This window comes from Agreia sp. Leaf283 (genome assembly GCF_001422485.1).
Taxonomy (GTDB): Bacteria; Actinomycetota; Actinomycetes; order Actinomycetales; family Microbacteriaceae; genus Agreia.
In genome coordinates this window covers 1,826,868-1,880,955 of the sequence record NZ_LMNF01000001.1, presented here as the reverse complement: position 1 = coordinate 1,880,955, position 54,088 = coordinate 1,826,868, and the positions used below count along the sequence as shown (strand labels likewise).

Genomic DNA, 54,088 nt, shown 5'->3' with positions numbered 1-54,088 from the left:
CTCATGCTGAACCCCAACCGCGTGCTGTCGAAGGCCCAGATCCTCGATCACGTGTGGGAGTACGACTTCAACGGCGACGCTGGCATCGTCGAGAGCTACATCTCGTACCTCCGACGCAAGCTCGACGCCCACTCCGAGGAGTCGCTCATCCAGACGAAGCGCGGTTTCGGGTACATGCTGAAGGTCTCCAAGGCATAAGGCGCATCTCCAGCAGGTTCGCGTAACCTGATGGTCGACATGCAGCACTCATTACTCACGCGCTGGAACGCGATCTCCTTGCGCAACAAGATCACCGGCGTGACCGTGCTGATGCTCACCTTCGGCCTCATCGTGTCGGGTATCGGCACCATGACCGTTCTGCGCGACTACCTGATCAAGCAGGTCGACACGCGACTGATCAACGCGTACACCGAGCCCACCTCGGTTCTCGGGCCCGATGCCAATAAGCGCGGCTTCGACTACGACGACGTGCTCTCCGCACCCACCACCTACTACGTGGCCCTGCTCGACGCCGATGCGCAGCCGATCGTCACGAACTGGAGCGGCACGGGCCTGCCCGGACCGAAGCTGACCAGCCTCGACATGTCGACGGCTACAACTCTCGCCGGGCAGCGTTTCGACGTGACCAGCACCAAGGGCTCGTCCCACTGGCTCGCCGTGGCCCTCGTACTGCCCGTCGACAACTACGGCACGAACAACACGCTCGTGATCGCCCAGTCGCTCGAGGGCACCGAAGACACCACCACGACCTACCTGTCGATCTTCCTCGCGTTCGGAATCGGTGTCGTCGTGCTGGGCGCCATGCTCACCCGCCTTCTGGTCACGAGCACGTTCGCGCCTCTGCGCCAGGTGGAGCGCACCGCCGCCGCGATCGCCGACGGCGGAGACTTCAGCCAACGGATGGCGGTGGAGACTCCCAATACCGAAGTCGGCAGGCTCAACCGATCCCTCAACACCATGCTGAGTCGCATCGACCGCGCCTTCGACGACAGGGCCCGCACCATCGAGCAGATGAGACGGTTCGTCGGCGACGCCAGTCATGAGCTGCGCACTCCCCTGGTGTCTGTGCGCGGCTACGCGGAGCTCTACCGCATGGGCGCCCTCCAGACGCCCGACGACGTGAGCCAGGCCATGGATCGCATCGAGAAGGAGGCCATCCGCATGGGCTCCCTCGTAGAGGACCTGCTCGAACTCGCCCGGCTCGACGAGACCAAGCCCTTGAAGCTCAGCCCGGTGAACCTGACCCCCATCGCCATGGACGCGGCGCTCGACGCCCGCGCGTCCAGCCCGGGCCGGGTCATCCGGGTCTCGACCTCGCGCCCGTCAGACCCGGTCATCACCTTCAACCCGGCCGTCGCCGTGACAACCGACGGCGAACCGGATGCCGGTGACCCGGCCGCCGCCCCCGATCAGTCGGCCACCGGATCGATCCCGTTCTCGTCGGCATTCGCCCGGCTCCGTCGCCGCAGTGCACGCCCGACGCAGCCGAACTCCGCCTCCTCCGACCCGGTGGTACTGCCCGCCACGGTGACTCCGTCGTTCGAGCTCGAGAACACCGACGACGAGAACGCCATCCAGCCCCTGGTGATGGCGGAGGAGAACAAGATCCGGCAGGTGCTCGCCAACCTCATCGGCAACGCGCTCCGGTTCACGTCGAGCGACAGCCCGATCGAACTCGCGGTCAGCGTCGACGAGGCCGCCAGGCTGGCCACGGTCGACGTCATCGACCACGGCGAGGGAATCCCTCCCCAGATCCGCGAGAAGATCTTCCAGCGCTTCTGGCGAGCCGACAGCTCCCGCACACGCGAGACGGGTGGCAGCGGCCTCGGCCTCGCCATCGTGTCCTCGATTGTCGCGGCGCACGGCGGAACGGTGCGGGCCCTCGAGACCGAGGGCGGCGGAGCCACGTTCCGCGTCTCTCTTCCCCTCCTCATCGAGCAGGCCCCCGCCGAGTCATCCACAGGCCCCGCCTCGGCCTCCTGACACGCTCGCTCGCGCGTCTACCGTTGCAGCTGCCGACCGACCGGTCGGCACCACCGCAGCCAGACGAAAGAGCAGGCATCCATCATGAGCCAGTACCAGGTCGACAGCGAGGCCGTCAGCGCCAGTGCATCGTCCATCCGCAGCACCGTCGAACGCATCCAGGCCGATGTCGCCGCCATGCACGGTCAGCTGACCTCGCTCGAGGGCAGCTGGACGGGCCAGGCGGCGGTCGCCTTCCAGGCGGTCGTGACCGACTGGCGAGGCACCCAGACCCGGGTCGAAGAGAGCCTGGCCTCGATCACCCAGGCGCTGTCGGCGGCCGCGCAGACCTACGCCGACGTCGAGATGCAGAACGTGCGCATGTTCGCCGTCTAGAAACGACGAAGCGGGCGACTCCCGAAGGAGCCGCCCGCTTGTGTCTTGTCTAGTCAGACCTGAGTCTGCTCAGACGAGGGACTTAGAAGTCCATGCCACCCGTGGGGTCGCCGGCCGGGGCCGCAACCTTCTCGGGCTTGTCTGCGACGACCACCGAGGTGGTGAGGAACAGACCGGCGATCGACGCGGCGTTGACCAGCGCGGAGCGCGTGACCTTCACCGGGTCGTTGATGCCGGCGGCCAGCATGTCGACGTACTCGCCGGTCGCGGCGTTGAGGCCGTGTCCGACGGGCAGGTTGCGAACCTTCTCGGCCACAACACCGGGCTCGAGGCCGGCGTTCTGAGCGATCTGCTTCAGCGGGGCGTCGATGGCCACCTTGACGATGTTCGCACCGGTCGCCTCGTCGCCCGTGAGCGAGAGCTTCTCGAAAGCGGTCTTGCCGGCCTGGATGAGGGCGACGCCACCACCGGCGACGATGCCCTCTTCGACGGCTGCCTTGGCGTTGCGCACGGCGTCTTCGATGCGGTGCTTGCGCTCCTTGAGTTCGACCTCCGTTGCCGCGCCGGCCTTGATGACGGCGACGCCACCGGCGAGCTTGGCGAGACGCTCCTGGAGCTTCTCACGGTCGTAGTCGCTGTCGGTGTTCTCGATCTCGTTGCGGATCTGCTGCACGCGACCAGCGATGGCGTCGGCGTCGCCGGCACCCTCGACGATCGTGGTCTCGTCCTTCGTGATGACGACCTTGCGGGCCTTGCCCAGCAGGTCGAGCGTCACGTTCTCGAGCTTGAGGCCGACCTCTTCCGAGATGACCTGTCCACCCGTGAGGATCGCGATGTCCTGCAGCTGCGCCTTGCGACGGTCTCCGAAGCCGGGAGCCTTGACGGCCACAGACTTGAAGATGCCGCGGATCTTGTTGACGACCAGCGTGGCCAAGGCCTCACCGTCGACGTCTTCGGCGATGATCAGCAGCTGCTTGCCGCTCTGGATGACCTTGTCGACGATCGGCAGCAGGTCCTTGATGTTCGAGACCTTGCTGTTGACGATCAGGATGTAGGGGTCTTCGAAGACGGCTTCCTGGCGGTCGGGGTCGGTGACGAAGTACTGCGACAGGTAACCCTTGTCGAAGCGCATGCCCTCGGTGAGCTCGAGCTCGGTGCCGAAGGTGTTCGACTCCTCGACGGTGACGACGCCCTCTTTGCCGACCTTGTCGATGGCCTCGGCGATCAGCGCGCCGATCTCGGGGTCACCGGCGGAGATGGACGCGGTCGCGGCGATCTCTTCCTTGGTCTCGATCTCCTTCGCGTTGGCGATGAGCTCGGCGGTCACTGCGGCGACGGCCTTCTCAATGCCGCGCTTGAGGGTGATCGGGTCGGCGCCGGCCGCGACGTTGCGCAGGCCTTCGCGAACGAGCGCCTGGGCGAGCACGGTTGCGGTGGTCGTACCGTCTCCGGCGACGTCATCGGTCTTCTTGGCGACCTCTTTGACGAGCTCTGCACCGATCTTCTCGTACGGGTCGTCGAGCTCGATCTCCTTCGCGATCGACACACCGTCGTTCGTGATGGTGGGAGCGCCCCACTTCTTCTCGAGGACGACGTTGCGACCGCGCGGGCCGAGCGTGACCTTGACTGCGTCGGCGAGAATGTTCAGGCCGCGCTCGAGGCCGCGACGGGCCTCTTCATCGAAAGCAATGATCTTTGCCATAAGTGTTTCTGTCCCTCCCGGAGACAATCAAAGAATTAGCACTCCATTGGAGAGAGTGCTAAGACAATATTGGCACTCAGGGCAGGCGAGTGCAAGCTGCAACAGCGAACGCCGCCCGCGTTCGCGGACGGCGTTCAGTGTGTCGAGCATCGCGGGCGCGATGCGGTCGAGTGTGTAAGGGGTCAGGCGAGCCGAACGGCTTCGGCCTGCGGCCCCTTCGCTCCGGTGCCCACTTCGAAGACGACCTGCTGGCCCTCTTCGAGCACCTTGTAGCCGCCCATCTCGATCGCCGAGTAGTGGACGAACACGTCCTGTCCTCCCTCGTCGACGGTGATGAAGCCGTAGCCCTTTTCAGCGTTGAACCACTTCACGGTTCCGTTCGCCATTGTTACTCCCATTGCCGAATGTGTGTCGTCAGGACACCCGAAGAACCACGGATGACCAAGGCCGATACTAATCAGCGCATTCGCCGGATTGCGGGCGATCCCGGCAAAACGGGGCATCCGTTTCCGCATCTCAACACGACGGAAACATCACCGAAATATGGGGCCGCAATGCGGCCTCCGCCCGCCCTACTGAACGGGCTCGTCGGTCGTGCCGTCTGCAGACGGTTCGACGAAGTCGGCACCGAGCACGACGGTGAGCTGCGCTCCCTGGAACTGGTCGGACTGCTCGACCCGCACAGAGGTGATCGACAGCGCGACACCGTTCGCCGTCGCGTCGGCGGTGGCCTTGGCGAACAGGGAGTCGGCGAGGCCGAGTGCGGCGGCTTCGTTCGCAGGATCGACGTAGTAGACCGTGGTCGTCTTGAAGTCGGTGGCACTCGCGTTGGCGGTGGAGCCGACGCCCGCCCATCCGGCCTCGCGCATGGCGTCGCCGACGCTGGCGGCCAGGCCCACGGTCTCTGTGCCGTTCAGGATGGTGACGCTGGCGGCCCCATCGACGATGGGAGTGATGGTCGGTGTCGGGGTGGGCGTCGGGGTGGGCGTCGAGGCCGTCGTGCCACCCAGAATGCCGCCGAACTGGATGTTGTCGTTGATGATGGCGAGGCCCACCACGCCTCCGGCGACGATGACTCCGGTCGCGAGAGCAGCCCAGGCGAACGCGATCCATCCGCGGCCCTTGCGGCGCGGGCCCCGGTGGGCACCCGTGCGGTGAAGGTCTGCCGGGATGGTGTCGAAGCGGTCGGATTCAGGCTTGGCCATGGTGTGGTCTGGGTCCTAGTCGTCGAGGGACGTGAGGCGCACTGATCGCGCGTCCGTCCTGGCATCCCGCACTCGGTGCAGTCTCTTGATGAGCATGGGGTCGTGGGCGAGGGCGGAGGGCGAATCGATGAGCGCGCCCAGCAGTTGATAGTAGCGGGCGGCCGAGAGACCGAATTCGTCACGAATGGCCTGCTCCTTGACACCGGCGTGCCTCCACCAGGTGCGCTCGAAAGCCAGGATCGCGATGTCGCGAGCACCGAGGGCCGGCGCTACGCCGTCGCCCGTGCGCTGCTCGTCGAGATCTTTCGCGGCTCCCACATGGCCTCCACTTCGTGCCCGGGAGCCGTCCGGCCCCCCGATCGTCAACATCCTATGGGCCGCATGCTCTGGATCAGCCGAATGAGGCGGGCATGCCGCGATGCCTAGCGACCGGCGCGGTACATGGTTCGGTGGGCGATGCCCGCCTCCATGAACTCGTCGCCCACGGCGACGAATCCGAACGGGGCGTAGAGGCTGGTGATGTAGCTCTGCGAATGAAGGAGCAGAGATTCCGAGCCGTAGAGCTCGACGACCCTGGCCAAGAGGAGCTGCGCGAGCCCCCTTCCCCGGTATGCGGGGCCGACGACGACGCGGCCCGGCAGCCGGTGCGCGTCTTCGTATTCGGCGACCTCGTCGCGAAGCACACGGAGATAGGCCGCCACGTCGCCGTCCTCCCCCGCGATCCACAGGTGGTCGGTCGTGCGCTCTCTGTCGCGGCGGTCGAGCTCGCTCTCGTCGACCTTCTGCTCCACGTAGAACACGTCGGTGCGCAGCTTGAGGATCTCGTAGAGCTCCTCCGTGGTCAGCTCGCTCCAGCTCTTCTGCACGATCGTGGGTACGGTTTCGAGGGGCACGGTGGCCAAGTTTACTGTGATGATGGAGGAAGCCCTGGTCGATCGCGGAGCCGCGATCGCGGGGCGGAGAAGGAGTGTCCTGTCGATGAGTTACGACGTTCAGAAGAGCGATGAGGACTGGCGGGCGGAGCTGTCGGCCGACGAGTACGCCGTGCTGCGCCAGGCGGCGACGGAGCGCCCGTGGACCGGCGAGCTGCTCGACGAGGGCCGTGAAGGCATCTACCGGTGCAAGGCCTGCAGCGCGGAACTCTTCCGCAGCACCACGAAGTTCGACTCGCACTGCGGCTGGCCGAGCTTCTACGATCCGTCGTCGACCGATGCCGTCGAGCTGATCACCGACTCCACGCTCGGCATGGTGCGCACAGAGGTGCGATGCGCCGCGTGTGGCTCCCACCTGGGCCACGTCTTCGACGACGCTCCCCAGACGCCCACCGGCGACCGGTACTGCATGAACTCGATCTCGCTCGAGTTCGACCCGGCAGAGTAAGGGCGTGGCATCCGTCTTCGAGGCGATGCAGGAGCGCCGCTCGAGTTCGAAGGTCACCGACGAGGCGCCGAGCCACGACGAGCTCCTCGAGCTCATCGACGCCGCCGGGCAGGTCGCCGACCACTCGGGCATGACACCCTGGCGCATCCTCGAGATCCGCGGGGATTCCCGGCGCATCGTCGGCGAGAGCCTCGCCGCTGCCGCGGGGCTGGAGGGTCGTGACGCAGACAAGAGCATCCGCAAGGCCTATCGCGCACCCCTGCTGCTCGCGGTGATCGTGTCGCCCCGGCCCAGCTTCAAGGTGCCGTACTGGGAGCAGGAGGCCGTCGCATCCGGTGTGGCCCATTCGCTCAACCTGCTGCTGCACGAGCGCGGCTACGGCGCGATGTGGCGCACCGGCATCCACACCCGCAGCGATGCCGTGCGGCTCGCGCACCGCTTGGAGCCCGGCGAGCAGATGCTCGGGTGGATCTACGTCGGTCGATACCCCGAGCGACCACGCACGTCGCGCCGCTCCCGGGTCGACCCGCGACGGCATCTCTCGTCGCTCTGACGGCACGCCGCTCGAATCGATTCGACGCCCGGTCTTCTGCGGGCTAGTATCGAATTCTTGTGACAGATCTCGGAGTGACCTCGCCCGCAACAGGGCCACAGGTGTCGGCGCAGAATCCGCCGACCCGAGCAGACGACGCACAGCCCGTCGGCCACCTGCGCTACTCCCCCTCCCGCCGGTGGATGGCATTGCTCGCCCTGGCCCTGGGCGGCTTCGGAATCGGGGTCACCGAGTTCGTCTCGATGGGTCTGCTGCCGAACATCGCTCAAGACCTGCTGCCCGGGCTGTACGCCGCGAATTCGGCCGATGCGAACGCCACGGCGGGCCACCTGATCTCGGCGTACGCGCTCGGTGTCGTCGTCGGGGCTCCGACCATCGCCGCGGCCGCCGCCCGTTGGCCGCGCAAGCGCCTGCTCACGGTTCTCGTCGCCTGCTTCGTGATCGGCAACCTCGCCACGGCGATCCTGCCCTCGTTCGGCTGGGTGCTCGCGGCCCGCTTCGTCTCCGGCCTTCCGCACGGCGCCTATTTCGGCATCGCCTCTCTGGTCGCCGCCACCCTGATGGGCCCCGGAAAACGCGCCCGCGGCGTCGCGTTCGTGCTGTCGGGCCTCACCATCGCGAACGTGGTCGGCGTTCCCGTGGGCACCTATCTCGGCCAGCACTTCGGATGGCGCAGCGCGTTCTGGCTCGTGACGGTGATCTTCGCCGCCACCCTGGTCTCGATCATCGCGACCGTGCCGTTCCAGGCCGGCAACCCCGAGAGCACGATCCGCAACGAGCTCAAGGCCTTCTCCCGCCCGCAGATCTGGCTCACCCTGGCCATGGCGTCGATCGGCTTCGGCGGAATGTTCGCCGTCTACAGCTACATCGCGCCGGTGGTCACCGATGTGACGGGCCTCGGCGCAGCGGTCGTGCCGCTCGTGCTCGTGACCTTCGGTGTGGGCATGACCATCGGAAACTTCATCGGTGGCTGGGCGGCAGACAAGTCTGTGGCGCGTTCGCTGCTCATCTTCATGCCGGGCATCGGCCTGGCCTGCCTCGCATTCGGCCTCACCGCCGCCAGCGCTCCTGGCCTGTTCATCTCGATCTTCTTCATCGGCGCGTTCGTGTCGGCGGCGTCACCCACGATCCAGGCCAGGCTGATGGATGTCGCGCACGACTCCCAGTCGATCGCCGCGGCCCTCAATCACTCGGCCCTCAACCTCGGCAACTCCCTCGGCGCGTTCCTGGGCGGCGTCGTCATCGCGGCGGGCTTCGGATACATCGCGCCGGCCTGGGTGGGAATCGGCCTGTCGATCGTGGGCGTGGCCATCCTGCTCGTCTCACTCGGCGTCGACCGCCGCAGCGCCTCTCGGGCCTGAGCTACGGCACCGACGGGGCGCCGACGGCCTCGAGCTCGGTGAGCGCAGGAACGACATCCGCACTCGCATCCAGCGCGCCTCTCACCGCAGCGCACGGGTCGGTGGCCTCGGCCGCCCACGGGGCGCCACCGGCCCCGGCCGCGAGCTGGGCCTCGCAGGTCTCGGCCGCGCTCGTGCCGAACGCGGCGAGGGATGCCTGCACCGCGAATCCCGCCGCATCCAGATCGGACTGCGAGCCGACCCTCGATGCGGTGTCGAGGCCGGCCACGTCGCGCTGCAGCGCGGCGATGGATTCGGCAGACGCCAGGCCCGCGGCGTTGTTGGCGATGGGGAGCACTCGCCCGACCGTGGTCGCGGCCTCGGCCCGTGCCGCGGCCAGCTGCGGGTCGACAGGCGGGTCGACGGCCTCGACGGCCTCGACGCCGGGCGTGGGCCTGAGAGTCGTCGGGTCGTGCTGAGCGTCGACAGACATCGACGTGACCGCGACGGCGACGCCCGCCCCCACGAGAATGGCGAGGATCGCGGCCACGACAACGACGCGCACCGTCACCGACCGGCTCTCGCGGCGTGATCTATGGAACGACACGGCTAACACCTCTTCCTATGAGAAGAGAGTCGATGCCGTGCGATCGCTTACGCGAGAAGCCCGCCGGATCTCGATGGATCCGACGGGCTTCTCAGGAGTGGGGCCGGCGACGGGACTTGAACCCGTAACCCCCGCTTTACAAGAGCGGTGCGCTACCAATTGCGCCACGCCGGCAGGTGGAACATCTCATTCTAGCCACGAGCCGCGGCCCGAATGAGGCGTTCCAGACGACGCGCTACTGCGCGACGGTCGGCTCGGGCGTCGGGGTGGGCGTCGCGGTGGAGTACGCCTCGCTGGCGACCTGGAGGACGAACGCGGAGAACGCGTCGGCGTCGGTGAGCGACCCGGAGTACTGCTGGCCGTTGACCAGGACGGTGGGCGTGCCCTCGACCTTCTCGACATCGGTGTTCGGCAGCGGACCCTTGAGGGCACGGGCCGTCGAGGCGCTCACCCAGTCTTTGAACTGGGTGTCGTCGATGCACTTCTCGATCTGCGACACCTTGTCTGCCTTGGCGTCGGTGACATAGCCCTTGAGCGCGGCGTTGTCGAGACCCTCGGTGTTCTCTGCCGGCTGGTTCTTGAAGAGAAGGGCGCTGAAGTCGTAGAAGCTGTCGGGCGAGTAGTTGGCGACGCAGGCCGCGGCGTTCGCCGACCGGGTCGAGTACTTCGTTCCGAGGGATCCGCGGTCGAGGATGGCGAGCGGGTGCGTGGTGAGGGTGGCGGCGCCGGATTCGATCCACTGGCCGATCTGCTCGGAGTTCGTCGCCTCGAACTGGCCGCAGTAGGGGCACAGGTAGTCGACGTAGACCTGGATGTCGACGACACCGGTCGAGTAGTCGGGGGTCGGCGCCGTCGGCTCGGCGTCAGCCGCCTGCGAGGGCGTGGTCGTGGCGACGAAGCCCTGGCTCACGGTGAGGCCGTCGCTGGCCATGTTCTGGGGGCCGGGACCGGCGGGCTTGATCGCGCTGACGATGATCAGCGTGACCGCGACTCCGATCGCGATGACCACGACGCCGAGGCCTCCGAAGAGGAAGATGCGGTTTCGAAGGTCTTTCTTTCGCTGCTGCTCACGAAGGGCCTTGGCCTTTTCGCGGGCTGCTTCGCGTCGGTCGTTCTTAGAGAGGCGACCATCTCCGGCTGAGCCATAAGACATACGTGTAGAACTCCGGGTGAGAGAGAAGAAAATGCGACCGGGCCGAATCTGGCCGGAAACCCCAGCGTAGAGGGCTTGACTGGGAAATCTCCAAACAGGAAGTCAAGGTGCCTCATTCGGGGGCCCTGAACCATGACATACTGGACGATGGACCGCCACCGTCGACGGTCCGGTTCAATCCATCACAACGGATCGTCCGGCACGTACCTGCCGGTGAAGGAGATCAACACCCATGGCATCTGTCACTTTTGACAAAGCTACCCGCATCTACCCGGGTGCCACTCGCGCCTCGGTCGACAAGATCGACCTCGAGGTCGCCGACGGCGAGTTCCTCGTGCTCGTCGGTCCCTCCGGTTGCGGAAAGTCCACCACGCTGCGCATGCTCGCCGGCCTCGAAGAGGTCAACGAAGGTCGCATCCTCATCGGCGACCGCGACGTCACCGACGTGCCCCCGAAAGACCGCGACATCGCCATGGTCTTCCAGAACTACGCGCTCTACCCGCACATGACCGTCGCCGAGAACATGGGCTTCGCTCTCAAGATCGCGGGCGTCGGCAAAGAAGACCGCGCCACCCGCGTTCTCGAGGCCGCCAAGCTGCTCGACCTCGAGCCCTACCTCAGCCGCAAGCCCAAGGCACTCTCCGGTGGCCAGCGCCAGCGCGTCGCCATGGGTCGCGCCATCGTGCGCCAGCCCCAGGTGTTCCTCATGGACGAGCCGCTGTCGAACCTCGACGCCAAGCTCCGCGTTCAGACGCGCACCCAGATCGCGTCGCTCCAGCGTCGCCTCGGTGTCACCACGGTCTACGTCACGCACGACCAGACCGAGGCCCTCACCATGGGTGACCGCATCGCCGTGCTGAAGGACGGCCTGCTGCAGCAGGTCGGAACCCCGCGCGACCTCTACGAGAAGCCGAACAACGTCTTCGTCGCCGGCTTCATCGGCAGCCCCGCGATGAACCTGTTCCACGCCGACATCGTCGACGGCGGCATCGCCTTCGGTTCGTCGGTCGTTCCGGTCGACCGCGAGACGCTGTCGCAGGCCACCGCCAAGAGCGTCACCGTCGGTGTGCGCCCCGAGGACATCGTCGTGTCGACCACGCAGGGCCAGGGCCTCGCGGTCGAGGTCGACCTGGTCGAAGAGCTCGGCGCCGACGGCTACCTCTACGGACACTCGGAGATCGAGGGCAAGCGCACCGACATCGTCACCCGCGTCGACGGCCGTTCGCACCCGTCGCTCGGCGACACGGTGTACCTGACCGCGGCTCCCGGCCACGTTCACGTGTTCGACACCGAGTCGGGCGAGCGTCTCGGCAACAAGGCAGTCGTCTCCAGCTAGTACCTGACAAACACACCAGTCGAGCTCGTCGCTTGATGCATCGGCCCCACGGCTCGGTGCTCGGGCGGCGGGCTCGACTTGTCTGTGCCCATGACTTGTCTGTGCCTAGGCTTGTCCCACCAGGTTCGTTCACGCCCGGCCCGTCGACGACGGAAGCCGACCCGGCTCACCAGCAAGGAGCAGCAATGAGGGGTTCCCTCAACATCACTTCGGCCATCACCGATCCCGCCCTGCTCGATCTGCCCTGGGACGTGCCCCTCGGCGAGTGGGAAGACCAGTACATCGCCGCACTGCCGAAGGGCCTCTCTCGCCACCTCGTGCGCTTCGCCCACCTCAGCGGGCACGTCATCGCCATCAAGGAGACCACGGAGGACATGGCCGGCGGCGAGTACAAGATGCTCCGCACCCTGCAGAGCCTCGAGATCCCGTGCGTCGATCCGCTCGCCGTCATCACCGACCGCACGAACGCCGACGGCGATCCCCTGCCCAGCGTGCTCGTCACCCGGCACCTCAAGTTCTCCCTCCCCTACCGCGCCCTGTTCTCGCAGCAGCTGCGGCCCGACACCGCCACCCGTCTCGTCGACGCGCTCGCCCTGCTGCTCGTGCGCCTGCACGTGATCGGCTTCTTCTGGGGAGACGTGTCTCTCTCGAACACGCTCTTCCGACGCGACGCCGGCGCCTTCGCGGCCTACCTCGTCGACGCCGAGACGGGCAAGCTCTTCTCAGGCGGCCTGTCGAACGGCCAGCGCGAGAACGACCTCGAGATCGCCCGCGTCAACATCGCCGGCGAACTCATGGACCTCGAGGCCGGCGGCCGTGTCGACGACCAGCTCGACCCCATCAAGGTGAGCAACGGCATCCTCGCCGCCTACCGCACCCTGTGGTCTGAGCTGACGGGCAAGGAGTCGTTCTCGTCATCGGAGCGCTGGCGCATCAACCAGCGTGTCGACCGGCTCAACGAGCTCGGTTTCGACATCGAGGAACTCGACATCAAGACCGACGACGAGGGCACGACCGTGCGCATCCAGCCGAAGGTCGTGGATGCGGGCCACCACCAGCGCAGGCTGCTGCGTCTCACCGGCGTCGACGCGCAGGAGAATCAGGCACGTCGCCTGCTCAACGACCTCGACGACTTCAGTGCGCGCTACAGCAAAGACGACTACGACGAAGAGATGATGGCCCACGACTGGGTCGCCAAGGTCTTCGAGCCCGTCGTGCGCAGCGTTCCCCGCGACCTCAAGCGCAAGCTCGAGCCGGCCGAGCTCTTCCACCAGCTTCTGGAGCACCGGTGGTTCATGAGCGAACAGCAGGGGCGCGACATTCCCCTCGCCGAGGCCCTCAACGCCTACATCAACGACGTGCTCCGTCACCGCCGCGACGAGGCGACGGTCATCGACCCGCCGACCGGAACGATCACGCTGCCGATAGACGTGCAGACGGGGTCGGTGCCCGTCGAGGCCGATGACGACGAGGACTGGCGCCTGAAGGTCTGAGAAGGCCCTTCGACGGGCCCAGGGAACGAAACCATTCCCTGAGCCGACCCTGTTACTTCTTCGCTGCGCGCAGCCGCGAGATCTCGTAGAGGGTGACGCTCGCGGCGATACCCGCGTTGAGCGACTCCGTGGCGGCGGTGATGGGGATCGAGACGACGGCGTCGCAGGTCTCGGTGACGAGGCGCGACAGGCCCTTGCCTTCACTGCCCACGACGATGACCACCGGGCCGTCGGCGAACGACAGGCCGGGCAGCGACACGTCGCCGCCCCCGTCGAGGCCGATCACGAAGACGCCCTTCTGCTTGAACGCCTTGAGCGTGGCCGTGAGGTTCGAGGCCATGGCGACGGGGGTGCGAGCGGCGGCGCCCGCCGATGTCTTCCAGGCGGAGGCCGTGACCCCGACGGATCGGCGTTGCGGCACGATGACGCCCTGGCCGCCGAACGCGGAGGTCGATCGGATGATCGCGCCGAGGTTGCGCGGGTCGGTGATGCCGTCGAGCGCGACGAACAGCGGGGTGTCGCCGCGAGAGATGACCTCGTCGAGAAGGTCGACGGGATGCGCGTACTCGTACGCGGGCACCTTCAGCGCGAGGCCCTGGTGCACAGAGTCGAAGCTCGTGAGGCGGTCGAGCTCGGGGCGCATGACCTCGAGAATCGGGATGCCCCGGTTGGTCGCGAGGGCGAGGGCCTCTTTCACCCGCTCATCCATCTCGATGCGCGTTGCGAGGTAGAGGGCGGTCGCCGGGATCTTCGCCCGCAGGGCCTCGACCACGGAGTTGCGGCCGGTGACGACCTCGAACTCCTCGTTCTTGGCGCTGCGGCGCGGGGCGGGCTTGCGGTTGGGGTCCTGCGACGCACCGCGACTGCTGCTGCTCCGACCACCCTTGCCGCCGGCCGCGATGAAGCGCTCCTTGGCGGCCTTGGCCTTTCCGGCGGGGTGGTACGGGCGGTCCTCCGCCTTGGGCGTGGGCTTCTTGCCCTCGAGGGCCTGGCGGCCCTGGCCACCCGACCCCACGGCCTTGCCGCGGCTCGCCTTGCGTACGGCGCCGGCCCTGGTGGGCTTGTTCGCTCCTGATTTAGCCATCGAGACTCCAATGCGATCCCGAGGGACCGTCTTCAATAGTGATGCCCGCTGCGTTCAGTTCATCACGAACTCGGTCGGCCGTGACGAAGTCGCGACCTTCCCGGGCAGCCTGGCGGTCTTCGAGCAGTCGTTCGACGAGCGCGGCGAGCGCGACATCGGTCGCTCCGCCCTGCGCAGTCGACCACTCGCTGGATAGGGGGTTGATTCCGAGCACGCTCGTCATCGCGATGACAGCGCCCAGTGCGTGTGCCGCCTCGACGAGGTCTTCGTTGTCGAGGGCCGCGTTGCCCGCTCGCACCGTGTCGTGCACGACACCGAGTGCCTGGGGCACTCCGAGGTCGTCGTCCATGGCCTCGACGAACTCGTCGGGCAGTGCCTGCACCGCGTCAGAGAGGAAGCGCGTGCCGTCGAGTCGACGCTGTGCCCGCTCGAGGAAGCCCTCGATGCGACCGAGTGCAGCCTCTGCCTCGGCGAGGGCGCCGTCATGGAACTCGAGGGTGGAGCGGTAGTGCGCGGCTCCCAGGTAGTAGCGGAGCACGAGCGGGCGCGCCGACGCGATGAGTTCAGAGGCGAAGATCGAGTTGCCGAGCGACTTTGACATCTTCTGGCCCGATACGGAGACGAGCCCGTTGTGCAGCCAGTAGTTGGCGAACGGATCTCCCGCCGCGGTCGACTGCGCGAGTTCGTTCTCGTGGTGCGGGAACCTCAGGTCGATGCCGCCGCCGTGGATGTCGAACTGGGGACCCAGGTACTTGGTCGACATGGCGGAGCACTCGATGTGCCAGCCCGGGCGTCCGGCGCCCCAGGGGCTGCTCCACGACGCGGACTCGGGCTCCTCGGGCTTGTGCCCCTTCCAGAGGGCGAAGTCGCGAACGTCTTTTTTGCCGCGCGGGTCGGAGTCGGTCGCCGGGGCCATGTCGTCGAGGCTCTGGTGCGTGAGCTCGCCGTAGTGCGGCCAGGCGCGCGCGTCGAAGTACACATCACCCGACTCGTCGTCGGCCGCGTACGCATAGCCCTCATCGATGAGGCGGCCGATGATCGTGTGCATCTCGGGGATGCTCGCCGTGGCGCGCGGCTCATAGGTGGGCGGCAGCACGCCGATGGCGTTGTAGGCGGCCGTGAACTCGAGTTCGACGCGATAGGCGAGGGCCCACCACTGCTCGTCGCTGCTGGCCGCGTTCACCAGCACCTTGTCGTCGATGTCGGTGACATTGCGCACGAACGTGACATGGTGGCCGGAGTAGGCCAGCCACCGCCGCAGCTGGTCGTAGACGAGCGCCGAGCGCAGGTGGCCGATGTGCGGCGACGACTGCACCGTGGGTCCGCAGACGTAGATGCCCACCTGGTCTGGAACGAGGGGGACGAAGTCGGACAGGGTCCGGCTTCTCGAGTCATACAGTCTAAGCGCCACCCAGCTAGTTTAGGCGGGGCGCAGCGGGTGTTACGTGCCCGCGCCAGCCTGCGGGCGCGGCAGCGGCGCGATGAGGGCGGTCGCGATGGCCGCGATGCCCTCGCCCCGACCGGTGAACCCCAGCGAATCGGTCGTGGTCGCCGACACGGAGACGGGGCAGCCGAGCAACGCCGTCAGGCGCTCCTGGGCCTCGGCCTTGCGCGGCGCGAACCTCGGTCGGTTGCCGACGAGCTGCACGGAGGCATTGACCGGTGCGAACCCCGAGTCGTGCAGGAGCCGCAGGGTCTCGACGAGGAAGACGTCTGCGTGCGCACCCTCGAGTCGCGGATCGTCGACTCCGAAGATGCCTCCGATGTCGGCGAGGCCGGCGGCCGACAGCAGGGCGTCGCAGAGCGCGTGGGCCACGGCGTCGCCGTCGCTGTGGCCGGCAAGCCCGGCCTCGCCGGGCCAGAAGAGACCCGCCAGCCAGAGCGGCTGGCCTTCGTCGAGCGCGTGCGCGTCGATTCCGACGCCGGTGCGAAACGCCGGTGCGGATGCCTGTGGCCGGCCCGACGAGGAACCCTCGGCCAGCAACTGCGCGGCTCGGCGAAGATCCCACGGGGTGGTGATCTTGAATGCCAGCGGATCTCCCGCGACGATGGCGACCGAACCACCCACGTGCTGGATCAACGCCGCGTCGTCGGTGAACTCCCTGTCGGCCGCTGCGTACGCGGCCACGAGCTCGGCGCGGGGAAAGGCCTGCGGCGTCTGCACCGCGGAGAGCTGTGACCGGTCGACGGTCTCGAGCACGGTCGACGAGGCGTCGACCCGCTTGATCGTGTCGCTCACGGCGAGTCCGGGGATCGCGCCCCGGCCGGAGGAATCGACCGCACCGATGATGCTCTCGAACAGCGAACGCGGGGCCAGCGCCCGGGCGGCGTCGTGCACCAGCACGACCTCGACCGAAGGCTCGAGCACCGCCAGTCCGGCGGCGACCGACGCCTGGCGCGAGTCGCCCCCGACGACGACGGTGCAGGCATCCGACACCGGGCCCGCGGCCCGCCCGACGATGTCGCGCGCCTCTGAGACGTGCGTCGACGGGGCGACCACGATGACCTGAGCCGGCTCGGCGAGGCCGAAGAGAGGATCGAGCGACCTCGACAGGATGCTGCGCCCGTCGAGGTCGACGAAGGCTTTGGGGAGCGGCTCGCCCAGGCGGGTTCCGCTGCCGGCGGCCACGACGATGATCGCGACGCGGGGCGTCGACGCAGAAAGGCTCACGCTCTAGGAGGCCAGAACCTCGTCGAGAACAAGCGATGCCTTCTCTTCGTCGGTCTTCTCGGCGAGGGCCAACTCGGAGATCAGGATCTGGCGGGCTTTGGCGAGCATGCGCTTCTCACCCGCGGAGAGCCCTCTGTCTTGGTCTCGACGCCACAGATCGCGAACGACCTCGCTGACCTTGATGACATCGCCCGACGCGAGCTTCTCGAGGTTCGCCTTGTAGCGGCGCGACCAGTTGGTCGGCTCTTCGGTGAACGGAGCACGAAGCACGTCGAACACGCGGTCGACGCCCTCTTTGCCGATGACGTCGCGAACACCGACGAGTTCGACGTTCTCGGCGGGCACCTCGATGGTGAGATCGCCCTGAGCGACGCGGAGCTTGAGGTAGGTCTTCTCTTCACCCTTGATGATGCGGGTCTTGACCTCGGAAATCGTCGCCGCCCCGTGGTGCGGGTAGACAACGGTTTCGCCGACTTCAAAAATCATCGATGGAATCCCTTCAGCGCTCTCCAGAGTACCACGGCGCATTTTTTCGAACCCTCGCGCACGACCGCGCACCATGCTCCTCCGGCACACCTCCTCCGACGCACGCAGCGACCGATCGCAGGGCCCGTCATTCGGTAGGCTAGGAAAGTCCGCGTCCAGCTCCCCGAGGGGGCTGCGCCGAACCACCTCTGGAGGAACTTGTGAGAGCACGACTCGGGGCCGCACTGGCCATGGCCGCCCTTCTTGTGGTCGGCACGGCCGGCTGCGCATTCATCACCCCGCAGGCGACGACGAAAGAGGTCGAGACGGCCAACGGCGTCAACGGTCGGGTCGGCACGGTCGACATCCGCAACGCCACGCTCATCAGTGACGACGGCGAAGACGCCAGCCTCCTGGTCACCTTCAACAACAGTGCCACCGAGAGCCGGGCACTCACCCTTCAGTACGAGGGCGACGCCGGCAAGACCGAGTTCACCATCCCCGTGGCCGGCGACGGCAACACGAGCTTCGGTGCCGACGGCGAGACCCAGATCGTGCTGCGGGGCATCAAGGCCACCGCCGGATCGCTCTTCCCGGTCTACTTCCAGTACGGCGACGCCGAGGGCAAGCAGCTCCTCGTTCCGATCCTCACCACGGAGTTCGCCGAGTACACCGGCCTCGCTCCGACGCCGCTGCCCACGGTCACGCCGACGCCGACATCCACTCCCTCGACGACGCCGGTGCCCACCGACGTCTCAGAGACGCCGACGCCCGAGGCGACACCCGCTCCGTAGCGGCCATCGCCCGGGCCCCGGGCATCCGGTCACGCCTCGAAGCGGTACCCGAGTCCCCTCACGGTGACCAGCAGGGTCGGCTCCGAGGGAACGGCCTCGATCTTCGACCGGATCCTCTTGATGTGCACGTCGAGGGTCTTTGTGTCGCCGAAGTAGTCGGAGCCCCAGACCCGGTCGATCAGCTGTCCGCGGGTGAGCACGCGGCCTGCGTTGCGCAGGAGCAGCTCGAGCAGCTCGAACTCCTTCAGCGGCATGGCCGTGTCTATTCCGTTCACGCGAACGGTGTGCCGCTCGATGTCCATCTGCACGGGCCCGCTCTCGAGGATGGGCTCGGCGAGATCGCTCGGCTCGCTCTGTCGGCGCATGACCGCCCGGATGCGTGCGAGCAGCTCCCGGGTCGAGTACGGCTTGGTGACGTAGTCGTCGGCCCCGAGCTCGAGCCCCACCACGATGTCGATCTCGGAGTCCTTGGCCGTGAGCATGATGATGGGCACCGTGCTGCGGGTGCGGATCTCACGGCACACCTCGGTTCCCGGGATCCCGGGGATCATCAGGTCGAGCAGCACCAGGTCGACGCCGCCCCGATCGAATTCGGCGATGGCGGTCGGGCCGTCGGGCGCCACGGTGACCGTGTAGCCCTCACGGCGCAGCAGGTATGCGAGCGGCTCGCTCAGGGCGTCTTCGTCTTCGACGAGAAGGATGTGGGTCATCGGGAATCTCCTTGTGATGCGGACGCGACTGGTGTCGCCTCCGGAAGCCTGATCGTGAACGTGGAACCTCTGCCGAGCTGCGACCACACCCGCACATCGCCGCCGTGGTTCTCCACGATGTGCTTGACGATACTGAGGCCGAGCCCCGTGCCGCCGGTGTTACGGGAGCGCGCCTGATCGACTCTGAAGAAGCGCTCGAAGACGCGGTCGAGATCGTCGCTCGCGATGCCCAGTCCCTGGTCGGTGACGGCGATCTCGACGACGCCGTCTTCGACGCGCACACCGATGCCCACCCGCGAGTTCTCGAGGGAGTACTGGATGGCGTTGCCCACGAGGTTGTGGATGGCCATGACGAGCAGACTCTCGTCGCCGTAGACCTCGACGTGCTTGGCGCCGCCCTTGACCAGGGTCGTTCCGCGCAGCTCGGCCTGCACGTGGTTCTGGTCCATGGCCGACGCGATGAGATGGTCGACGTTCAGCAGCTCGGCCGACCGGAGCGTGTCGGCGGCCTGCAGGCGGGACAGTTCGATGATCTCCTGGGTGATACGAGTAAGCCTGGCGGCCTCGGTGTGCAGCCGCTTGGCGAAGCGGCGGACCTGCTCGGGATCGTCGGCGGCCGGGTCGAGCGCCTCGGAGAGGAGCGAGATCGCTCCGATCGGGGTCTTGAGCTCGTGGCTGATATTGGCGATGAAGTCGCGACGCACGTCCTCGAGGCGGTAGGTCTCGGAATGGTCTTCGGCGAGGAGCAGGATGTACCTCGAACCGAGTCTCGCGACACGGACGAGGAAGTGGATGCTCGCGTCTCCGAAGGGGCCCCGCGCAAGCTCGACGGTGGTGGTCACGGGCTCGCCACTCGAGCGGACCTTGTCGACGAGCGCGATCAGTTCGGGATGCACGAGTGTCTGCTGGGCCACGAGCCCGAATGCGATCGACCCCGGAGACGCCGTGACGACGTTGTTCGACGGGTCGAGCACGACCCCGGCCGAGTCGAGTGCATTGATGACCTGCTCGACGCCGTCGGGAACCGCCGGATTGACCACGTCGACAGCGTTACTGCCGCGTCTTTCCGCGGCGTGAAGAAGCGCCATGAAGCCGGCACCCACGAGGAGGCCGAATGCCACAGAAAGCAGCACCAACCAGCCTGAGTCCATGAACCCCACACTAACGACTCGACCCATGACACAATTCACGTCTATGCCCGAACAGGCGTCGCTTACCCGAGTGTTCAGGTCTTCGGCACCTTCCGTTAACCTGTTCTCGGCAGAATGATCCGGGCGCCAGCAGGCGCCCCTACCCTCGACGCTGCACAAAATCCGCCACATCGGCGTCGGGACGAATCCGTGAAAGGACCTTTACGCATGCGCGAAGTTTTCCAGCAGGAGCTGCGGGAGGTACAGGACCGCCTGGTCGAGATCTCGACGCTCGTGACCGTGGCGATCACCAACGCCACGACCGCCTTCAACGAATCGAACGTCGCCCTGGCCGAGTCGGTCATCGCAGAAGACCACAAGATCGACGCCCTGGCCGTGAGCCTCGATGAGCTGGCCATCAACATCCTCGCCCTTCAGCAGCCGGTCGCCCGCGACCTGCGCATCGTGGTCAGCGCCCTGCGCATCTCCGCGTCGCTCGAGCGCATGGGCGACCTCGCAGAGCACATCGCTCAGCTCGCCCGCTACCGCTACCCCGACAAGGTCGTGAAGAAGAGCCTGCGCGGCACCTTCACCGAGATGGGCCGCCTCGACGTCGCCATGGCGAAGAACCTCACGGTTCTGCTCACGAACGAAGACCTCGCACTGGTCGAGGTCATCCGCGAAGACGACGACTCCCTCGACGAGCTGCACGTCAGCGTGTTCGACGCCGTGCTCGGCGAGACGTGGAAGGGCGGCGCTGTCGACACCGTCGACGTGACCCTGGCCAGCCGTTACCACGAGCGCTTCGGCGACCACGCCGTGGCGATCGCCAAGAAGGTCCAGTACCTCGCCACGGGCGACTGGGCCGGCGCCGCTGAGTAGTCCGCACAGCCTTCGCGGAACGCGATCGGAACGCCCTCGGGCGATCCGGTCGCGTTCCGTCGTTTCAGGCGGAGTCGCCGATGCCGCGGGGCCTCTTGCCCGCGTGGACGGACTCCCCCATGCTGGGGGGCATGTCGCAATCCCCGCACACGCCGTTCACACCCGCCACGTCCGCTCCCCCGGCCCAGCTCGTCTCGACCCGGTGGCTGCTCGCGCTCGTCACGGTGTCGCTCGGCGGGTACCTGCTGGTGCTCAGCCTCGCAGGCCAGTTCATCCAGCTGTTCACGGGTATGCGCATCGAGCTGTCGTATGGGGCGCTGCTGGTGCTGCAGTTGCTCTTCGCCGTGGCGGTGGTGCTGCTCGGGCTCTTCTTCGCGCCGACATCCCTGGCCCGCCGGTCCATCGCCGGTGCGATCGTCGCGGTGGTCGTGCTGTTCACGGTCATCCTGCAGGCGGTGCGCCTGACCACCGGCCTCGGCGCGGCCACGGTGTTCATCGGCTTCACCTTCGCGGACGCCTTCGTGATGCTGCCCCTGGCCCTGGGCGCCGCGTGGCTCGTCGTGCGCGCCCGTCCGGGTCTCGCCTACGCGGCGTTGGCCCTCGTCGTGATCCCGGCGCTGGTGCACTGGGCGCTCCTCGTCAACGGAGTCGATTCGGTCACCACCCAGATCATCATGCTCATCCTGGGTGCGCTCGTGGCGGCCGGCATCGGCTGGGGSGGCGCGATCGCCGCCCGCGTCCTGGGCGGATCCTCCGCTGCACCGCAGCCGCAGCCGCAGCCGCAGTACGCTCCCTACGCACAGCAGCCGGTCTACACAGAGCAGAATGACCGGCCCGCCGAGCGCGGACCGGTCATCTGACGTTTCTCGGCGAGAGCCGGGCCTTGGGCTACTTCTTGCCCTGGTTGGCCACGGCTGCGGCACCCGCGGCTGCCGCCTCGGGGTCGAGGTAGGCGGCAGGCTCGATCGGAACGAAGTTCTCGTCGAGCTTGTAGACCAGCGGGATTCCGGTAGGAACGTTCAGCTCGGCGATGTCGTCGTCGGAGATTCCGTCGAGGTGCTTGATCAACGCACGCAGCGAGTTGCCGTGCGCCGTGACCAGAACGACCTTGCCCGCCTTGAGGTCTTCGGTGATGTCGGAGTGCCAGTAGGGAAGCATGCGCTCGATCACGTCTTTGAGGCACTCCGTGCGGGGCACCTCGCCGTCGATGTGCGCGTAGCGGGGGTCGCCCACCTGCGAGTACTCGGCGTCGTCGGCGATGGGGGGCGGCGGAACGTCGAACGAACGACGCCACGTCTGGAACTTCTCGGGGCCGTACTCCGCGAGCGTCTGCGCCTTGTCCTTGCCCTGCAGGTCTCCGTAGTGGCGCTCGTTGAGACGCCAGCTGCGCTTGACGTCGATCCACTGCCGGTCGGCACCCGCGAGCGCGAGGTTGGCCGTCTCGATGGCGCGCGACAGCACCGACGTGTACAGGATGTCGGGCAGCGTGCCCGAGGATGCGAGGAGCTCGCCGGCACGTTTCGCTTCGGCGATCCCCTGCTCGCTGAGGTGCACATCGACCCAGCCCGTGAAGAGGTTCTTCTGGTTCCAGTCGCTGTTGCCGTGGCGCAGCAGAATCAAGGTGTAAGGCGTAGACATGCTCCCAAGTCTAGGGGCGGCGGACCTTGTCATTCGTGGTGAACTGGAAGCATGCCGATCGGTGAAATCACACGGGGAACGACGAACACCAATCGTCTGCGCCGTGTCGACCGCTTCATCACCACACTCCCGGTGCTGCGCCGAACCGACGACCCGCTGGTCGTCGACCTGGGCTACGGCGCCAGCGGCGTGACCGCGTTCGAGCTGCAGCACCGGCTGGCCCGCGTGCGCTCCGACGTCGAGGTCGTCGGCCTCGAGATCTCGCCCGACAGGGTGCGCACCGCGACCGAGCAGCTCGCCCGGGTGCGGGCCGGCGCCACCACGTTCTCCCCCGATGCCCGCGTCTCGTTCGCCCTCGGAGGGTTCGAGACACCGCTGCCCGACGGCCGCCTCGCCGCCGTCATCCGCGCGTTCAACGTGCTGAGACAGTACGACGAGTCGGAGGTGCCGGAGGCCTGGCGACGCATGGTCTCGCGCCTGCAGCCGGAAGGCGTGCTCGTCGAGGGCACCTGCAACGAAATCGGCCGCGTCTCCAGCTGGATCACCGTGACCTCGGCCGGTGCGCAGACCTTCACGATCTCGCTGCGCGTCGCAGACCTCGAGAAGCCCTCGATCGTCGCCGAGCGGCTGCCGAAGTCGCTCATCCACCACAATGTGCCCGGCCAGCCGGTGCACGCCCTGCTCAGCGAGCTCGACAGGGCGTGGCAGCACAACGCCGGCGTGGGCGTGTACGGCGCGACCCAGCGATGGCTCGCCTCGATCGAGGCCCTGGATGCCGCCGGCTGGTCGATCCTCGGCGCCCGGTCGCGCAGGCGGCTCGGTGAGCTCACGGTTCCGTGGTCGCAGGTGGCGCCGGTCTGACGCCCGAGGGCTCCCGCGCCTCAGACCGACATGTCGGGCATCGACGCCCGCGCCTCCTCCGCACTGAGGCCCGAGGCCATCAGCAGGTCCATCACCAGGGGTCGCATAGCGAAGACGACGGAGGTCTCGGCCAGAGGCTGGCCCGGCAGCAGCCGTGAGGGGTGGAGCCTGACCGCGATCAGAATGAGGTTCTGCCTCACGAGCGGCTCGAGCTGCGGATCGGCGAGGCTCTGCGCGAGGAGGTTCACGCTTCCCACGACGCCCGAGAGCAGCTCCGCGATCTCAGGTCGTGGGCGACCGTCGCGTTCGAGTACGGACAGCCTGCGTGTGACTACGCGCAGGTTGCGCATCGCCAGATCCATGTGCTGCTGCATCACGTGCTGCCGCTGCAGCTCGGGGAGGTGTTTCCGTAGGAACGGGGAGATCCGGGCGATCGCGAGCGCGGAGTCGAGCGATGTGCGCCACGAGTCGACGAGGGGCTGCGTGCGACGCGCCTGCTCGAGAACACGATCCGTCTCGGTCTCACTGCCGACCCGGAGGATCGCCGCGAGCGAGGCGACCACGTCGATGTAGGCCGAGAGGAATCTCTTCGCGTCGCGGAGCGCCCCGCGCCGCGGATCCCGCGGGATGAGCGCCGTGCACAGCAGGGCGATCGCGCCGCCGATGACGCCGTCGATCGTACGCGTGAACGGGCCGCCGGCCTGAACGGGCAGCACCGCCACCAGAACGGACTGCACTCCCGCGACGATCGCGAAGGAGGCTGCCGGCGAGAGGAGCCGCGCCACGGTGAGCGTCACGCCGAGGGCGACGGCGAGCTGCCAGACCCCTTGGCCGAATCCGAGCACGATCGCCTCGCTCAGCGCGATGCCCAGGGTGACGCCCAGGGCCGTCTCGACCACGCGCAGCGGTCGGGCATCCCGCATGAAACCGAGGCTCGAGATCGTGACGGTCACCGCCGTCACGGGTGCGGGGTGCCCCAGCAGGTACCGGGAGATGGAGAACGAGATGACGACCGCGACTACGATCTGCACGATCGCGGGCGCACTCGAGACCAGTCGGTCGATCGACGCCCCCGGGGCGTATACGGCACCCGGGAGGCCGCTCGATGCGACGGCACGTCGCAGTCGACGCGCGGCCGCGCCCGGTTTCGAGAGGTGGCGCACGACGCGTTAGCGCCGCATCACGCCGAGTCGCGGCATGCGACGGATGCGGCCCACGACGCTCCCGGCCTCGGGCGGCACGATGACCTCCTGGCCCGCCGCCACGACGATGCCGTCGCTCAGAACCCCGAGATCGCGATCGACCGGAGTGGAGCGTCGCACGACCGCGAGCGCCACGGGACCGAGCTCGTAGTGGATGCCGCTGGACGTGACCTGCCCGACGACGTCGGGCTCGCCGCCCGCGGGAGCGTCTGGCAGCGCGGGAAGAACCACGTCGTCTCCCGGCGCGGGCAGCACATTGTCGGTTCCGTCGAGGTGCAGGAAGACGAGGCGCCGCGGAGGGTGGCCGAGGTTGTGCACCTTCGCCACGGTCTCCTGGCCCCGGTAGCAGCCCTTCGAGAGGTGCACGGCGGAGCGCATCCAGTCGAGTTCGTGCGGGATGGTCTTCTCGTCTCCCTCGGTCGCACGGCGAGGACGCCAGGCCGCGATGCGCAGGGCCTCGGCCGCCAGCACTCCCGCAACGGCGACCTCGCCGGCACGGGCACGATCGGCGAGGGCGACGAGCTCGTCGCGGGCCACGAGCGTCTCGCGCCACAGCCACTCCGCTCCGGGGTGCTCCTCGATCTGCGCGTACTGGTGACCGCCCTCGGAGACGGCGCTCCAGGGGTCGCGCCAGACCAGGGCGACGCCGTTCGGCGACGCGGCCACGGCATCCAGAACCGGGTTCGACTCGCCGATCGAGCCGAGCGTGGCGAAGTCGGCCGTGCGGTCGGAGACGATGACCCGCAGGGTGAAGCGCATCTTGAGCAGCCACGCGAGCAGGCCCGGAAGCTCATCGGCGTCGACCAGGAGCCAGGCCGTGTCGCCGTCGTCGACGACGCGCATGTCGAACTCGACTCGTCCGGAGACACCAAGCAGCAGCGACTCCGTGGACTGCCCCGGTGCCAGCCGAGTGAGGCTCTGGCTCGTCAGCGAGTTGAGCCAGGTGAGGCGGTCGGCGCCGCTGACCGAGATGACTCCGCGGTGCGACAGGTCGACGATGGCACCGGCGAGCAGCGTGCGCTGTTCGGCGACGGGATTGCCGTAGTGGGCGGGCACTCCCTTGTCGGCTCCCGCCGAATCGACTGCGCCGGGAAGGCCGAGGAACGGGGAGGGAGCTGAGGTCATTGCAGTCAATCTGTCTTGGCGAGACGAGCGGAGGCGTGGGTGCGGAGGCTCTGCCCAAGGGCGGCGATGTCCCATGCCCACAGCAGGTGGGAGTCGACGAGGCCGTAGATGCGCGTAGCGGCCGTGTACTCCTTGGCGCCGTGCGAGCGGATGACCGCGTCGGTCGAGAGGTCGATGCGTGCTCCGGCGACCTGGCCGATGTAGAGCTCCATCACACCACCGGGGTGCACCAGGGCGACCTCGACGTCGAAGCCGTTCGTCGCGTTGCGCAGCGTCTCGACCTCGTCGGCTGTCGTGAACGGCCTCTGCTCGGCCGGAGGCAGCATGCCCGGGCCCGGATCGGCCTCGACGAGCGGACGGCTCAGCCGCCAGTAGCCGGTCTCCGTCGCGAGCGGCGTGGGTTCGTCGTCTCCTTCGCCGATGAGCCAGGCGTAGGAGTTGTAGTTGAGGTGGGGCAGTCCGTCTTGGCTGAAGCTCACGCGCTGCCCGAACTCGCGCGTGACCTTCTCGTCACCGATCGAGTAGTCGATGACTCCGGTGCCCTCCCAGACGCCGATCAGCCACGAGAGGGGAACCAGTTCGGCGTTGAGCCCGATGGGCAGTTCGATCACGGTCAGCGCTGGCCGCGGAAGAGCTTGAAGATGACCATGCCCGAGATCCAGGCGATGGCCAGGCTCGCGAGACCGAGCAGTCCCACGAAGAAGAGTTCGAGCGCGACGTACGATTCCATGCTTCGATCCTAACCCGACTCGTGCCCGCGGAGGCGGTGGGCTCTAGGCGGCGAAAGCCAGGGGGGCGAGGATGATCGTGGCCACCGCCAGCACGACGACGGCGCCGGTGGCGCTGGCCGTCACCCGATTGACGTAGCCCTCTTTCCGCCGGATGCCCAGCTGGATGCCGAAGGTCAGGAGGGTGCACACCCCCAGCACGACGGGCAGGAAGACGAGGTAGTTGCGGGGGTCGGCGAGCGCGGCGACGGCGACGGCACCGATCACGGCCACCAGCCAGACCGGCACTACGCTCTTCATCAGGAGACTCACCCTCCTATTCTGCCCGATAGTATGACGGCAGGCTTTCTTGGAGGACCATACGTGGCGCAGCTGTTGATACTGACCTCTGCGGTCGACCGCGAGGTTCTGCCGGCACTCTCTCTCCTGAGCCACCGTGCCAGGCAGATCCCCGCCGAACCCGCGCAGCTGGTGAACACACCCAACTGCGACCTCATCTTCGTCGACGCCCGCAACGATCTCGCCTCGGCACGTTCGCTGTGCAAGATCCTCACCACCACGGGTGTCGGGGTGCCGATTCTGCTCATCATCACCGAGGGCGGCCTCACCGCGGTGAGCGCCGACTGGGGCGCGGCCGACGTCGTTCTCGAGACGGCGGGTCCCGCCGAGGTCGACACACGCATCCGCCTCGCCATCGGCCGACAGGTGCAGGATCAGTCGACCTCGAAGATCCAGGCATCCGGCGTGGTGATCGACGAGGCGAGCTACTCGGCCAGAGTGCACGGCCGACCCCTCGACCTCACGTTCAAGGAGTTCGAGCTCCTGCGCTTCTTCGCCATGCATCCGTCGCGCGTCTTCACCCGGGAGCAGCTGCTCTCCGAGGTGTGGGGCTACGACTACTTCGGAGGAACGCGCACGGTCGACGTGCACGTGAGGCGGCTGCGCGCCAAACTCGGCGACCTCGAATCCCTCATCGGCACCGTGCGCAACGTCGGCTACCGCTTCAACTTCTTCGAAGACGACAATGAGCGCATCGCTGCAACTCAGGGCAAGTAGCCCCTCCCAGCTCGGGGCGGCGTTCACTCGGCTGATCTCCCGATCGTCGCTCGTCGACGGCCAGCCGCCGTTCAACGACCAGGCGCTCGTCGACGCGGCATCCGGGGCCAGGGCCCTGATCGTGGCCGAGCACGGCGACGTGATCGCCGGAGCCGTCATCGTGGGCGAGGGCGAATTCGAGTTCGTCGTCGACCCCGAGTTCCGGCGCAACGGGCTCGGCACGATCCTGCTCGAGCGCATCCTCGACGGTGCGGAGCCCGCGATCGCCGGCTGGGCGCACGGCGATCACCCGGCCAGTCGCATCCTGGCCGCGCGCACGGGGTTCGAGGCCGTGCGCACGCTATATCAGTTGCGGATGCCGGTGCCGGGCCCTTCGAAGGACTCCCCTTCGACAGGCTCAGGGAACGGGGGCTCCCCTTCGACAGGCTCAGGGAACGGCGAGGGGGTCGTCATCGAGGCGTTCCGGCCCGGTGTCGACGATGAGGCGTGGGTCGAGCTCAACGCCCGGGTCTTCGCCGATCATCCCGAGCAGGGCTCGATCACGCTCGACGACCTGCACGCGCGCATGGCCGAGCCCTGGTTCGACGCCGGCGACTTTCTCGTCGCCAGGCACGACGACCGGCTGATCGCCTACAACTGGCTCAAGATCGAGAGGCCAGAGGAGCCGGGAGAGATCTACGTGGTGGGCGTCGATTCCGCGTACGCCGGACGGGGACTCGGGCGCACGCTCATGCGGCACGCGTTCGATCGCCTGCGCGAGCGGGGAATCTCGACGGCAGCGCTCTATGTCGACGCCGACAACGTCGGTGCCGTGCATCTCTACCGGTCGCTCGGATTCGCCGACCACACGGTCGATGTCCAGTATCGGCGTCCGCTCGCCGGATGACATGATGATTGCATGAGCGGCGACAACATCCTCCTTGACTCGAACTTCGGTTCGGACTTCGACGACGACGACGAGATCATCGAGATCCTCGACGATCCGTCCCTTCCCGAAGGCCGCTACCTCGACCGCGAGCTCAGCTGGCTCGCGTTCAATACGCGGGTGCTCGAACTCGCCGAGGACCCGACGCTTCCGGTGCTGGAACGCACCAACTTCCTCGCGATCTTCTCGTCGAACCTCGACGAGTTCTTCATGGTGCGCGTCGCCGGCCTCAAGCGCCGCATCGCCACCGGCCTCGCGGTGCCCACGAACATCGGCCGCAAGCCCGTCGATGTGCTCGGAGACATCTCCCGCGCCGCCCACGAACTCCAGCTGCGGCATGCACGCGCATACCAGGAGCTGGTCAAGCCGGCCCTCGATGAGGCCGGCGTGCACATCGTCACGTGGGACAGCCTCGACGAAGACGACCGCTCGCGCCTCAGCGACTACTTCTCCGCTCAGATCTTCCCCGTTCTGATGCCGCTCGCCGTCGATCCGGCGCACCCGTTCCCCTACATCTCGGGCCTCTCGCTCAACCTGTCGATCCGGGTGCGCAACACCAAGATCGACAAGGAGGAGTTCGCCCGCCTCAAGGTGCCCCAGGTCATCCCGCGCTTCATCCGCGTCGACGAGACCGAAGACGAGACGAACGTGCGCCTCATCGCGCTCGAGGACCTGATCGCCAACCACCTCAGCCACCTGTTCCCCGGCATGGAGGTGCTCGACCACCATGTCTTCCGCGTGACTCGCAACGAAGACGTCGAGGTCGACGAGGACGAGACCGAGAATCTCATCCAGGCTCTCGAGAAGGAGCTGCTGCGCCGACGCTTCGGCCCGCCCATCCGGCTCGAGGTGACGGAGGACATGGACGATCGCACGCTCGAGCTCATCGTTCGCGAGCTCGACGTCACCGAGCAGGAGGTCTACCGACTGCCCGCTCCCCTCGACCTCGCCGGCCTCTTCGACCTCGGCAAGATCGACCGCCCCGAGCTGCACTACCCCAAGCGGGTTCCGACCACCTCCGTCGCCCTTCAGCCGAGCGAACCGAACGCCAAGCCCGACATCTTCAAGGCAATCGCGCGCCAGGACGTGCTGCTCCACCACCCCTACGAGTCGTTCGCGACGAGTGTGCAGGCGTTCCTCGAGCAGGCCGCGGCCGACCCGCACGTGCTCGCGATCAAGCAGACCCTCTACCGCACCTCGGGCGACAGCCCCATCGTCGAGGCCCTCATCGATGCCGCCGAGGCAGGCAAGCAGGTTCTCGCCCTCGTCGAGATCAAGGCGAGATTCGACGAGCAGGCCAACATCTCGTGGGCCCGCAAGCTCGAGAAGGCCGGAGTGCACGTGGTGTACGGCCTCGTCGGCCTCAAGACCCACTGCAAGCTCGCGCTGGTGATCCGCCGCGAGAAGGGCGTGCTGCGCCACTACAGCCACATCGGCACCGGCAACTACAACCCGAAGACCAGCCGCATCTACGAGGACTTCGGTCTTCTGACGGCCGACGACCAGGTCGGAAAAGACCTCACCCGACTCTTCAACGAGCTCTCGGGCTACGCGATCGAGAAGAAGTTCAAGCGCCTCCTCGTCGCCCCGCTGCACCTGCGCAAGGGCCTGCTCAAGCGCATCGCCCAGGAGGCGACGAACGTCGAGCAGGGGCTGCCCGCCGGCATCCGCATCAAGGTCAATTCGATCGTCGACGAGGCGATCATCGACGCGCTCTACCGTGCGAGCCAGGCCGGCGTTCCCGTCGAGATCTGGGTGCGCGGAATCTGCGCCATCAAGCCGGGCGTTCCCGGCCTCAGCGAGAACATCACCGTGCGCTCGATCGTCGGACGCTACCTCGAGCACTCGCGCATCTTCTCCTTCGTCAACGCGGGCGAGCCGGAGACCTGGATCGGCAGCGCCGACATGATGCACCGCAACCTCGACCGCCGCGTCGAGGCCCTCGTGCGGCTGACGAGCAGCGATCACCTTCGCGAGATCAGCGAGCTCTTCGACCTGGCCATGGACGAGAACACCATGTCGTGGACCCTCGGCCCCGATGGCGACTGGGTTCGTCGCAGCATCGACGCCGACGGCAACCCGCTCGTCGATCTGCAGGACGTTGTCATGAAGCAGATCTCCAAGCGGCGCAAGCGAAGCGGAATCAGTCGGTGATCCGAGCGGGGGAAGCGGGCCAGTGACTGTCTTCGCCGCGGGAGCGGTCTGCTGGCGCGTCGTCGACGGCAAGATCAAGGTGCTCCTGATCCATCGCACGCGCCACAAAGACGTCTCCCTGCCCAAGGGAAAGCTCGATCCCGGCGAGGTGCTGCCGCAGACCGCGGTGCGCGAGATCGCCGAGGAGACCGGCCTCAAGGTCGCCCTCGGTGTGCCGCTCGGGGTCACGAACTACGTGATGCCCAACCATCGCGAGAAGGTCGTGCACTACTGGGCGGCCGAGGTCACCGAAGAGGCCGTGCTCAACTCCACGTTCGTGCCGAACAACGAGGTCGCCGCCCTCGAGTGGATGCCCGTGGCGAGGGCCCTCGCATCGATCAGCTACAAGCGCGACGCCGAGATCCTCAAGCGCTTCCAGGCGCTCGTCGACGACGGGCTCATGAGCACCTTCGCCATCATCGCGCTCCGCCATGCCAAGGCGATTCCCGCATTCGACTTCGACGGACGCGACTCCGCCCGCCCGCTGACGCATCGCGGCGAGCTCGAGGCGCAGTCCATCGTCGCCGGCCTGAGCGCCTTCGGCCCCGCGGTCATCCGATCGTCGACCGCGCTGCGCTGCCAGCAGACGGTCGCGCCGACGGCCGAGGCGCTCGGCATCACCGTGAAGAAGACCGACTCGATCGCCCAGGACGCGTTCGAGAACGGCACCAGCGACATCCGGAGCCAGGTCGGCAAGCGCGTGCGCCGACGGGTGACGAGCATCCTGTGCAGTCACGGCCCCGTGCTTCCCGAGATCATGCGCGAGGTCGCGCTCGCCACGGGCAGCACCAAGCTCGCCTCGATCTCTCGGGCCGGCGACCTGCCCGTGGCCGGGTACACGGTCATCCACCTCTCGAGGGATCGCCCGGGGGCGGGCATCATCGCCATCGAGACGCACGTCCCCCGCTGAGGGCGCTGTTCACCTCCCGTTTACCTGATCAGGAGAGATTGGTTACGCGCGCTCGTTAGGTTCACTGAGGGCCATGCACCGGCCCATCCCCAGCAATAGAAACCCTGAAAGGGATTTTTCAGTGAAGCTTTCGCGTATCGCCGCCCCCGCGGCACTCTTCCTCACCGCCGCGCTGGCGCTCTCCGCCTGCGCCGCCAACGAGGCGCCCGCCGCCGGCGACTCGACCGAGTCCGCCTCGACCCTGACCGGCACGCTGACCGGTATCGGCGCCTCGAGCCAGGGCAGCGCCCAGGAAGCCTGGATCGCCGCGTTCCAGACCGCCAACCCCGACGTCACCATCAACTACGACCCCCAGGGTTCGGGTGCCGGCCGCGAGAGCTTCATCTCGGGCGCCGCCGCCTTCGCCGGTTCCGACTCCGCGCTGAGCGACGAGGAGCTCTCGGGCGCCTTCGCCAGCTGCGCCGCCGACACCAAGGCCATCGACCTGCCGGTCTACATCTCGCCGATCGCGGTCGTCTACAACGTGGAAGGCGTCGACGAGCTGAACCTCGACGCATCGACCCTCGCCAAGATCTTCTCCGGCGCCATCACCACCTGGGACGACGCGGCCATCAAGGCACTGAACCCCGACGCCACGCTCCCCAGCGCAGCGATCACGGCCGTTCACCGCTCCGACGACTCGGGCACTACCAAGAACTTCACCGACTACCTCGGCAAGGTCGCTCCCTCCGACTGGGCCGAGAAGGCCGCTGACGCGTTCCCCTTCCAGACCGGTGAGGGCGCCCAGGGCACCTCGGGCGTCATCCAGGCCGTCACCAACGGCAGCAACACCATCGGCTACGCCGACGCCTCGAAGGCCGGTGACCTCGGTGTCGCCAAGATCAAGGTCGGCGAAGAATTCGTCGAGTACTCCGCCGAGGCTGCAGCGGCCGTCGTCGAGGAGTCGCCGCTGGTCGAGGGCCGCGAGGCCAACGACATCGCCATCTCGCTCGACCGCGAGACGACCGACCCGTCGCACTACCCGCTCGTGCTGGTGAGCTACATCATCGCCTGCCAGGAGTACGCGGACCCGGCCCAGGCCGAGCTCGTGAAGGCATACGTCGGCTACCTCGCCAGCGATGAGGGCCAGCAGGAGGCCGCTACCTCCGCCGGCGCCGCGCCGCTCTCGAGCGACCTCGCCTCGAAGGTCGCCGACGCGATCGCGACCATCAAGTAACACCGCTTCACACTCTGTCCGGTCCCGACTCGCGTCGGGGCCGGACAGATCGCGGGTTTAGGCCCGAAACAGTCCCACCCCCTCCTCCCTGAACACCGGTTGACAGGACCCCAGCTCTCATGACGACAGCACCCCCCAAGCCCGTTGACGCGAAGCCGCCGGTTCCCGCGGCCGCTCCGGAACGGATCAAGGCGAAGCAGCGCCCCGGCGATGTGATCTTCTCGACCTCTACGATCGTCGCCGGCGGTCTGATCCTCGCGATCCTCGCCCTGGTCGCCCTCTTCCTGATCGTGCAGTCGATCCCCGCCTTCGTGGCCGATCCTGCCGAGATCAAGGGCTCCCCCTCGAGCTTCTGGGCCTACGTCGCCCCCCTCGTCGGCGGCACCATCTGGGCCGCCTTCCTCGCCCTGCTCATGGCTGTTCCCGTAGCCATCGGCATCGCCCTCTTCATCTCGCACTACGCCCCCCGACGCCTCGCGGCAGGTCTGGGCTACGTGGTCGATCTGCTCGCCGCCGTACCTTCGGTCGTCTTCGGTCTCTGGGGCATCACCGTTCTCGCGCCGTTCGTGCAGCCGTTCTACTCCACCGTCGTCGACATCTTCGGCTGGATCCCGATCCTCGCCGGGCCCGTCTCCGGCACGGGCCGCACCATCCTCACCGTCGCCATCGTTCTCGCGGTCATGATCCTCCCGATCATCACCGCCCTCTCCCGCGAGGTCTTCCTGCAGACGCCGCGCCTCCACGAGGAGGCCGCCCTGGCGCTCGGAGCCACCCGCTGGGAGATGATCCAGATGGCCGTGCTGCCCTTCGGCCGCCCCGGAATCATCTCGGCATCCATGCTCGGCCTCGGTCGCGCGCTCGGCGAGACCATGGCCGTCGCCATGGTGCTCTCGGTCTCGGGCGGCTTCTCGTTCGACCTGCTCAAATCGACCAACCCGTCGACGATCGCGGCGAACATCGCCCTCAACTTCCCCGAGGCGCACGGCGTCGGCGTGAACGTGCTGATCGCATCCGGTCTGATCCTCTTCGTGATCACGCTCATCGTGAACTCGATCGCCCGCTACATCATCAACCGCCGCAAGGCATTCTCGGGGGCCAACTAATCATGACCACGACAACCGTCCCCGCCCCTCCCATGACCAACACGCTCACCGCGGGCAAGCTGCCCAAGGCCACGCCGTGGCTGCTGCTCGTCGGCAGCTGGATCGTCATGGGCGTCATCTTCGGCCTGCTGATGATGGCCGGTGTGACCGCCGACTTCAACATCGTCGGCACCATCTTCTTCGGAACGGTGCTCTTCGTCATCGTGCTCACCGTGGTGTCCCGCCTCTACGAGGGCGTGCGCCGCTCGAAAGACCGCATGGTCACCTCGCTGGTGTCGCTGGCCTTCATCATCGCGCTGCTCCCGCTCATCTCGCTGCTCTTCACCACGATCGTCAACGGTGCACACCGCTTCGACCTCACCTTCTTCACCTACACGATGCGCAACATCGTCGGCGAGGGCGGCGGCGGCCTGCACGCCATCATGGGAACGCTGCAGATCACCGGCTGGGCCACGCTCATCTCGGTGCCGATCGGCCTCCTGACCGCCATCTACCTGGTCGAGTACGGCCGCGGCACCTTCGCCAGGGCGATCACGTTCCTCGTCGACGTGATGACCGGCATCCCGTCGATCGTCGCCGGTCTGTTCGCGTTCGCGTTCTTCGCCCTGCTGACCGGAGTGGCCGGAATCCGGTTCGGCTTCGGTGGCGCCGTCGCGCTCTCGATCCTCATGATCCCGGTCGTCGTACGCTCGACGGAGGAGATGCTGAAGCTCGTTCCGAACGAGCTGCGCGAGGCATCCTTCGCCCTCGGTGTGCCCAAGTGGCTCACGATCGTCAAGGTCGTTCTGCCCACCTCGATCGCCGGAATCACCACCGGTGTGATGCTGGCCATCGCCCGCGTCATCGGTGAGACGGCCCCGCTGCTGATCATCGCCGGTTTCACGCAGAGCATGAACTACAACATGTTCAACGAACGGGTCATGACCCTGCCTGTCTTCGTCTACACCCAGTACGCCAACCCGGGCTCGGATGCCCAGGCGTACCTCGACCGAGCGTGGACCGGGGCCCTGACCCTGATCCTGATCGTGATGCTGCTCAACCTCGCGGCCCGAGTCATCGCCCGCATCTTCTCCCCCAAGCTCGGCCGCTAACCCTAAAGGAACCCACGTTGTCCAAGCGCATTGAAGTAAACGACCTCAACGTCTACTACAGCAGCTTTCTCGCTGTTGAAGGCGTGAGCCTCACGATCGAGCCCCGAACCGTCACCGCGTTCATCGGCCCGTCGGGCTGCGGCAAATCCACCTTCCTCCGCACGCTCAACCGTATGCACGAGGTCATCCCCGGCGCCCGCGTCGAGGGCGAGGTTCTGATCGACGGAAACAACCTCTACGGCCCGGGCGTCGACCCCGTGCTCGTGCGCCGTCAGGTCGGCATGGTCTTCCAGCGGCCGAACCCGTTCCCGACGATGTCGATCGGCGACAACGTGCTCGCCGGCTCCAAGCTCAACAACCGTCGTATGTCGAAGTCCGACGCCGACGACCTGATCGAGAAGTCGCTCCGCGGCGCCAACCTCTGGAACGAGGTCAAGGACCGCCTGCACCTGCCCGGTTCCGGCCTGTCGGGCGGCCAGCAGCAGCGCCTGTGCATCGCCCGCGCCATCGCGGTCGAGCCCGAGGTCATCCTGATGGACGAGCCCTGCTCGGCTCTCGACCCGATCTCGACGCTCGCCATCGAAGACCTCATCGGCGAGCTGAAGAACGACTACACGGTCGTGATCGTCACGCACAACATGCAGCAGGCCAGCCGCGTCTCCGACCGCACCGCGTTCTTCAACATCGCGGGCACGGGCAAGCCCGGCAAGCTCATCGAGTACGACGACACCACGACCATCTTCTCGAACCCCACCGTCAAGGACACCGAGGACTACGTCTCGGGTCGCTTCGGCTAAAGAGTCTCCACGCGCAACACAGAAGGCCCCCTCGGTATGAGGGGGCCTTCGTTGTTGTTGTGCCCTTCGACAGGCTCAGGGAACGGTGGGCTCAGGGAACGGCGACTACGCGCTGGCGATCGCGACGATCGGCGTCGTGGTCGGCGTCTTCGATCCGCCCGCGGGTTCGATCGTGACGCCCACGGTGTCTCCGGCCGACATCGTTCCGTCGAGCAGGTGCCACGACGTCTTGTGGGCGCCCGTGGCGTCGAAGGTGCCCGCGGGGGCCGCTCCGGCATCGTTGATGTACCAGGCCTCGTAGACGCTGCCGGCCGGCAGGGGTTCGAGACCGTCGACGACGACCGCGGAGCGTCCGAGCTCGTTCGACCACACCAGCGTGGCGACACCGCCGCCGTCGACCTCGCTCCGCTGCGACTGCGTGTCCGACGCCGCGTAGATCTCGGCGAGACCCGCCGCCTGCTGGTCGACCACGACAGGGGTGCCGCCCGTGATCGCGGAGCCGACGAAGCCGCCTCCGACGAACAGGGCGATCGCGGCTGCCGCCGAGACGAGAAGAGTGGCGGGCCGGGCGAACCAGCGCGTCTGCGCCCTCTGCTGGGCCGCACCGGTCTCGACGACCGGGCGCGGAGCATCCGCCGTGCCGTCGGAGACGGTGCTGTCAGAGACGGTGTCGTCGGAGACCGACCGGCCGTCGGACACCGACGAATCGGACACCGGGCTGACCGTCTCGCGAGGAAGCTGCGGGGTCGACGCGATGGCGGCCATGATGTCGACCTTCAGCTTCGCCGACGGCTCGACGGGAGTCGACGCGAGGCCCAGGAGAACGGCCGTGGCGCTGAGCCCATCGGCCTCCGCGGCGAGGTCGGGATCCGACTCCGACGCTGCGATGAATCGGTCGAGCTCTTCGGGAGTCAGGGCGCCCAGAGCGAAGGCTCCGGTGTTGAGGCGGGGGTCGTCGTGTGCAGACATCAGGCAACTCCCATTTCGTCTCGAAGGCGGATCATGCCGTCGCGCAGGCGCGTCTTGACCGTTCCGATCGGAATGGCCAGGATCTTGGCGACCTCGCTATGGCTGTATCCCCCGTAGTACGCCAGAGAGATGGCTTCGCGCTGCAGTTCAGTCAGCTGAGTCATTGCTCTCTTCACCCTTTCATGTTCGATTCTGATCTCGACCGATTCGGCCACCTGATCGTATTCGCGGTCGACATCGCGGATACCGATCTTGATATCGCGATCGTGGGAGGACTGCGACGCGCGGACGCGGTCGACCGCCCTGCGATGCGCCATCGTGAGAACCCAGGAGAGGGCGGCGCCGCGCTGAGGATCGAACCGTGTTGCCGTGCGCCAGATCTCGAGAAACACCTCTTGAGCCACTTCTTCAGACTGCGCGTGGTCGATCAGCAGTCGTTTGATGAGGCCGAGAACCCGCGGTGCGATGCGGTCATACAGTTCGGCGAATGATCTCTGATCGCCGTCGGCGACCCGCAGCAGCAGGCTCTCGACTGTGTCGAGCGCCTCCATCGGGGTACCGTCGTGGTCGCTATCAGAGGTCACGAGCTTAAGCATGACAGGTTTCCCACCTGAGGCCTGTTGTTCGTGGTCCGTTCACACCAATGATTCGGTGCGGGTACGATGTCGGATTGGTCGAGCCTCAGAGCTTTTCGTAGACGCCCTGAACCGGGCTGTGCGCGATGAGACCGGCCTCTTCGAATGCGGCCAGCCAGCCGCCCATCGGCCACCGTCCCCACCGGGCATGGAACAGGGCCGCGTTGCGCAGGATGTCGTCGAGGTGCGACACCGGGGGCGACTCGACAGGGTGGTGCTGGTGGAAGGCGCGCGCCGCACCCACCCAGGCGAGCTCGATGCCGCGGTGCGCGGCGGTGGCGGCGAAATCCGTGTCCTCCCCGCCGTAGCCCACGTACGACTCCTCGAAGCCCCCGATACGCCGCCAGGTCGAGGCGGTCACCGCGAACGAGAGCGACCAGAACAGATCGTGGTCTCCCCCTCGGATGACCTCGCCCGACTCGGGCGCCGGGCGCGCAGCGTGCGGTTCGGCGAGCGTCTCGATCGTGTCGAGGTCGTAGCCGTGTGACGGCGCGGGGGGCAGGTAGGCGACGGGGCCGCACAGGATGTCGCCGCGCAGCTCGAGCGAGGCCGCTGCGGCCTCGTAGGCCCCGATCAGGGCTGGGTTCGGAACGCAGTCGACATCGAGGAAGACCAGCACGTCGGCACCGGCCGCGAGCGCCGCGTCGGCGCCCGCGTTCCTCGCCGCCGCGATCGGCAGGCCGAGCGGATGCGCCGGGTGACGCACCACACTAACGGGCGCGCGGTCGGGCACACCACCCGCGACGAGCTCGATCGGGTCGTCGACGGCCACGACCACGTAGTCGTCGGGACGCCGTTGGCTGCGGGCCACGGCCTGCCTCTGCAGGTCGAGATGCGCATGCCGCCCGTGAACCACCGTGACGACGGCGACCCGGGTCACGCGGGCTCCCCTGCGGGCGCCTGCGCCAGCTCGCGCTGGATGACGGCCGCGGCGACCCGGGCCCCCAGTCCGTCGTTCCACCCGTCCCACAGCTCGCCGTCGAGACCGAGGGCCTCGTCGAGAAGAGTCGGCCACCCGGTGACGGGGAAGTTCCATCGCACGAGGGCGGGCCACCGACTGCTCCCTGCGAGCACGGATGCGGTCGTCGTCTGCTCCTCGTGCGGCCGCGACTCGGGGATCACGATCGCGGGGCGCCGCGCAGCCGCCACATCGGCCAGCGCGTTCTGGCCCGCGTGCGTCACGACGACGTCGGCCGCGCAGATCTCCGGCCACGGGTCCTCCACCCAGCGGCCTCCGCGGCTGCCGAGCACGGTCCAGTGCCAGTCGGGAGTTGCCTCCCGCGCCACAGCGATCGTGGCCGTGTCGAGGGAGCTGCCCCCGGCACCGCCGAGCAGCAGCAGGCGCCGCGGCGCGTCGGGCGTCGCAGGAGGGCGCCGCTCGTTCGCCCGGCCGCCGAAGCGCGAGATCGCGCCCACGCAGTGCAGCCGGCGCCGGGCCGGCGCGCTGAGGCCGGAGATCATTCCCTCGGCCTCCTGCGGCCAGGCCGCGATGATCGCCGCCGAGATGTCGTAGCCGAGTCGGTGCGCCTCGTCGTCGCGCACGCCCGGAAGAGCAACGGAGACGACCGGGATGCCGAACAGTCGGGCGAGCAGGGCGATCTCGACCGACACGTCGACGACGATCACGCGGGGCCTCGACTCAGCGATCCAGTGCGAGACCTGGGCCATCCGGTCGCTCAGACCCTGATCGTGCAACGGCACCCAGTGCAGGCGGCCGTGCGCGTCGACGTCGTGCGGAGCGGCTCCCTCGTCGTCGCGCGCGAGTTCGATCCAGTCGCCGACCCAGCCGACGGGGCGGGGCTGCGACGACAGCCCGGTGACAGGCTGGTCGAGTTCGGCCGCGATCGCCATGGCCCTGTTGAGGTGACCGCGACCCTGGTGATGGATGTAGTAGCCGATCACGCCGCGAGCTCCGCGGGCACGAGCGAGTGGTAGAGCTCCTCGTAGTCGTCGACCATGCGATCCAGCGAGCAGGCCACGACGGCGCGGTGCCGGGCATCGTCGCGCGAGAGGCCGGATGCGACCACCATCGCCGCACCCAGTGCCTCGACGTCGTCGGGCGCGGCGAGCCTGCCCGACAGCTCGTCGAGGATCTCGGGCACGCCGCCACGGGCGAATGCCGCGACGGGCGTGCCGCAGGCCAGCGACTCCGCGGCCACGAGGCCGTAGGGCTCGTCCCAGCTGGGCGTGACCACCGAGACGGCCGCCCGCCCGACGGCCTGCATGAGCTGCTCGTGGCGCAGATGGCCGAGATAGCGGGTCCTGTCGTCGAGAAGGGGCGCGATCTCGGCGTCGAAGTAGGCCCGATCGAGGCTCGGACCGGCGAGGTCGAGGTCCATGCCCGCAGCCCGCGCGGCGCGGATCGCCAGGTGGGGCGCCTTCTCGGGAACGAGACGCCCGAACCAGATGGCGGCCGGACCGCCCGGCCCGGGCATCCACGCGTTCGTGTCGACCCCGTTATGGATGACCGTGCTCTCGACGACGTGACGCCATGCGCCTGCCGTGTGTCGACTCACCGACGCGTACGCGAGGCTGGGCGACGCCAGTTTGGCGGCCGACTCGAGCCAGGGAACCGGCGGCGTGTGCAGGGTCGTGACGAAGGGGAGCCCGGTTGCCTCGGCCATCGCGACCGGCAGGTGATGGAGGCTGTTGTTGTGCACGATGTCGTACATTCCCGGGTTGCGACTGAGGTCGAGCATGAGCTTCAGGTAGGCGTGGTGCTCGCGCATCCACTGCTCTGGGCGTGCGCCGACGTCGGCTCTGGCGGCCGGGCTGCTGGTGAATTCCTCGACGTCGAGGTGCAGGGCGCCGAGCCTCGTGTCGGACCCCGGAGCGGCGAAGAGCGTGACCTCATGCCCGCGACGGATCAGCTCGGTGGCCAGGCTGTGCGTGTGCGCCTCGAGCCCTCCGGCGAACGGTTCGGCGACGGGAAACCGGCTGGAGGCGATGAGGCAGATGCGGAGCGCCCGCGTCATCGAAGGAGATCGCGGTAGAGCGCGGCATGCGCATCCGACACGGCATCGCGCTGACGTCTGCGCTCGTCGACCGTGATGGAGAAGAGCGGTCGCTCGTAGTAGGCGCGGGTAACGGCCGAGCCGAGCGACTCTGCATCGAGGCCGTCGTCGTCTTGCAGGTACAGCAGCACCGGCGCCTGGTCGCGGTAGTAGCCGCAGTTGGGTGCGAGCACGGCCGTACCGAGGTCTCGGCAGGCCTCGAGCCAGCCCGAGTGCGTGCCGAAGCGGTAGGGCAGCACCGACAGATCGAGCGAGGCGAGATAGTGCCAGAGCTGCGCGTCGTCGAAGTAGTCGTGGATGCGCAGGTCGATACGCCCGGCTTCAGCGGTCGTGCGCAACAGCTGGGCGAGCTCGTCGTCGTAGCGTGCCCCGGTCGGCTCGAGGATGTCGCGGTGCCCGTCGATCTGGAGCACGGCTCCCGGCAGACGGTCGATCGCCTCGAGCAGCGCGCCGATGACGGGAACGGGGTTCATGTTCGCGCGCAGGCTCTTGAGATGGAGGCCGATGCGGTAGGGGTCGTCATCGTGACGAGCCCTGTCGCGTTGGCCGTCGAGTCTGGCGCGCTGGATGCTGCGCATGGTCTCGAAATCGACCACGTGCGGATGCGACAGCACGATGGCGCGACGAGCCCATCGGCGCTTGATCTCGTAAGCGGCGCCGTCGGTCAGGGTGATCACGGCGTCAGCGGCAGGAATGAGCACATCCAACTGGGCGTCATGCTCTGCCCGGTCGCGGTGGTGCGGGTTGCGGAGGTCGTGCACCGTGTACACGAACGGCTTGCCCTGCCGGCGCAGCTCGGCCACGAGATCGCGGAGTTCAGCGGGCGTTCGCGCATCGAAGCCGAACTGCAGATGAAAGATGTCGAACTCGTCGGCGTGCTCGCGCACCCAGTCGGCGTCGAGCATGACCGGGGGCCACCACCGCTGCTCGGCAGAACGGCTGGGATCGTCTGGGTGGGGATCGGCCAGCCGCACGACACGCACACCGCCGTCGCGGGCTGCGGCCGCCGGCCCGCCGGGTGCGGCGATATCGCCGTCGATCGGCGCGATGTGCCGCACGTAGACATGGGATGCGGGAACGGATGCGATCCGCACGAGTTGCGGCTGCACGCCGTGATGGATAGGCGAGACAGCTCCTGCCGGTGACGAGGATCGATCCTGCGGGGGATGCGGAAGAAGGCGCGTCATGAACGTCTCCCCCCTTACGACCCGCGTGGATTCTGGTGCGCCGGGATTGTCCTGCAGCGCCCAAAATCAGCATGCCACTCGGCCGCGAGATTCGATTTGCCCCTTGCCAAAAGCGACAAGCTGATCTACGTGAGCGAGGCTCGACCTACTCGGGAGAGAAGAGGGTGCCAGGCCGCGGAACGCCTCTCGGCGGAAGGCCGTTCGTAACGGCGGAAATTGGAGCCCGGGGTTACCGCGGCCCGGCGAGATACGACAATACCCGACTTCAGTCGAGGCTGTCCGTTCTCCACAACTTTGCGCAGACAGCGAACTCCGATGCGGTCTCTGCGAAGCGGTTGGCGCGCACGGTCAACTCGGATGCCCGCTCCCCCGAATCCGATTCGGTGTCGTCGGCCTCGGCCACCGTTCCCAGCGACATGATGCGGCAGAACGCTGCCGCCCTCTCGAGCGCGACGGCGAAATCACCATCGAAGATTCCGCGCAGGATCTGATCGGCGAGCGCCGTGATCTCCTTCGGGCCCGTCGGCGAGGTGGCCCCGGCGACGACGGGGTCGATGGTGACGCTGAGCTCGCTGCCCTTCTGAAAGAGGTAGCTCGACTGCTCGGGATCCTGCCTGATCAGCGCGCGCAGCAGGTAGATGCGCCACAGCGCGCCCGGCAGGCTGTGCGACGAGGCCCTAGACCACAGCTCGGCGATGGCGTCGATGCCATGAAGGTCGGTGTATTCGATGAGCCTGTCGATCACGCCAGGGTCGGGATCGGCGCGAACGCGGCCCAGCAGGGCGCTGGCCGTGTCGTGCGCGAGCCGGGAGATCTGCGCCGGATCCTCGCCGCCCTTGAACGCCTCGAACTCCGATCCGCCGAAGAGTGCCGGTTTGCGATGCTCGCTTGTCATGCATCCATCCTGCCTCGGTTCGATCCGAGGTCAAAGACGCGCTAGATTAGTCGCTGCGGGCCTCTAGCTCAGTTGGTAGAGCATCGGACTTTTAATCCGCGGGTCGCCGGTTCGAGCCCGGCGGGGCCCACCGTGTAACACCCCCGAAATTACAGGATTTCAGGGACGAATCGCAGTTACCGGAGCATCGCCGTTTGGGCGTTCTGCCCACGGTCTGCCCACAATTGAGGGATGGCCCGCGTTACTGAGGGCGTCTCCAACGGCGTCTAGATCGTCGTCGAACAGGTCGCTGTAGACGTCGAGCGTCGTGGCCGCTGAGGCGTGACCGAGCATCCGCTGGACAGCCTTTACATTCGCGCCGGCAAATATGGCCAAGCTCGCTGCGGTGTGTCGAAGGTCGTGCGGCGTCATGGTGGGCACACGTCGGGGTGCGCCTCGACGAGTTGTCCCATGGCGGCCTGGAACGAGCGGCGTTTCCAGTTTCGGTTGCGGAGCGGTCCCCCGGCAGGCGCCGTGAATACGAGCCCGTCACGCGTTTTGCCCTCGCACCTGTTCGCCAGCATTGATTCGAGGAAAGCCGGGAACGGCACGCTGCGTCGGCCGTGGTTCTTCGGAGTGCCTTACACGAGGCCGCCCGCGACCTCGACAACCGCGCGCTCTGGTTCGCCGTCTGCTTCCAGAGCCGCGCCGAGAAGGTGGCGTTCCTCCGCAAGCACAACCTCGAGCAGCTGGGCGACAAGTACCTGCCCGGGAGCGAAGTCGACAACATCTTGCGCCGACCAAAGTAGGTCGACTAGTCCTGGGACACCGTGAAGTGTTGCGACTCCGAGGCTCTTGTGACCGGGGACCGCCAAGAGATTTCCACATCAACGCTAGAAGGATCTGTCAGCCCTCCACCAAAAATGAAGAAGAGGCTCTGATTTTGCGCTACGTCGGCGTAAGAACCCCGCTCTGACTGAATGTGCCCAGGAGGGCTCGTCTCGATGTTTACGAACATCGCTTTGTGCCCAGTCTTATTAGTGGCTGCCCAGCGATGCTGGCCTACTTTCTCTATCTCCCACGGATCCGCGGGCTTGCTCGCTTTCTCGGCCAGATCGGCCTGCCGCTCCAAAGCGGCAGCGGAGCGCTCACTGGAGCCAGCAGACGCCTCGGCAGCTGTAGCCGCACGCTTGGCAGCAGCCAGGAATTCGTCGGCCTCGTCTCTAGCTTTCTCACTCGCCCCACGAGCGATGCGCGCCTCTCGCGCCTGCAAGAACGTGAATACTGCAGTCAGCATCGCGACGAACAGCAGTGCAAGATTGAGAATATTGCTCGGGGTCATGAGCGCAGCATAGCGACGACTTCGGCCTCGACCCCACGAACGTCGCCGCCCGCCATCCCGCTCTACTTTCAGACCACGCGTCCCGGCTTGCCGTCGACGAGCTCGTGGGTGTCGGGTTGCAGCCTGGCGCTGAGGGTCGCCATTTCGGCTGCGTGCTACCGGATGAATGTGGCGGCCAATCCGATCTTCTCGAATGACTTCACCCACACGCGCTTCCCCTTGTCGTCGAGGCCGTGCGAGTAGACGTGGAACATGCGACCGTGCGACTTTGGTTCGTCCCACCGTATCCAGCCGAGAATCTTCCCGTGCGGTGCCACGCACCAGATCTGCTTGTAGATGTGCAGGATGGCGTAGGGGTCTGTCGGGACGAAGTCGATGCCGGCCATCAGGGCTGTGTGGTCGCCGACCTTGTTCATAGGGTGTTCCTGTCGTTCGGAGCGTCCCGGCCAACGCGTATTTGATCGTAAGACAACACCTCCGACAAAGGCGGCGGTAGGGTTCGGTGATGATCTACGACGGCAAGATTCAGACGACGAACTTCACGAATGGCCAGGTCCTCGTGATCCGCGGGACCGACGCAGACCCGGACCTGTCCGACGTGCTCGGCGTACTCACGCCCGAGAGCGGGTCATGGGTCGTAACGCAGATATACGACAAGACCAAGCCCGAGTTGCTGGGCGTTGCCGACGACGTCGACCATGCAGTGGCGGTCTACTTCCTACCGATGGTCAGCTAGGCAATAGGAGCGGCGTCTTCTCGGGCCGACGCGCCTCTACGAGCGACGAACGCCAGCAGCGATTCTATCGGCCAGCATGTTCTCCCACCGCTCAAGCTCGAGAAGCCTCAAGGGCCGATTCTCGCCCTCGGCAACCGGAACAATACCTGCCGCGAGAATCGCAGCGCGCACCATGCCGAGCGTCTCGTAGTTCTTCAAGACGGACGGACCCGTGATCGTGCTGTCGTCGAACGGCGGCAGCCCGCGTTCCAGGATGAACCTGCAGATGTCGACCTTCCGGTCTTCGGGCCACGGCTCGTCGAAGTCCGATTCGGTCCACTCAGGAGCTATCACCGAGGCGGCCCAGGCGTTGTACGCCGCGATCACCGTCGCGATTTCCGGAATCTTGGACGGCGCGAAAGCCAGGGCCCAGTCCATCGGGCGCACGGCATACGGCACGCCCATCGACGCCTCGAAGACGTCCCACGGCTTGTGAAACGACTGACGGGCCAGAAGCTTGAAGTCCTCAACGCTGTTCATTCGTTCACCATATTGCGCATGGCCCGTCTCGGCCAGAGCCCCCTGGCGCTCGAGGTCGCGCCGCAAATGGGGGACTTGCAGTTCTGTCGGCGCCGCTGCATTCTTGTCGTATCCCGTCGTGCATGGACAGTACGTGGAGCCCCTCTCGAACGCAACGAGGGCGCAGGCCTCAGCCCACGCCCTCGTCACCCAGCATCTAGAAACTAGGCCGTTGCAGCGGCGCTAACTACGAGACTCCGGAATGCACATTCACCCTTACGGTCAATGCACGGCGGGAACGTGTGACCGGCTTCGAACCGATACACGTCTCCGTACTGGTCGGACCAGTTCCCGGTCCACGGGACGCGCTGCCCCGTCTTCCAGGTTTCGTTCGGCCCCTTGGGCCTGTGGTGACTTGCCATGGCGTTTTACTCCGATGCGTTAGAAAGTGATGAAAATGGCTGTGCTTGCGTTCACGTCGACCAGGAGGTCCACGACTCCGAGCAACGAGACTGTGTGCACCTGCGGGTCGGTGTGGTTTCAGCCCGTACGGACTGCCGCGAACGGGCGAGACGTTCCTGGCGCCGTACAACTCGACGCCGAAGGGCGGGTCAGTGCCTACGTGGGCACGATGCGCTGCGTCGATTGCGGCCATGAGCTCTAAAGCCTCACAGCTTCCAGTGGTCCATCCGGGGCCAGTGACCGCGGGGGAGAAAACGAGTTTTGCGAATTGCGCAACTGCGACACGCCGGGCGAAATTGCGGCACGCCTAACGAATGAATTACTGTTGGGGAAACGCGAAAACGCGGCTCGGGGTCTGGACATTGGGTCCTTCTGGGTCAGATCGAGTTGGCGCTCGATTAGTAATTGCGGACTGAACTAAAAGCCCCGGCCCCAGGTCGGGGCTTTTGTCTGAGCAGGCTTCGGTATGGCAATCGTACCGATGACCCGCGACAAAACACAGGCGCACAACTGCGGCGAATTACGCCCGTGTAACTCTCCCCAGGAAACCGCCCTTTGTCCCCAGGCTTTTCAACCATTTCTCCACAGGAAAAATCCCGAGATTCGGGCACTCATCACACTCCTTGTGGATAACATCGTGCACCGAATGCGGATGAGAAATATTTAACGACCATCGAATCCGCACGGCGTGTCGCGCGCAAATCTTGGGCCCCGAGCCGTTAATGTCGTGGGTCCTCAGCCCGGGTCCGAAACGGATTTGGTCAGCCGACGCGCACCCATTCGCCGCAGCCGTCAGAACTAAACGAGAAGTCGCCGGCCTCGAGGACAACCTCAACGCGCAGGGCCTGGGTCAGAAAGTTGTTGTCGATGATGTTGCCGGCGCTGTCGAGTCGCTCCCAGTAGCAGTTTGTGATGTTGCCCTCAGAAACGAACGTCCCGGGCTGAATATCGACGCCGACGCGTCTAATGCCGGCGCCGAACCTATTGCCGGACTCACGCTCAGCGTCCAGCGCGACAGCAACCCCTAACTTCGCCTGCACGGCCGCGGCACCCGGCTGGTCGGGGCAGAGCATGAATACGCCCGTGAGCTCCGCAACCTGGTTTGCCGAATACGAGGGCAGTGAACCGTAAACGGAAGTGTGCAACGAGGCGCAGGTCCCATAGAGGTACACCAACGACGAGAGGTCTTTCTGACCAGCCGCAGCTGAGGCTGCCTTCTGCGTGTCGCTGTAGAACGAGCCTCCCGCCTGCACGCCGTCGCAGCCCACCAACGGCGTTGGGGAGTCCCAGGCGGCCCGGTAGTCGACGAATTCATACGCCTTGAACTCCGCGTCGTGACAGGTGAACGAGTAGGTGTATGGCTCTGGCACGTACGTGGGCTTGGGAGTCGGGGTCGCGGTGCGCGTTGTAGTAGAGCTTGGTTTCGCAACGGCCGTCGACGTCGGCTCGGGTGAGCTCGCGCACCCGGCCAGAAGAACAGTCAGGCCTATGACTGCTGTGAGCAGCTGAATTCTTCGCAAGGGGCTAGATGGCCGCTCGACTACGGCGTCGACGCGATGCTGTGATGAGAATCACGATCGCGACCACGGCGAATACGATGCCTACGAGGAACAGCACTCCGCCGATCACAAGGTTGACGCCCCCGACGTCGGGGAGCGGCGCCCGGGCCTGACTTAGGTAGAAGACGGCAATCCAGACGAGGCCTGCGACCCCGTTGAGGGCGCCCAACACAGCCAGGATCACGCCGATGACAACCAGCGCCGTCGTAGGCTTCGCAACGGGCTGCTCTAGCGGGGTTTGGCTCATGCCCCAAGACTACGAATCGTCAGCATGCTCGGCGTCCCCCATAACGGGGACTCTGAGATGGGCGGCGACGATCGCTTCGAGGTCCATGCGGTCGCACGCAGCGGCGAACACCGCGGCAGCCTCGGCAAGGCACAGTTCACGTGTGGGCCTTTCTTCAGTCATTCGGGGCACCTGCTCGAGTTCGTGCCGCGGAAGCGAGCCGTTCGAGTTGGATGCGGTCGCAGGCGGCAGCGAGAACAGCGGCGGCCTCAGCGATGCACTGCTCGCGTGTGGGCTTCGGTTCAGTCATGGCCACAGACTCTCGCGGGCCACCGACACCGGCCCGACTGCCCACTACTTGCCCACGCCCTGCCCACAATCGGCGCAGTATTCCCGAGATTGAAGAGATGCCCAGGTGATACGGAAGGCCGGAACCATGCGGGAGTCGCCATATTTGCTAGTGTTTCACTGAGGTGGAGTTCGGACTTTTAATCCGCGGGTCGCCGGTTCGAGCCCGGCGGGGCCCACCGCATCCGCCGCCTCTGCGAACAGCAGTGAGAGTCGCGGAGGAGACACATGAAGATCGCCATCACCGGCGGCGCCGGTTTTGTCGGCCGTCACCTGGCCGAGCGATACGCCGCCGGCGAGGTCGCGCTCGTCTCGCGGCGAACGGGCACCGACATCACCGACGTCGACGCCCTGGCCGCCGCGTTCGACGGTTGCGACGCCGTTGCGCACTGCGCGGGCATCAACCGCGAGATCGGCGACCAGACGTACGACAAGGTACACATCGAAGGCACCCGGGCGGTGATCGAGGCGGCCAAGCGCGCGGGTGTTCCCCGCATCGTGATGCTCAGCTTCCTGCGTGCGCGGCCCGGCTGCGGGTCGGCCTATCACGAGTCGAAGTGGGCCGCGGAGGAGATAGTCCGCGCATCGGGACTCGAGTTCACGATCCTCAAGGCCGGCATGATCTACGGCCACGGCGACCACCTGGTCGATCACCTCAGCCACTCGGTGCAGACCCTCCCGCTCTTCGCGACCGTGGGGCTGCGCGAGAAGAGCATCCGCCCGATCCCCGTGAGCGAGATGGTCGACGTGCTTGTCGCATCCCTCGAGGGGCGCCTGCCGAACGCGACCCATGCGGTGACCGGGCACGAGGAATTGCTGCTGAGCGAGGCGGTGCGGCGCGTCTCGACGCTGGTGGGGCGACGGGTCGTGATCGTTCCCGCACCGGTCTGGGCGATCCGAGCGGTCGCCCAGCTCACGGAGTGGACCATGAAGGTTCCGCTGATCGCGAAGGCCCAGGCCACGATGCTGGCGGAAGGTGTCTCCGTCGCCGCTCCCCCGACCGCCGAGCTGCCCGCCGAACTGCGCCCCCGACTCGACTTCTCGGCAGAGCAGATCCGGGCGGCCCTCCCGCCCCGCGGCGGATTCCGCTTCAGCGATCTACTGATCTCCAGGTAGCGCACCGGCGCCTGCTGGCATCATTGCTTCGTGCGCCTCTCCGACTTCTTCGCCCTCGTTCCCGGCGACGCCCCCCTCGTCACGGGGGCCGCGGGAGAGCTCACCGTGCACGAGCTCGGCGTGCTCCGCGTTCCCTCGGGCACTCTCGGGGCCGCCGACCCGTTCGTCGCCCTCGACCGACCGATCACCGTGCGCATCCCGCCGGGCGACCACCGGGTCGCGGTGACGATCGCCGACGTGTCGACCCAGCGCGACGGCTCGCACCTGCGCGAGGCCTATCTCTCGCTGGTCGTCTCGAATGTTCCGACCGCGTCGGTCGAGCCGGTGCCCGGTCCCGACGGCCCTCCCGAGCCCGGCTCCTTCTTCGGCGTGGCCGTCGATGCCGGAACCGTCGCCTTCTTCGATGCCGACGCGGTGGAGGCGTCGATGCCGAACGACGGCGACAGCTGGTACGACGAGGTGTTCGACACCGGCGAGCCCGGCTCGTGGTTCGACATCATGGACTCCGACGCGCCGCTTCGCGCGGGCACCGCGAACATCGAGATGCCGCTGGCCCGCTCGGGCGAGAACGTGATCCTCGCCCACTCGGGCTGGGGCGACGGCTTCTACCCCGTTCTCCAGACCCTGGATGCCGACGGCCGGCTCACCGGCGTGCACATCGACCTGCAGGTGGTCGGCTCCCCGCCCGACGCCGATCCGGAGCCGCAGGCGACCGGCTGGCTCGCACGAGTGAAGAGGGCACTCCGATGATCGACGTGATCGTCATCATCGTGCTGCTCGCGGGCGCCGTCGCCGGCTACCGCATGGGACTCGTGCGATCGCTCCTCGGCCTCGTCGGCGTCATCGCCGGAGGCATCGGCGCTTACTTCGCGATCCCGCAGGTCGTCGCGTGGATTCCCGAGCCGGAGTGGAGGATCGCCGGCGTCATCGGCACCGCCTTCGTGCTCGTGACCATCGGCTACCTGCTGGGGGCCACGATCGGTCGGGCGCTCGGCCGCGGCGTCGCCAAGGCGAAACTCGGGTTCGTCGACCGTCTTCTCGGGCTCGTGGGCAGCGGAATCGCGGCCGTCCTCGTGGTCGTGACCGTCGCATCCGGTATCTCGACCCTCGGTGTCGCGCCCCTCACCCAGGCCGTCGCGTCGTCGTCGATCCTGAAGACCCTCGACGGCCTCGTGCCCCCGCAGGTGACCAGCCTCCTGGCCCAGCTGCGCACCGCCGCCGTGACCGACGGCGCGCCCTGGGTCATCGACGCGCTCGGCGCGCCGAGCACGGCTCCCTCGATCCCGACGATCAGCACCGACAACCCGGCGCTCACCGCGGCCGCCCAGTCCGTGGTGCGCATCACCGGAACGGCGTACGAATGCGGGGTCACGATGTCGGGAAGCGGCTTCGCCGTGGCCGCCGACAGGGTGGTCACGAACTCGCACGTCGTCGCGGGCATCTCCGAGCCCGTGGTCGAGGTTCCCGGGCAGTCTCCGCGCTCGGGCCGGATCGTCTACTTCGATCCGGCGGCGGACCTCGCCGTGATCGCGGTCGACGGGCTGCCCGCCGACGCGATCCAGCTGGCCGACACTCTCGCGCCGGCGAGCACCGCCGTCGTCGCCGGCTATCCCTTCGGGGGGCCGTTCTCGATCGCGGGCGCCGAGGTTCTGGCGGCGGGCCCTCTACAGCTCATCACCGACGGTGCCGCCGGAACGACCCGGGATGCCTACACGCTGGCCGCCGACATCGAGCCCGGCAACTCCGGTGGGCCGCTCCTGACGGTCGACGGCCAGGTCGCCGGTGTGGTGTTCGCCAAGGCGAGCACCGTCGACAACGTCGGCTACGCGCTCACCATGCAGGAGTTGTCGCCTGTGGCCGCGCAGGCACCCGGCCTCTCAGCCCCGGTGAGCACCGGAGACTGCGCCGACTGATCCCGTCGGCCTGTTCTTCAGAAGACGTCGTAGTCGAGGCTCGCCTTGCCGTCCGAGCTCTCGATGCGGGCGGTGTTCTCGTGCGAGCTCGCCTGCCGTCGCACCTCGTCGGCCACGCCGTGGGTCTCGGGCTCGACATAGGAAACGGCCTCGTGTTGACTCAGAATCTGGCTGGCAGGGCCGAGAACGAGAGCCACCGGCGTCGACTCTCCTTCGGCGCTGAACCCGGGCACGACGACCACCTGGTTGCGACGATTGCGGGGAACGGTGGCGACGAAGTGCACGAGCGCATCGGCCACTTCGTCGCTTGTGACGAAGGTTCCGCCTGCGTAGCTCATCCTTTTCATCTGTCTAGAGTCCCTCATCGACTGCCCGGAGACCCGGGCATTGTGATGACGGCATTACTGAGGTAACAGCCTGACGGACTTTCGCTCCGGGGCGCCCCACCCGTACGATGAGGACCCATGCCGCCCGCACCCGCCCGAAGCGTCGTCCGCCGATTCTTCGATGGAACGGCCTATCTCGGACGCGGCCTGAAGATGTGGGGAAGCGATCCCCGCCTGATGCTCTTCGGTGCGCTCCCCGCGCTCATCGTCGCCGCCGTGTATCTCGCGGCGCTCATCGTGCTCTTCGTCAACGCGCCCGCCCTGGCGGAGTGGGCGACCCCCTTCGCCGACGAGTGGCCCGAGGGCTGGCGAACGGCCGTGAGGATCGCCGCCATCATCGCGTTCGTGGGGCTGGGCTCTCTCCTGGTGGTCTACACCTACACGGCCATCACCCTCGCCGTCGGCGACCCCTTCTACGAGAAGATCTGGCGGAACGTCGAGAACCGGCTCGGCGGCATCCAGAACGAGATCGAGGTGCCGTTCTGGCCGTCCGTGCGGCGGGGCATCCTCGACGCCATGCGAATCCTCGTCGCCACCGCGGCGATCGGGCTCGGCCTCTTCGTTCTGGGCTTCATCCCGATCGTCGGCCAGACCGTCGTGCCGATCGCCGGGGCTGCGGTCGCCGGGTGGTTCCTCGCGCTCGAACTCACCGGCAAGGCGTTCGACGCCCGCGCTCGCTCCCTGAAGGATCGTCGACGGGCGCTTGCCGCCATCCGGCCCACGGCGCTCGGATTCGGCGTGGCGAGCTATCTCGTCTTCCTGATTCCGTTCGGCGCCGTGTTCGTCATGCCGGCGGCCGTGGCCGGCGCAACCCTGCTGTCGCGCGAGGCCCTCACCGATCAGCCGGAAGGTGTTCCGGGACCGGCGCTATGAGTTGCCGGGCTCGGAGTGCTCGTCGGGTTCGGGAACCGGCCTGAGACCGCCCGTGCTGTTTGCCGCGAGCATCAGGTCTTCGATCCACACCCGGTTGAGCGCCGGCGACTTGTTGCCGTAGAAGCGGAAGTGGAGCGGGATCGAGGGGTGGATCCAGATGGTGCTGCGTCCGCTTCCCTCTTCGGTGCCGTGCTCCCACGACAGCATGAACGCCTCGTTGCGCCGCAGCTTCGTCGAGATGACGACCTTGAGGTGAGCGAGCAGCCGATCCTCGAATTCGACGTCGGTGTCACCGGTGCCGTAGATCAGTCTGCCCATATGAAAATCGTCCATTCCTCACAAAGGGCCCACGCGATCTAATTCCACGTGAGCTCCCCAGTGAACCTACCCCTAAATGTGAGCTTTTGGGTTCGGGGTTGTCAAAAGTGAGGACGGTGTGCGATGCAGCACCGATGCCGCATCAGTGCGAGCGGTCGATCAGAGCTGCTTTCGCGTCGTCGAGCGATGCGTAGAGTCCGCACAGGTTGCCACGGGCGTCGGTGAGCTTCATCGAGTCGCCCGGGGTGCCCTGCACCATGCCGGCGAATCGCCCGTCGTGACGAGCGAGCCAGACGCCGTCGAAGACGAGTTCCCAGCGGAGGCGCGGCGCCGCACGGTCGGGCGAGATCGATTCGGGTGCGGTCGTCGTCGAGGGCACGCTGTCGAATAGCAGAGACATTGATCCACTCCATTCCAGAGTTGTTATGTCGTCAGGCTATGCAACGCCTCGCCCCCGAACAAGGGGTTTACGCCTCACCGCAGGCACGCTACAGGCGGGGCTGATCGTGGCCGCTAGGAGGCCGGGCGGTACCGCACGCCCCAGCTGAGCATCCACGACGTGCCCGGTTCGAGCCAGCGCACGCCCTGCCCCGTGTTGAACGCGTTAGCCGGGGCGGTCATCGGCTCGAGGGCGATGGCCATGCCCGTGCCCGTCTCGAAGGGGAAGGCTCGGGGGTTGTAGGCCTGCACCCAGGCGAAGTTCGCATCCGTCCACAATTCGACGCGGCGGCCGTCGGGGGCGACGAGGGAGTGCACGTTCTGCCCGCCGGTTCCCGTCAGGGTTCCGAACGCGTGGTTGAGGTCGACATCGGAGAGACGGCGCCCGGCGCGCAGGTCGAGTCCCGCCTCCTCGACGCCGACCTCGGCGGTGGGGATGAATGCGTCGTCGTAGTCGTAGGTGGTCTCCGCGGCGATGGTGAGAGTCAGGTCCTCCGCGGGCACCGAGCCCACGACGAAATACGGGTGCGCGCCGACCGCGACCGGCGCCGGAGCATCCGACTCGTTCGTGATGGCGTGGGTGACGGTCAGACCGGCCTCGCTCAGTTCGTAGCTCACCGACGTGTCGAGCAGGAAGGGGTAGCCGTGCTGGGGGAAGACGCGGGCATGCAGGGTGAGGAAACCATCGCCCTGCTCTGCCACGGTGTAGGCCGTGTTGCGCAGCAGGCCGTGCGTGGCATTGCCGGTCGACGGCTCTGTCACGTCGAGCTGCTGAGATTTTCCATCGAGCACCCAGGCGGCCTTCGCGATGCGATTCGGCCACGGAACGAGGACGATGCCCTGGCCCATCGGCGGCAACGACGACTCGGGGTACTCCCGCACGACCTCGACTCCGTCGAGCACGAGGCCCCGGAGACCCGCGGCCAGCTCGGTGATCGTGGCCCGGGAATCGCCGAACTCCACGGAGAACTGGGTGCCTGTCGCTGCTGTCACGGCATAAGCCTACGGTGTCGCCCGGCCTGAGGCATCCGGATGCCTCAGGGCCGGGCGACGTGCCGGTCAGGCGGCGGGCGCAGACCCGTCGGTCGGTTCCGGATCGGTGGGAAGCGACTCCTCGATCTCCTCGAGGACGTTGTCCTCTTTCTCAGCGACCGTCTTCTTGCCCGGATCGTGAGGCTTGGGATGTTCGTGCGTCATGCGTTCCTCCTTCATTGGTGGGGTCGTGCTCTTTCGCCTCGACCTACGGAGTCGCGGCGTCGACCACGTTCTGTACCAGCAGGGCGCGGGTCATCGGCCCTACTCCGCCGGGTACCGGCGACAGGAACCCGGCGACCTCGGCGACGGCAGGATCGACGTCGCCCTTCAGCCTCGCCTTGCCGGTCTCCTCGTCGACGACGCGCGTGATTCCCACGTCGAGCACCGCGGCGCCCGGCTTGACCCACTCGGGCTTGATGAGGCCGGGAACTCCGACGGCAGCGATCACGAT

Annotated in this window: 63 protein-coding genes and 3 tRNA genes (2 of these 66 only partly in view); 28 read left to right on the top strand and 38 right to left on the bottom strand. The window is 67.1% G+C overall.

What is annotated here, in order from left to right; genetic code table 11:
* From ASF51_RS08610 to ASF51_RS08600, 3 genes are all read left to right on the top strand, one after another.
* On the top strand, positions 1-198 hold the 3' end of the coding sequence (locus ASF51_RS08610) for a response regulator transcription factor (protein WP_055927476.1). The gene continues 492 nt to the left of window position 1, outside the view; only the last 198 of its 690 coding nucleotides appear in the window; its start codon lies beyond the left edge, outside the window; it ends in the stop codon at positions 196-198.
* Positions 199-237: 39 nt separating this feature from the next.
* Positions 238-1,983 (top strand): cell wall metabolism sensor histidine kinase WalK, encoded by a 1,746-nt coding sequence (locus tag ASF51_RS08605; protein WP_055928190.1) that lies wholly within the window; start codon positions 238-240, stop codon positions 1,981-1,983.
* An 84-nt stretch (positions 1,984-2,067) separates the two neighbouring features.
* Positions 2,068-2,358, top strand: coding sequence for a WXG100 family type VII secretion target (locus tag ASF51_RS08600; protein ID WP_055927472.1), 291 nt, complete (start codon positions 2,068-2,070; stop codon positions 2,356-2,358).
* Positions 2,359-2,440: 82 nt separating this feature from the next.
* On the opposite strand, the gene groL is transcribed toward ASF51_RS08600, so the two are convergent.
* The 5 genes from groL to ASF51_RS08575 form a co-directional block, all read right to left on the bottom strand.
* Positions 2,441-4,060 (bottom strand): chaperonin GroEL, encoded by a 1,620-nt coding sequence (groL, locus tag ASF51_RS08595; protein ID WP_055927470.1) that lies wholly within the window; start codon positions 4,058-4,060, stop codon positions 2,441-2,443.
* 182 nt (positions 4,061-4,242) lie between these two features.
* Complete coding sequence (locus ASF51_RS08590) at positions 4,243-4,446, bottom strand: cold-shock protein (protein WP_044440195.1); 204 nt, start codon at positions 4,444-4,446, stop codon at positions 4,243-4,245.
* A 186-nt stretch (positions 4,447-4,632) separates the two neighbouring features.
* Positions 4,633-5,265, bottom strand: a complete 633-nt coding sequence (locus tag ASF51_RS08585) for a LytR C-terminal domain-containing protein (protein WP_055927467.1) — start codon at positions 5,263-5,265, stop codon at positions 4,633-4,635.
* 15 nt (positions 5,266-5,280) lie between these two features.
* Positions 5,281-5,583 (bottom strand): DUF3263 domain-containing protein, encoded by a 303-nt coding sequence (locus ASF51_RS08580; protein ID WP_235497171.1) that lies wholly within the window; start codon positions 5,581-5,583, stop codon positions 5,281-5,283.
* Positions 5,584-5,687: 104 nt separating this feature from the next.
* Positions 5,688-6,158, bottom strand: a complete 471-nt coding sequence (locus ASF51_RS08575) for a GNAT family N-acetyltransferase (RefSeq protein ID WP_235497170.1) — start codon at positions 6,156-6,158, stop codon at positions 5,688-5,690.
* An 85-nt stretch (positions 6,159-6,243) separates the two neighbouring features.
* On the opposite strand from ASF51_RS08575, the gene msrB reads away from it, so the two are divergent.
* The 3 genes from msrB to ASF51_RS08560 all read left to right on the top strand — a co-directional run bounded on the left by msrB (position 6,244) and on the right by ASF51_RS08560 (position 8,559).
* Positions 6,244-6,645: a peptide-methionine (R)-S-oxide reductase MsrB gene (gene msrB, locus ASF51_RS08570; RefSeq protein ID WP_055927461.1), complete on the top strand. Its 402-nt coding sequence runs from the start codon at positions 6,244-6,246 to the stop codon at positions 6,643-6,645.
* 4 nt (positions 6,646-6,649) lie between these two features.
* Positions 6,650-7,198: a nitroreductase gene (locus ASF51_RS08565; RefSeq protein ID WP_235497169.1), complete on the top strand. Its 549-nt coding sequence runs from the start codon at positions 6,650-6,652 to the stop codon at positions 7,196-7,198.
* A gap of 182 nt (positions 7,199-7,380) precedes the next feature.
* Positions 7,381-8,559: an MFS transporter gene (locus ASF51_RS08560; RefSeq protein WP_055928179.1), complete on the top strand. Its 1,179-nt coding sequence runs from the start codon at positions 7,381-7,383 to the stop codon at positions 8,557-8,559.
* Position 8,560: 1 nt separating this feature from the next.
* Here the strand turns inward: ASF51_RS08560 and ASF51_RS08555 are convergent, their stop codons facing one another.
* The 3 genes from ASF51_RS08555 to ASF51_RS08545 form a co-directional block, all read right to left on the bottom strand.
* Complete coding sequence (locus ASF51_RS08555; protein WP_157412058.1) at positions 8,561-9,145, bottom strand: hypothetical protein; 585 nt, start codon at positions 9,143-9,145, stop codon at positions 8,561-8,563.
* A 98-nt stretch (positions 9,146-9,243) separates the two neighbouring features.
* Positions 9,244-9,319 (bottom strand) — tRNA-Thr (locus tag ASF51_RS08550).
* A 61-nt stretch (positions 9,320-9,380) separates the two neighbouring features.
* The gene (locus ASF51_RS08545) at positions 9,381-10,298 is read right to left on the bottom strand and encodes a thioredoxin domain-containing protein (RefSeq protein WP_055927455.1); all 918 of its coding nucleotides are present in this window, start codon (positions 10,296-10,298) and stop codon (positions 9,381-9,383) included.
* A 232-nt stretch (positions 10,299-10,530) separates the two neighbouring features.
* Between ASF51_RS08545 and ASF51_RS08540 the strand changes: the two genes are divergently transcribed.
* A complete protein-coding gene (locus tag ASF51_RS08540; RefSeq protein WP_055927451.1) occupies positions 10,531-11,634 on the top strand; it encodes an ABC transporter ATP-binding protein in 1,104 nt (367 codons plus the stop codon).
* Between the two features lie 185 nt (positions 11,635-11,819).
* Positions 11,820-13,127: a DUF4032 domain-containing protein gene (locus ASF51_RS08535; protein ID WP_055927449.1), complete on the top strand. Its 1,308-nt coding sequence runs from the start codon at positions 11,820-11,822 to the stop codon at positions 13,125-13,127.
* A gap of 52 nt (positions 13,128-13,179) precedes the next feature.
* Here ASF51_RS08535 and rlmB read toward each other — a convergent pair whose 3' ends face one another.
* The 4 genes from rlmB to ASF51_RS08515 are packed head-to-tail and all read right to left on the bottom strand — an operon-like array spanning position 13,180 to position 17,368.
* Complete coding sequence (gene rlmB / locus ASF51_RS08530; RefSeq protein ID WP_055927446.1) at positions 13,180-14,211, bottom strand: 23S rRNA (guanosine(2251)-2'-O)-methyltransferase RlmB; 1,032 nt, start codon at positions 14,209-14,211, stop codon at positions 13,180-13,182.
* A complete protein-coding gene (gene cysS / locus ASF51_RS08525) occupies positions 14,204-15,622 on the bottom strand; it encodes a cysteine--tRNA ligase (protein WP_055927443.1) in 1,419 nt (472 codons plus the stop codon). Before cysS ends, rlmB begins: the two co-directional genes overlap by 8 nt.
* Positions 15,623-15,652: 30 nt before the next feature.
* Positions 15,653-16,882 carry a 2-C-methyl-D-erythritol 4-phosphate cytidylyltransferase gene (gene ispD, locus ASF51_RS08520; RefSeq protein WP_055927440.1) on the bottom strand — a complete coding sequence of 410 codons (1,230 nt, stop codon included), beginning with the start codon at positions 16,880-16,882 and terminating at the stop codon, positions 15,653-15,655.
* A gap of 3 nt (positions 16,883-16,885) precedes the next feature.
* Positions 16,886-17,368: a CarD family transcriptional regulator gene (locus ASF51_RS08515; RefSeq protein WP_055927439.1), complete on the bottom strand. Its 483-nt coding sequence runs from the start codon at positions 17,366-17,368 to the stop codon at positions 16,886-16,888.
* Between the two features lie 200 nt (positions 17,369-17,568).
* Here ASF51_RS08515 and ASF51_RS08510 point away from each other — a divergent pair, with 200 nt between their 5' ends.
* A complete protein-coding gene (locus ASF51_RS08510) occupies positions 17,569-18,141 on the top strand; it encodes a hypothetical protein (RefSeq protein WP_157412057.1) in 573 nt (190 codons plus the stop codon).
* A gap of 29 nt (positions 18,142-18,170) precedes the next feature.
* Here the strand turns inward: ASF51_RS08510 and ASF51_RS08505 are convergent, their stop codons facing one another.
* Both ASF51_RS08505 and ASF51_RS08500 read right to left on the bottom strand, forming a co-directional pair.
* On the bottom strand, positions 18,171-18,851 hold the full coding sequence (locus tag ASF51_RS08505; protein WP_055927433.1) for a response regulator transcription factor: 681 nt from the start codon (positions 18,849-18,851) through the stop codon (positions 18,171-18,173).
* Positions 18,848-20,002 carry a cell wall metabolism sensor histidine kinase WalK gene (locus tag ASF51_RS08500; protein ID WP_055927430.1) on the bottom strand — a complete coding sequence of 385 codons (1,155 nt, stop codon included), beginning with the start codon at positions 20,000-20,002 and terminating at the stop codon, positions 18,848-18,850. The genes ASF51_RS08505 and ASF51_RS08500 overlap by 4 nt, the downstream gene beginning before the upstream one ends.
* Before the next feature lie 207 nt (positions 20,003-20,209).
* Between ASF51_RS08500 and phoU the strand changes: the two genes are divergently transcribed.
* Both phoU and ASF51_RS08490 read left to right on the top strand, forming a co-directional pair.
* Complete coding sequence (gene phoU, locus ASF51_RS08495) at positions 20,210-20,863, top strand: phosphate signaling complex protein PhoU (RefSeq protein WP_055927427.1); 654 nt, start codon at positions 20,210-20,212, stop codon at positions 20,861-20,863.
* Positions 20,864-20,994: 131 nt separating this feature from the next.
* Positions 20,995-21,723: a hypothetical protein gene (locus ASF51_RS08490; RefSeq protein WP_157412056.1), complete on the top strand. Its 729-nt coding sequence runs from the start codon at positions 20,995-20,997 to the stop codon at positions 21,721-21,723.
* A 28-nt stretch (positions 21,724-21,751) separates the two neighbouring features.
* Here ASF51_RS08490 and ASF51_RS08485 read toward each other — a convergent pair whose 3' ends face one another.
* The gene (locus ASF51_RS08485; RefSeq protein WP_055927421.1) at positions 21,752-22,501 is read right to left on the bottom strand and encodes a phosphoglyceromutase; all 750 of its coding nucleotides are present in this window, start codon (positions 22,499-22,501) and stop codon (positions 21,752-21,754) included.
* A 51-nt stretch (positions 22,502-22,552) separates the two neighbouring features.
* Between ASF51_RS08485 and ASF51_RS08480 the strand changes: the two genes are divergently transcribed.
* A complete protein-coding gene (locus ASF51_RS08480; RefSeq protein WP_055927418.1) occupies positions 22,553-23,362 on the top strand; it encodes a trans-aconitate 2-methyltransferase in 810 nt (269 codons plus the stop codon).
* Positions 23,363-23,382: 20 nt separating this feature from the next.
* Here the strand turns inward: ASF51_RS08480 and ASF51_RS08475 are convergent, their stop codons facing one another.
* From ASF51_RS08475 to ASF51_RS08460, 4 genes are all read right to left on the bottom strand, one after another.
* A complete protein-coding gene (locus tag ASF51_RS08475) occupies positions 23,383-24,525 on the bottom strand; it encodes an aromatic acid exporter family protein (RefSeq protein WP_235497168.1) in 1,143 nt (380 codons plus the stop codon).
* Between the two features lie 6 nt (positions 24,526-24,531).
* Positions 24,532-25,689 (bottom strand): folate-binding protein YgfZ, encoded by a 1,158-nt coding sequence (locus ASF51_RS08470; protein ID WP_055927415.1) that lies wholly within the window; start codon positions 25,687-25,689, stop codon positions 24,532-24,534.
* A gap of 5 nt (positions 25,690-25,694) precedes the next feature.
* Positions 25,695-26,300, bottom strand: a complete 606-nt coding sequence (locus ASF51_RS08465) for an FABP family protein (RefSeq protein ID WP_055927412.1) — start codon at positions 26,298-26,300, stop codon at positions 25,695-25,697.
* 162 nt (positions 26,301-26,462) lie between these two features.
* On the bottom strand, positions 26,463-26,717 hold the full coding sequence (locus tag ASF51_RS08460; protein WP_157412055.1) for a hypothetical protein: 255 nt from the start codon (positions 26,715-26,717) through the stop codon (positions 26,463-26,465).
* 63 nt (positions 26,718-26,780) lie between these two features.
* On the opposite strand from ASF51_RS08460, the gene ASF51_RS08455 reads away from it, so the two are divergent.
* The 8 genes from ASF51_RS08455 to pstB all read left to right on the top strand — a co-directional run bounded on the left by ASF51_RS08455 (position 26,781) and on the right by pstB (position 35,708).
* Positions 26,781-27,473: a response regulator transcription factor gene (locus tag ASF51_RS08455; protein WP_055927408.1), complete on the top strand. Its 693-nt coding sequence runs from the start codon at positions 26,781-26,783 to the stop codon at positions 27,471-27,473.
* The gene (gene mshD / locus ASF51_RS08450; RefSeq protein WP_055927405.1) at positions 27,442-28,359 is read left to right on the top strand and encodes a mycothiol synthase; all 918 of its coding nucleotides are present in this window, start codon (positions 27,442-27,444) and stop codon (positions 28,357-28,359) included. The genes ASF51_RS08455 and mshD overlap by 32 nt, the downstream gene beginning before the upstream one ends.
* A 12-nt stretch (positions 28,360-28,371) precedes the next feature.
* On the top strand, positions 28,372-30,552 hold the full coding sequence (locus tag ASF51_RS08445; RefSeq protein WP_055927400.1) for an RNA degradosome polyphosphate kinase: 2,181 nt from the start codon (positions 28,372-28,374) through the stop codon (positions 30,550-30,552).
* Between the two features lie 22 nt (positions 30,553-30,574).
* Positions 30,575-31,501, top strand: a complete 927-nt coding sequence (locus ASF51_RS08440) for an NUDIX domain-containing protein (RefSeq protein WP_055927398.1) — start codon at positions 30,575-30,577, stop codon at positions 31,499-31,501.
* Between the two features lie 121 nt (positions 31,502-31,622).
* Positions 31,623-32,717 carry a phosphate ABC transporter substrate-binding protein PstS gene (pstS, locus tag ASF51_RS08435; RefSeq protein WP_055927396.1) on the top strand — a complete coding sequence of 365 codons (1,095 nt, stop codon included), beginning with the start codon at positions 31,623-31,625 and terminating at the stop codon, positions 32,715-32,717.
* Positions 32,718-32,836: 119 nt separating this feature from the next.
* Positions 32,837-33,820: a phosphate ABC transporter permease subunit PstC gene (gene pstC, locus ASF51_RS08430; protein ID WP_055927394.1), complete on the top strand. Its 984-nt coding sequence runs from the start codon at positions 32,837-32,839 to the stop codon at positions 33,818-33,820.
* Positions 33,821-33,822: 2 nt separating this feature from the next.
* Complete coding sequence (pstA, locus tag ASF51_RS08425) at positions 33,823-34,911, top strand: phosphate ABC transporter permease PstA (RefSeq protein WP_055927391.1); 1,089 nt, start codon at positions 33,823-33,825, stop codon at positions 34,909-34,911.
* Positions 34,912-34,928: 17 nt separating this feature from the next.
* On the top strand, positions 34,929-35,708 hold the full coding sequence (gene pstB / locus ASF51_RS08420) for a phosphate ABC transporter ATP-binding protein PstB (RefSeq protein WP_055927388.1): 780 nt from the start codon (positions 34,929-34,931) through the stop codon (positions 35,706-35,708).
* A gap of 105 nt (positions 35,709-35,813) precedes the next feature.
* On the opposite strand, the gene ASF51_RS08415 is transcribed toward pstB, so the two are convergent.
* From ASF51_RS08415 to ASF51_RS08385, 7 genes are all read right to left on the bottom strand, one after another.
* The gene (locus ASF51_RS08415; protein ID WP_055927385.1) at positions 35,814-36,677 is read right to left on the bottom strand and encodes an anti-sigma factor domain-containing protein; all 864 of its coding nucleotides are present in this window, start codon (positions 36,675-36,677) and stop codon (positions 35,814-35,816) included.
* Positions 36,677-37,273 (bottom strand): sigma-70 family RNA polymerase sigma factor, encoded by a 597-nt coding sequence (locus ASF51_RS08410; RefSeq protein ID WP_082479633.1) that lies wholly within the window; start codon positions 37,271-37,273, stop codon positions 36,677-36,679. The genes ASF51_RS08415 and ASF51_RS08410 overlap by 1 nt, the downstream gene beginning before the upstream one ends.
* A gap of 85 nt (positions 37,274-37,358) precedes the next feature.
* Complete coding sequence (locus tag ASF51_RS08405; protein ID WP_055927379.1) at positions 37,359-38,192, bottom strand: galactosyltransferase-related protein; 834 nt, start codon at positions 38,190-38,192, stop codon at positions 37,359-37,361.
* Complete coding sequence (locus tag ASF51_RS19570) at positions 38,189-39,214, bottom strand: glycosyltransferase (protein ID WP_055927377.1); 1,026 nt, start codon at positions 39,212-39,214, stop codon at positions 38,189-38,191. The genes ASF51_RS08405 and ASF51_RS19570 overlap by 4 nt, the downstream gene beginning before the upstream one ends.
* Complete coding sequence (locus ASF51_RS08395; RefSeq protein ID WP_055927375.1) at positions 39,211-40,287, bottom strand: glycosyltransferase; 1,077 nt, start codon at positions 40,285-40,287, stop codon at positions 39,211-39,213. The genes ASF51_RS19570 and ASF51_RS08395 overlap by 4 nt, the downstream gene beginning before the upstream one ends.
* Complete coding sequence (locus ASF51_RS08390; protein ID WP_082479631.1) at positions 40,284-41,435, bottom strand: glycosyltransferase; 1,152 nt, start codon at positions 41,433-41,435, stop codon at positions 40,284-40,286. The genes ASF51_RS08395 and ASF51_RS08390 overlap by 4 nt, the downstream gene beginning before the upstream one ends.
* Positions 41,436-41,778: 343 nt before the next feature.
* The gene (locus tag ASF51_RS08385) at positions 41,779-42,408 is read right to left on the bottom strand and encodes a hypothetical protein (protein ID WP_055927373.1); all 630 of its coding nucleotides are present in this window, start codon (positions 42,406-42,408) and stop codon (positions 41,779-41,781) included.
* Positions 42,409-42,465: 57 nt separating this feature from the next.
* Here ASF51_RS08385 and ASF51_RS08380 point away from each other — a divergent pair.
* Positions 42,466-42,538, top strand: a tRNA-Lys gene (locus tag ASF51_RS08380).
* 29 nt (positions 42,539-42,567) lie between these two features.
* Here the strand turns inward: ASF51_RS08380 and ASF51_RS19050 are convergent.
* Positions 42,568-42,819, bottom strand: a complete 252-nt coding sequence (locus tag ASF51_RS19050) for a tyrosine-type recombinase/integrase (RefSeq protein WP_157412054.1) — start codon at positions 42,817-42,819, stop codon at positions 42,568-42,570.
* A gap of 191 nt (positions 42,820-43,010) precedes the next feature.
* On the opposite strand from ASF51_RS19050, the gene ASF51_RS08375 reads away from it, so the two are divergent.
* The gene (locus ASF51_RS08375; protein ID WP_055927370.1) at positions 43,011-43,196 is read left to right on the top strand and encodes a hypothetical protein; all 186 of its coding nucleotides are present in this window, start codon (positions 43,011-43,013) and stop codon (positions 43,194-43,196) included.
* Positions 43,197-43,201: 5 nt separating this feature from the next.
* Here ASF51_RS08375 and ASF51_RS08370 read toward each other — a convergent pair whose 3' ends face one another.
* Together ASF51_RS08370 and ASF51_RS08365 are read right to left on the bottom strand one after the other, a co-directional pair.
* Positions 43,202-43,729 carry a hypothetical protein gene (locus ASF51_RS08370; RefSeq protein ID WP_055927367.1) on the bottom strand — a complete coding sequence of 176 codons (528 nt, stop codon included), beginning with the start codon at positions 43,727-43,729 and terminating at the stop codon, positions 43,202-43,204.
* A gap of 155 nt (positions 43,730-43,884) precedes the next feature.
* Entirely contained in the window at positions 43,885-44,145 is a 261-nt protein-coding gene (locus ASF51_RS08365) for a hypothetical protein (RefSeq protein WP_055927365.1), read from the bottom strand.
* Between the two features lie 89 nt (positions 44,146-44,234).
* Between ASF51_RS08365 and ASF51_RS08360 the strand changes: the two genes are divergently transcribed.
* Positions 44,235-44,465, top strand: a complete 231-nt coding sequence (locus ASF51_RS08360) for a hypothetical protein (protein ID WP_157412053.1) — start codon at positions 44,235-44,237, stop codon at positions 44,463-44,465.
* A gap of 36 nt (positions 44,466-44,501) precedes the next feature.
* Here the strand turns inward: ASF51_RS08360 and ASF51_RS08355 are convergent, their stop codons facing one another.
* The 3 genes from ASF51_RS08355 to ASF51_RS08345 form a co-directional block, all read right to left on the bottom strand.
* Positions 44,502-44,984, bottom strand: coding sequence for a hypothetical protein (locus ASF51_RS08355; protein WP_157412052.1), 483 nt, complete (start codon positions 44,982-44,984; stop codon positions 44,502-44,504).
* 1,202 nt (positions 44,985-46,186) lie between these two features.
* Positions 46,187-46,795: a hypothetical protein gene (locus tag ASF51_RS08350; protein ID WP_055927355.1), complete on the bottom strand. Its 609-nt coding sequence runs from the start codon at positions 46,793-46,795 to the stop codon at positions 46,187-46,189.
* A 154-nt stretch (positions 46,796-46,949) separates the two neighbouring features.
* On the bottom strand, positions 46,950-47,231 hold the full coding sequence (locus ASF51_RS08345) for a cell division protein CrgA (protein ID WP_055927352.1): 282 nt from the start codon (positions 47,229-47,231) through the stop codon (positions 46,950-46,952).
* A gap of 436 nt (positions 47,232-47,667) precedes the next feature.
* Here ASF51_RS08345 and ASF51_RS19045 point away from each other — a divergent pair.
* The 4 genes from ASF51_RS19045 to ASF51_RS08330 all read left to right on the top strand — a co-directional run bounded on the left by ASF51_RS19045 (position 47,668) and on the right by ASF51_RS08330 (position 50,587).
* Positions 47,668-47,737, top strand: a tRNA-OTHER gene (locus tag ASF51_RS19045).
* A 49-nt stretch (positions 47,738-47,786) separates the two neighbouring features.
* Positions 47,787-48,674 carry an NAD(P)H-binding protein gene (locus ASF51_RS08340; protein ID WP_055927350.1) on the top strand — a complete coding sequence of 296 codons (888 nt, stop codon included), beginning with the start codon at positions 47,787-47,789 and terminating at the stop codon, positions 48,672-48,674.
* Positions 48,675-48,704: 30 nt separating this feature from the next.
* Positions 48,705-49,424, top strand: coding sequence for a DUF4241 domain-containing protein (locus tag ASF51_RS08335; protein WP_055927347.1), 720 nt, complete (start codon positions 48,705-48,707; stop codon positions 49,422-49,424).
* A complete protein-coding gene (locus tag ASF51_RS08330) occupies positions 49,421-50,587 on the top strand; it encodes a MarP family serine protease (RefSeq protein ID WP_082479630.1) in 1,167 nt (388 codons plus the stop codon). Before ASF51_RS08335 ends, ASF51_RS08330 begins: the two co-directional genes overlap by 4 nt.
* Before the next feature lie 17 nt (positions 50,588-50,604).
* Here the strand turns inward: ASF51_RS08330 and ASF51_RS08325 are convergent, their stop codons facing one another.
* Complete coding sequence (locus ASF51_RS08325; RefSeq protein WP_055927344.1) at positions 50,605-50,925, bottom strand: hypothetical protein; 321 nt, start codon at positions 50,923-50,925, stop codon at positions 50,605-50,607.
* A gap of 126 nt (positions 50,926-51,051) precedes the next feature.
* On the opposite strand from ASF51_RS08325, the gene ASF51_RS08320 reads away from it, so the two are divergent.
* A complete protein-coding gene (locus ASF51_RS08320) occupies positions 51,052-51,846 on the top strand; it encodes an EI24 domain-containing protein (protein ID WP_055927341.1) in 795 nt (264 codons plus the stop codon).
* Here the strand turns inward: ASF51_RS08320 and ASF51_RS08315 are convergent.
* The 5 genes from ASF51_RS08315 to ASF51_RS08300 form a co-directional block, all read right to left on the bottom strand.
* Positions 51,841-52,164 carry a hypothetical protein gene (locus tag ASF51_RS08315; RefSeq protein WP_055927337.1) on the bottom strand — a complete coding sequence of 108 codons (324 nt, stop codon included), beginning with the start codon at positions 52,162-52,164 and terminating at the stop codon, positions 51,841-51,843. The two genes, ASF51_RS08320 and ASF51_RS08315, sit on opposite strands and share 6 nt — an antisense overlap.
* A gap of 142 nt (positions 52,165-52,306) precedes the next feature.
* On the bottom strand, positions 52,307-52,564 hold the full coding sequence (locus ASF51_RS08310) for a hypothetical protein (RefSeq protein WP_055927334.1): 258 nt from the start codon (positions 52,562-52,564) through the stop codon (positions 52,307-52,309).
* Between the two features lie 113 nt (positions 52,565-52,677).
* Positions 52,678-53,595 carry an aldose 1-epimerase family protein gene (locus tag ASF51_RS08305; protein WP_055927331.1) on the bottom strand — a complete coding sequence of 306 codons (918 nt, stop codon included), beginning with the start codon at positions 53,593-53,595 and terminating at the stop codon, positions 52,678-52,680.
* Positions 53,596-53,661: 66 nt separating this feature from the next.
* Positions 53,662-53,799 (bottom strand): hypothetical protein, encoded by a 138-nt coding sequence (locus tag ASF51_RS19040; RefSeq protein ID WP_157412051.1) that lies wholly within the window; start codon positions 53,797-53,799, stop codon positions 53,662-53,664.
* Between the two features lie 43 nt (positions 53,800-53,842).
* Positions 53,843-54,088, bottom strand: partial view of a bifunctional methylenetetrahydrofolate dehydrogenase/methenyltetrahydrofolate cyclohydrolase gene (locus ASF51_RS08300; RefSeq protein WP_055927328.1) — the end only. The gene runs 639 nt beyond the window's last position; the window shows 246 of its 885 coding nt (coding positions 640-885); its start codon lies beyond the right edge, outside the window; it ends in the stop codon at positions 53,843-53,845.

Excerpts from the sequence above, each read along its gene's own strand:
- ASF51_RS08325 (WP_055927344.1), bottom strand. The coding sequence starts at position 50,925 with ATGAGCTACGCAGGCGGAACCTTCGTCACAAGCGACGAAGTGGCCGAT.
- ASF51_RS08410 (WP_082479633.1), bottom strand. The coding sequence starts at position 37,273 with ATGCTTAAGCTCGTGACCTCTGATAGCGACCACGACGGTACCCCGATG.
- ASF51_RS08365 (WP_055927365.1), bottom strand. The coding sequence starts at position 44,145 with ATGAACAAGGTCGGCGACCACACAGCCCTGATGGCCGGCATCGACTTC.
- ASF51_RS08500 (WP_055927430.1), bottom strand. The coding sequence starts at position 20,002 with ATGGACTCAGGCTGGTTGGTGCTGCTTTCTGTGGCATTCGGCCTCCTC.
- mshD (WP_055927405.1), top strand. The coding sequence starts at position 27,442 with ATGAGCGCATCGCTGCAACTCAGGGCAAGTAGCCCCTCCCAGCTCGGG.
- ASF51_RS08515 (WP_055927439.1), bottom strand. The coding sequence starts at position 17,368 with ATGATTTTTGAAGTCGGCGAAACCGTTGTCTACCCGCACCACGGGGCG.
- ASF51_RS08485 (WP_055927421.1), bottom strand. The coding sequence starts at position 22,501 with ATGTCTACGCCTTACACCTTGATTCTGCTGCGCCACGGCAACAGCGAC.
- ASF51_RS19050 (WP_157412054.1), bottom strand. The coding sequence starts at position 42,819 with ATGACGCCGCACGACCTTCGACACACCGCAGCGAGCTTGGCCATATTT.
- ASF51_RS08545 (WP_055927455.1), bottom strand. The coding sequence starts at position 10,298 with ATGTCTTATGGCTCAGCCGGAGATGGTCGCCTCTCTAAGAACGACCGA.
- rlmB (WP_055927446.1), bottom strand. The coding sequence starts at position 14,211 with ATGGCTAAATCAGGAGCGAACAAGCCCACCAGGGCCGGCGCCGTACGC.
- ASF51_RS08540 (WP_055927451.1), top strand. The coding sequence starts at position 10,531 with ATGGCATCTGTCACTTTTGACAAAGCTACCCGCATCTACCCGGGTGCC.
- ASF51_RS08310 (WP_055927334.1), bottom strand. The coding sequence starts at position 52,564 with ATGTCTCTGCTATTCGACAGCGTGCCCTCGACGACGACCGCACCCGAA.
- ASF51_RS08315 (WP_055927337.1), bottom strand. The coding sequence starts at position 52,164 with ATGGGCAGACTGATCTACGGCACCGGTGACACCGACGTCGAATTCGAG.
- ASF51_RS19040 (WP_157412051.1), bottom strand. The coding sequence starts at position 53,799 with ATGACGCACGAACATCCCAAGCCTCACGATCCGGGCAAGAAGACGGTC.
- ASF51_RS08340 (WP_055927350.1), top strand. The coding sequence starts at position 47,787 with ATGAAGATCGCCATCACCGGCGGCGCCGGTTTTGTCGGCCGTCACCTG.
- ASF51_RS08370 (WP_055927367.1), bottom strand. The coding sequence starts at position 43,729 with ATGACCCCGAGCAATATTCTCAATCTTGCACTGCTGTTCGTCGCGATG.
- ASF51_RS08480 (WP_055927418.1), top strand. The coding sequence starts at position 22,553 with ATGCCGATCGGTGAAATCACACGGGGAACGACGAACACCAATCGTCTG.
- ASF51_RS08505 (WP_055927433.1), bottom strand. The coding sequence starts at position 18,851 with ATGACCCACATCCTTCTCGTCGAAGACGAAGACGCCCTGAGCGAGCCG.
- phoU (WP_055927427.1), top strand. The coding sequence starts at position 20,210 with ATGCGCGAAGTTTTCCAGCAGGAGCTGCGGGAGGTACAGGACCGCCTG.
- ASF51_RS08360 (WP_157412053.1), top strand. The coding sequence starts at position 44,235 with ATGATCTACGACGGCAAGATTCAGACGACGAACTTCACGAATGGCCAG.
- ASF51_RS08395 (WP_055927375.1), bottom strand. The coding sequence starts at position 40,287 with ATGACGCGGGCGCTCCGCATCTGCCTCATCGCCTCCAGCCGGTTTCCC.
- ASF51_RS08590 (WP_044440195.1), bottom strand. The coding sequence starts at position 4,446 with ATGGCGAACGGAACCGTGAAGTGGTTCAACGCTGAAAAGGGCTACGGC.
- ASF51_RS08355 (WP_157412052.1), bottom strand. The coding sequence starts at position 44,984 with ATGAACAGCGTTGAGGACTTCAAGCTTCTGGCCCGTCAGTCGTTTCAC.
- ASF51_RS08470 (WP_055927415.1), bottom strand. The coding sequence starts at position 25,689 with ATGACCTCAGCTCCCTCCCCGTTCCTCGGCCTTCCCGGCGCAGTCGAT.
- msrB (WP_055927461.1), top strand. The coding sequence starts at position 6,244 with ATGAGTTACGACGTTCAGAAGAGCGATGAGGACTGGCGGGCGGAGCTG.
- ASF51_RS08600 (WP_055927472.1), top strand. The coding sequence starts at position 2,068 with ATGAGCCAGTACCAGGTCGACAGCGAGGCCGTCAGCGCCAGTGCATCG.
- ASF51_RS08535 (WP_055927449.1), top strand. The coding sequence starts at position 11,820 with ATGAGGGGTTCCCTCAACATCACTTCGGCCATCACCGATCCCGCCCTG.
- groL (WP_055927470.1), bottom strand. The coding sequence starts at position 4,060 with ATGGCAAAGATCATTGCTTTCGATGAAGAGGCCCGTCGCGGCCTCGAG.
- ASF51_RS08460 (WP_157412055.1), bottom strand. The coding sequence starts at position 26,717 with ATGAAGAGCGTAGTGCCGGTCTGGCTGGTGGCCGTGATCGGTGCCGTC.
- ASF51_RS08320 (WP_055927341.1), top strand. The coding sequence starts at position 51,052 with ATGCCGCCCGCACCCGCCCGAAGCGTCGTCCGCCGATTCTTCGATGGA.
- ASF51_RS08330 (WP_082479630.1), top strand. The coding sequence starts at position 49,421 with ATGATCGACGTGATCGTCATCATCGTGCTGCTCGCGGGCGCCGTCGCC.
- ASF51_RS08445 (WP_055927400.1), top strand. The coding sequence starts at position 28,372 with ATGAGCGGCGACAACATCCTCCTTGACTCGAACTTCGGTTCGGACTTC.
- ASF51_RS08345 (WP_055927352.1), bottom strand. The coding sequence starts at position 47,231 with ATGAGCCAAACCCCGCTAGAGCAGCCCGTTGCGAAGCCTACGACGGCG.
- pstC (WP_055927394.1), top strand. The coding sequence starts at position 32,837 with ATGACGACAGCACCCCCCAAGCCCGTTGACGCGAAGCCGCCGGTTCCC.
- ASF51_RS08585 (WP_055927467.1), bottom strand. The coding sequence starts at position 5,265 with ATGGCCAAGCCTGAATCCGACCGCTTCGACACCATCCCGGCAGACCTT.
- ASF51_RS08560 (WP_055928179.1), top strand. The coding sequence starts at position 7,381 with ATGGCATTGCTCGCCCTGGCCCTGGGCGGCTTCGGAATCGGGGTCACC.
- ASF51_RS08415 (WP_055927385.1), bottom strand. The coding sequence starts at position 36,677 with ATGTCTGCACACGACGACCCCCGCCTCAACACCGGAGCCTTCGCTCTG.
- ASF51_RS08385 (WP_055927373.1), bottom strand. The coding sequence starts at position 42,408 with ATGACAAGCGAGCATCGCAAACCGGCACTCTTCGGCGGATCGGAGTTC.
- pstA (WP_055927391.1), top strand. The coding sequence starts at position 33,823 with ATGACCACGACAACCGTCCCCGCCCCTCCCATGACCAACACGCTCACC.
- ASF51_RS08605 (WP_055928190.1), top strand. The coding sequence starts at position 238 with ATGCAGCACTCATTACTCACGCGCTGGAACGCGATCTCCTTGCGCAAC.